The organism is Nostoc sp., assembly GCF_036917195.1.
In the GTDB taxonomy this organism is placed as follows: Bacteria; Cyanobacteriota; Cyanobacteriia; order Cyanobacteriales; family Nostocaceae; genus Nostoc.
The window spans coordinates 1-57,671 of the sequence record NZ_JBALDG010000005.1 but is presented as its reverse complement, the minus strand read 5'-3'; the positions used below and the strand labels follow the sequence as shown (position 1 = coordinate 57,671).

The 57,671-nt window shown below is 42.2% G+C and carries 47 protein-coding genes, 1 tRNA gene and 1 pseudogene (1 of these 49 running past the window's edge); 29 read left to right on the top strand and 20 right to left on the bottom strand.

Going from position 1 to position 57,671, the window contains the following annotated elements:
* The 4 genes from V7K40_RS00800 to V7K40_RS00785 form a co-directional block, all read right to left on the bottom strand.
* Positions 1 to 28, bottom strand: the 5' portion of a protein-coding gene (locus tag V7K40_RS00800; protein WP_273763349.1) for a secondary thiamine-phosphate synthase enzyme YjbQ. Its footprint begins 386 nt before the window's first position; the window shows 28 of its 414 coding nt (coding positions 1-28); it begins with the start codon at positions 26 to 28; the stop codon falls past the left edge of the window.
* Positions 29 to 247: 219 nt separating this feature from the next.
* Complete coding sequence (locus V7K40_RS00795) at positions 248 to 1,330, bottom strand: glycosyl transferase (RefSeq protein WP_334955924.1); 1,083 nt, start codon at positions 1,328 to 1,330, stop codon at positions 248 to 250.
* A 14-nt stretch (positions 1,331 to 1,344) separates the two neighbouring features.
* Positions 1,345 to 1,869, bottom strand: a complete 525-nt coding sequence (locus tag V7K40_RS00790; RefSeq protein WP_334955923.1) for an ATP-binding protein — start codon at positions 1,867 to 1,869, stop codon at positions 1,345 to 1,347.
* An 86-nt stretch (positions 1,870 to 1,955) separates the two neighbouring features.
* Positions 1,956 to 3,146 carry an aminotransferase class V-fold PLP-dependent enzyme gene (locus V7K40_RS00785; RefSeq protein ID WP_334955922.1) on the bottom strand — a complete coding sequence of 397 codons (1,191 nt, stop codon included), beginning with the start codon at positions 3,144 to 3,146 and terminating at the stop codon, positions 1,956 to 1,958.
* A gap of 164 nt (positions 3,147 to 3,310) precedes the next feature.
* On the opposite strand from V7K40_RS00785, the gene V7K40_RS00780 reads away from it, so the two are divergent.
* From V7K40_RS00780 to V7K40_RS00730, 11 genes are all read left to right on the top strand, one after another.
* The gene (locus V7K40_RS00780) at positions 3,311 to 4,774 is read left to right on the top strand and encodes a TM0106 family RecB-like putative nuclease (protein WP_334955921.1); all 1,464 of its coding nucleotides are present in this window, start codon (positions 3,311 to 3,313) and stop codon (positions 4,772 to 4,774) included.
* 143 nt (positions 4,775 to 4,917) lie between these two features.
* Positions 4,918 to 6,102, top strand: coding sequence for an esterase-like activity of phytase family protein (locus V7K40_RS00775; protein WP_334955920.1), 1,185 nt, complete (start codon positions 4,918 to 4,920; stop codon positions 6,100 to 6,102).
* 296 nt (positions 6,103 to 6,398) lie between these two features.
* Positions 6,399 to 8,021, top strand: coding sequence for a serine/threonine-protein kinase (locus V7K40_RS00770; protein ID WP_334955919.1), 1,623 nt, complete (start codon positions 6,399 to 6,401; stop codon positions 8,019 to 8,021).
* Between the two features lie 101 nt (positions 8,022 to 8,122).
* Positions 8,123 to 9,649, top strand: a complete 1,527-nt coding sequence (locus tag V7K40_RS00765; RefSeq protein ID WP_334956041.1) for a serine/threonine-protein kinase — start codon at positions 8,123 to 8,125, stop codon at positions 9,647 to 9,649.
* 119 nt (positions 9,650 to 9,768) lie between these two features.
* A tRNA-Asp gene (locus V7K40_RS00760) sits at positions 9,769 to 9,842 on the top strand.
* A 149-nt stretch (positions 9,843 to 9,991) separates the two neighbouring features.
* Positions 9,992 to 11,434, top strand: a complete 1,443-nt coding sequence (gltX, locus tag V7K40_RS00755; RefSeq protein ID WP_334955918.1) for a glutamate--tRNA ligase — start codon at positions 9,992 to 9,994, stop codon at positions 11,432 to 11,434.
* 223 nt (positions 11,435 to 11,657) lie between these two features.
* Positions 11,658 to 12,152 (top strand): hypothetical protein, encoded by a 495-nt coding sequence (locus tag V7K40_RS00750; protein ID WP_334955917.1) that lies wholly within the window; start codon positions 11,658 to 11,660, stop codon positions 12,150 to 12,152.
* Positions 12,153 to 12,443: 291 nt separating this feature from the next.
* Positions 12,444 to 14,330 carry an ATP-dependent zinc metalloprotease FtsH2 gene (ftsH2, locus tag V7K40_RS00745; RefSeq protein ID WP_334955916.1) on the top strand — a complete coding sequence of 629 codons (1,887 nt, stop codon included), beginning with the start codon at positions 12,444 to 12,446 and terminating at the stop codon, positions 14,328 to 14,330.
* Between the two features lie 126 nt (positions 14,331 to 14,456).
* Positions 14,457 to 14,606, top strand: a complete 150-nt coding sequence (locus V7K40_RS00740; protein ID WP_334955915.1) for a hypothetical protein — start codon at positions 14,457 to 14,459, stop codon at positions 14,604 to 14,606.
* Between the two features lie 239 nt (positions 14,607 to 14,845).
* Positions 14,846 to 15,391, top strand: coding sequence for a hypothetical protein (locus V7K40_RS00735; protein WP_334955914.1), 546 nt, complete (start codon positions 14,846 to 14,848; stop codon positions 15,389 to 15,391).
* A 137-nt stretch (positions 15,392 to 15,528) separates the two neighbouring features.
* The gene (locus V7K40_RS00730; RefSeq protein WP_334956040.1) at positions 15,529 to 16,140 is read left to right on the top strand and encodes a hypothetical protein; all 612 of its coding nucleotides are present in this window, start codon (positions 15,529 to 15,531) and stop codon (positions 16,138 to 16,140) included.
* 30 nt (positions 16,141 to 16,170) lie between these two features.
* On the opposite strand, the gene V7K40_RS00725 is transcribed toward V7K40_RS00730, so the two are convergent.
* Positions 16,171 to 17,481: an aminopeptidase P N-terminal domain-containing protein gene (locus V7K40_RS00725; protein ID WP_334956039.1), complete on the bottom strand. Its 1,311-nt coding sequence runs from the start codon at positions 17,479 to 17,481 to the stop codon at positions 16,171 to 16,173.
* A 470-nt stretch (positions 17,482 to 17,951) separates the two neighbouring features.
* Here V7K40_RS00725 and V7K40_RS00720 point away from each other — a divergent pair, with 470 nt between their 5' ends.
* Positions 17,952 to 19,193: a VCBS repeat-containing protein gene (locus V7K40_RS00720; RefSeq protein ID WP_334955913.1), complete on the top strand. Its 1,242-nt coding sequence runs from the start codon at positions 17,952 to 17,954 to the stop codon at positions 19,191 to 19,193.
* Between the two features lie 300 nt (positions 19,194 to 19,493).
* Here the strand turns inward: V7K40_RS00720 and V7K40_RS00715 are convergent, their stop codons facing one another.
* The 6 genes from V7K40_RS00715 to prfB form a co-directional block, all read right to left on the bottom strand.
* Positions 19,494 to 20,261, bottom strand: a complete 768-nt coding sequence (locus V7K40_RS00715) for an MBL fold metallo-hydrolase (RefSeq protein ID WP_334955912.1) — start codon at positions 20,259 to 20,261, stop codon at positions 19,494 to 19,496.
* A gap of 3 nt (positions 20,262 to 20,264) precedes the next feature.
* A complete protein-coding gene (locus tag V7K40_RS00710) occupies positions 20,265 to 20,864 on the bottom strand; it encodes an aminodeoxychorismate/anthranilate synthase component II (RefSeq protein WP_334955911.1) in 600 nt (199 codons plus the stop codon).
* A gap of 359 nt (positions 20,865 to 21,223) precedes the next feature.
* Positions 21,224 to 21,679 carry a diacylglycerol kinase family protein gene (locus tag V7K40_RS00705; protein WP_273763329.1) on the bottom strand — a complete coding sequence of 152 codons (456 nt, stop codon included), beginning with the start codon at positions 21,677 to 21,679 and terminating at the stop codon, positions 21,224 to 21,226.
* A 153-nt stretch (positions 21,680 to 21,832) separates the two neighbouring features.
* A complete protein-coding gene (gene ybeY, locus V7K40_RS00700; RefSeq protein ID WP_334956038.1) occupies positions 21,833 to 22,360 on the bottom strand; it encodes an rRNA maturation RNase YbeY in 528 nt (175 codons plus the stop codon).
* Positions 22,361 to 22,399: 39 nt separating this feature from the next.
* Positions 22,400 to 22,555: a DUF3285 domain-containing protein gene (locus V7K40_RS00695; RefSeq protein WP_104904774.1), complete on the bottom strand. Its 156-nt coding sequence runs from the start codon at positions 22,553 to 22,555 to the stop codon at positions 22,400 to 22,402.
* A gap of 358 nt (positions 22,556 to 22,913) precedes the next feature.
* Positions 22,914 to 24,036 (bottom strand): peptide chain release factor 2 gene (prfB, locus tag V7K40_RS00690; protein WP_334955910.1). Its coding sequence is split into 2 segments (ribosomal slippage): positions 22,914 to 23,963 and positions 23,965 to 24,036, totalling 1,122 coding nucleotides; the frame shifts between segments, so codons are not numbered across the junction.
* A gap of 350 nt (positions 24,037 to 24,386) precedes the next feature.
* Between prfB and V7K40_RS00685 the strand changes: the two genes are divergently transcribed.
* Positions 24,387 to 24,509, top strand: coding sequence for a hypothetical protein (locus V7K40_RS00685; protein ID WP_334955909.1), 123 nt, complete (start codon positions 24,387 to 24,389; stop codon positions 24,507 to 24,509).
* Positions 24,510 to 24,934: 425 nt separating this feature from the next.
* A complete protein-coding gene (locus V7K40_RS00680) occupies positions 24,935 to 25,567 on the top strand; it encodes a hypothetical protein (protein WP_334955908.1) in 633 nt (210 codons plus the stop codon).
* Positions 25,568 to 26,116: 549 nt separating this feature from the next.
* Here the strand turns inward: V7K40_RS00680 and V7K40_RS00675 are convergent.
* The 4 genes from V7K40_RS00675 to V7K40_RS00660 all read right to left on the bottom strand — a co-directional run bounded on the left by V7K40_RS00675 (position 26,117) and on the right by V7K40_RS00660 (position 34,493).
* Positions 26,117 to 26,845: a Bax inhibitor-1 family protein gene (locus tag V7K40_RS00675; RefSeq protein ID WP_334955907.1), complete on the bottom strand. Its 729-nt coding sequence runs from the start codon at positions 26,843 to 26,845 to the stop codon at positions 26,117 to 26,119.
* 113 nt (positions 26,846 to 26,958) lie between these two features.
* Entirely contained in the window at positions 26,959 to 29,712 is a 2,754-nt protein-coding gene (locus V7K40_RS00670; RefSeq protein ID WP_334955906.1) for a DUF3962 domain-containing protein, read from the bottom strand.
* On the bottom strand, positions 29,705 to 33,187 hold the full coding sequence (locus V7K40_RS00665) for a hypothetical protein (protein ID WP_334955905.1): 3,483 nt from the start codon (positions 33,185 to 33,187) through the stop codon (positions 29,705 to 29,707). The genes V7K40_RS00670 and V7K40_RS00665 overlap by 8 nt, the downstream gene beginning before the upstream one ends.
* Positions 33,180 to 34,493: a Fis family transcriptional regulator gene (locus V7K40_RS00660; RefSeq protein WP_334955904.1), complete on the bottom strand. Its 1,314-nt coding sequence runs from the start codon at positions 34,491 to 34,493 to the stop codon at positions 33,180 to 33,182. The genes V7K40_RS00665 and V7K40_RS00660 overlap by 8 nt, the downstream gene beginning before the upstream one ends.
* Before the next feature lie 608 nt (positions 34,494 to 35,101).
* Between V7K40_RS00660 and V7K40_RS00655 the strand changes: the two genes are divergently transcribed.
* Positions 35,102 to 35,896 (top strand): RNA polymerase sigma factor SigF, encoded by a 795-nt coding sequence (locus V7K40_RS00655; protein WP_334955903.1) that lies wholly within the window; start codon positions 35,102 to 35,104, stop codon positions 35,894 to 35,896.
* Between the two features lie 51 nt (positions 35,897 to 35,947).
* Here V7K40_RS00655 and bchD read toward each other — a convergent pair whose 3' ends face one another.
* Positions 35,948 to 37,972 (bottom strand): magnesium chelatase ATPase subunit D, encoded by a 2,025-nt coding sequence (gene bchD, locus V7K40_RS00650; protein WP_334955902.1) that lies wholly within the window; start codon positions 37,970 to 37,972, stop codon positions 35,948 to 35,950.
* 363 nt (positions 37,973 to 38,335) lie between these two features.
* Here bchD and V7K40_RS00645 point away from each other — a divergent pair.
* Positions 38,336 to 38,449 (top strand): annotated as a pseudogene (locus tag V7K40_RS00645) (Uma2 family endonuclease); the annotation flags it as partial.
* Between the two features lie 328 nt (positions 38,450 to 38,777).
* Here V7K40_RS00645 and V7K40_RS00640 read toward each other — a convergent pair.
* Complete coding sequence (locus V7K40_RS00640) at positions 38,778 to 40,130, bottom strand: N-acetylmuramoyl-L-alanine amidase (RefSeq protein WP_334955901.1); 1,353 nt, start codon at positions 40,128 to 40,130, stop codon at positions 38,778 to 38,780.
* Between the two features lie 141 nt (positions 40,131 to 40,271).
* Between V7K40_RS00640 and dnaG the strand changes: the two genes are divergently transcribed.
* Together dnaG and V7K40_RS00630 are read left to right on the top strand one after the other, a co-directional pair.
* A complete protein-coding gene (gene dnaG / locus V7K40_RS00635) occupies positions 40,272 to 42,212 on the top strand; it encodes a DNA primase (protein ID WP_334955900.1) in 1,941 nt (646 codons plus the stop codon).
* 105 nt (positions 42,213 to 42,317) lie between these two features.
* Positions 42,318 to 42,575 (top strand): hypothetical protein, encoded by a 258-nt coding sequence (locus V7K40_RS00630; RefSeq protein WP_334955899.1) that lies wholly within the window; start codon positions 42,318 to 42,320, stop codon positions 42,573 to 42,575.
* Between the two features lie 250 nt (positions 42,576 to 42,825).
* Here the strand turns inward: V7K40_RS00630 and V7K40_RS00625 are convergent, their stop codons facing one another.
* Positions 42,826 to 44,169, bottom strand: coding sequence for a DEAD/DEAH box helicase (locus V7K40_RS00625; RefSeq protein WP_334955898.1), 1,344 nt, complete (start codon positions 44,167 to 44,169; stop codon positions 42,826 to 42,828).
* 209 nt (positions 44,170 to 44,378) lie between these two features.
* On the opposite strand from V7K40_RS00625, the gene infC reads away from it, so the two are divergent.
* A complete protein-coding gene (infC, locus tag V7K40_RS00620) occupies positions 44,379 to 44,894 on the top strand; it encodes a translation initiation factor IF-3 (protein WP_334955897.1) in 516 nt (171 codons plus the stop codon).
* A gap of 379 nt (positions 44,895 to 45,273) precedes the next feature.
* Here the strand turns inward: infC and V7K40_RS00615 are convergent, their stop codons facing one another.
* A complete protein-coding gene (locus V7K40_RS00615; RefSeq protein ID WP_334955896.1) occupies positions 45,274 to 45,891 on the bottom strand; it encodes a TetR/AcrR family transcriptional regulator in 618 nt (205 codons plus the stop codon).
* Positions 45,892 to 46,267: 376 nt separating this feature from the next.
* Between V7K40_RS00615 and V7K40_RS00610 the strand changes: the two genes are divergently transcribed.
* The 4 genes from V7K40_RS00610 to V7K40_RS00595 all read left to right on the top strand — a co-directional run bounded on the left by V7K40_RS00610 (position 46,268) and on the right by V7K40_RS00595 (position 51,200).
* Positions 46,268 to 47,575, top strand: a complete 1,308-nt coding sequence (locus V7K40_RS00610; protein WP_334955895.1) for an ABC exporter membrane fusion protein — start codon at positions 46,268 to 46,270, stop codon at positions 47,573 to 47,575.
* Positions 47,572 to 48,747 carry an ABC transporter permease DevC gene (gene devC, locus V7K40_RS00605; protein WP_334955894.1) on the top strand — a complete coding sequence of 392 codons (1,176 nt, stop codon included), beginning with the start codon at positions 47,572 to 47,574 and terminating at the stop codon, positions 48,745 to 48,747. Before V7K40_RS00610 ends, devC begins: the two co-directional genes overlap by 4 nt.
* Before the next feature lie 73 nt (positions 48,748 to 48,820).
* The gene (locus V7K40_RS00600) at positions 48,821 to 49,519 is read left to right on the top strand and encodes a DevA family ABC transporter ATP-binding protein (RefSeq protein WP_334955893.1); all 699 of its coding nucleotides are present in this window, start codon (positions 48,821 to 48,823) and stop codon (positions 49,517 to 49,519) included.
* A gap of 151 nt (positions 49,520 to 49,670) precedes the next feature.
* Complete coding sequence (locus tag V7K40_RS00595) at positions 49,671 to 51,200, top strand: YifB family Mg chelatase-like AAA ATPase (RefSeq protein WP_334955892.1); 1,530 nt, start codon at positions 49,671 to 49,673, stop codon at positions 51,198 to 51,200.
* Between the two features lie 346 nt (positions 51,201 to 51,546).
* Here the strand turns inward: V7K40_RS00595 and V7K40_RS00590 are convergent, their stop codons facing one another.
* Positions 51,547 to 52,179 carry a PEP-CTERM sorting domain-containing protein gene (locus tag V7K40_RS00590; protein ID WP_334955891.1) on the bottom strand — a complete coding sequence of 211 codons (633 nt, stop codon included), beginning with the start codon at positions 52,177 to 52,179 and terminating at the stop codon, positions 51,547 to 51,549.
* Between the two features lie 51 nt (positions 52,180 to 52,230).
* Here V7K40_RS00590 and V7K40_RS00585 point away from each other — a divergent pair, with 51 nt between their 5' ends.
* The 6 genes from V7K40_RS00585 to V7K40_RS00560 all read left to right on the top strand — a co-directional run bounded on the left by V7K40_RS00585 (position 52,231) and on the right by V7K40_RS00560 (position 57,580).
* Positions 52,231 to 52,383, top strand: coding sequence for a hypothetical protein (locus V7K40_RS00585; RefSeq protein ID WP_334955890.1), 153 nt, complete (start codon positions 52,231 to 52,233; stop codon positions 52,381 to 52,383).
* Between the two features lie 623 nt (positions 52,384 to 53,006).
* A complete protein-coding gene (locus V7K40_RS00580; RefSeq protein ID WP_334955889.1) occupies positions 53,007 to 54,014 on the top strand; it encodes a YihY/virulence factor BrkB family protein in 1,008 nt (335 codons plus the stop codon).
* A 165-nt stretch (positions 54,015 to 54,179) separates the two neighbouring features.
* Positions 54,180 to 54,731: a YetF domain-containing protein gene (locus V7K40_RS00575; RefSeq protein ID WP_334955888.1), complete on the top strand. Its 552-nt coding sequence runs from the start codon at positions 54,180 to 54,182 to the stop codon at positions 54,729 to 54,731.
* 40 nt (positions 54,732 to 54,771) lie between these two features.
* Complete coding sequence (gene purB / locus V7K40_RS00570) at positions 54,772 to 56,067, top strand: adenylosuccinate lyase (RefSeq protein ID WP_334955887.1); 1,296 nt, start codon at positions 54,772 to 54,774, stop codon at positions 56,065 to 56,067.
* A 167-nt stretch (positions 56,068 to 56,234) separates the two neighbouring features.
* Positions 56,235 to 56,642, top strand: coding sequence for a hypothetical protein (locus V7K40_RS00565; RefSeq protein WP_334955886.1), 408 nt, complete (start codon positions 56,235 to 56,237; stop codon positions 56,640 to 56,642).
* Between the two features lie 398 nt (positions 56,643 to 57,040).
* Positions 57,041 to 57,580: a DUF4126 domain-containing protein gene (locus V7K40_RS00560; protein ID WP_334955885.1), complete on the top strand. Its 540-nt coding sequence runs from the start codon at positions 57,041 to 57,043 to the stop codon at positions 57,578 to 57,580.
* The last annotated feature ends 91 nt before the right edge of the window (positions 57,581 to 57,671 follow it).

Sequence of the window (57,671 nt, the reverse complement as noted above, 5' to 3'; positions counted from 1 at the left end):
TTTTCAGTAACTTTTGGTAGTGAGTCATCTGTAATTTGATTGATTATTGACTAATAACCGTTGATTTTTTAGTTTGGATGATTTGCCTCACCATATAAATAAAGTTTATAGCGGTTTTGGTTTGGATGCAATATGCGCTTTGGGCGCACATCTGCGCGTCCCTACTGTATTTTACATAATTGAAAACAGCTATAACCTTCTCAGCTGATAGCTAGTAGCCTATGAGAGGCTATAAGTTAAGTCAAGTTTAATTACTACGAAAATAGTTGACAATAGCATGAGCGATCGCTTCATTACCATCCTTGGCAATTGATTGAGATTGCTTTGGTGGTTGAGGTAACTCACGGAGAAAATCCCAAGTTCCTTGAAAAAACTCAGAAGGGGTGATGATTTGGTGCTGGTTATAATTAATTATGCCTTCTAGTATAAAATTCGCTTCAGCAAAATCTTCACGTGGTATAGTAATAATAGGCACTTGTAGTATTGTGGCTTCGGAAAAAGTACTGTAACCAGGTTTAGAAACGACTCGTCCACAAATAGGCATAAAATCTACAGGGCGGTATTTGCGGTCATCAATTTTCACTAAATTAGGTAAATCAGGAGCAGATTGATCAAATACGATAAATTGCCAATCTGGAAATCGCCGTAGGTTATCATAGGGGATTTGCTGTAAACCCAAGCCGCCAAAGGTCAACAAAATAGTTTTTTCAACTGCTGTAGTTATTCCCCAAAGAGAACGTAAATCATCAGCAGAGTAACGGGGAGAACCGCCTGTTAAGCCGACATCTGTGATATTGTTAAAAACCTGCATCGGTTCATGGAAGGGTAGACGAAACAGGCGATCGCACTTTGAGTAGTAATCACTAATCCAATCGGCAACTGCGGTAAATTCACCCCCCCAATCTCGGTAGATCAAGTCCCAACCAAAGTTACTCATCATCCAGCAGGGAATATTTGCAGCTTTGGCAAATCCGGGAGCCAGGAAGGGAATATCTGCCAAGATGAGATTAACGCGATTTTGGCGGATAAAATTGACTTCTGAGGCAATCAGCGAATTCTGATGCTTCTTAATATCGAGCAACTTTTCTAAAGTCGCTACTTTATCCATTGTCAAACTATCAGTTTGCACCACACCCAAATCAAATGCACGGGGACGATAGATAAAATCGCCTTCTATATAGCACTCTAGCAACCAGCGTGGGGCAGTACTCACCAGAATTAGCAGAACTTCTGGACATAATTTTTGAATTGTCGCAGCTACAGAAGCCGTGCGGGTAGCATGACCAAAGCCGTGGTTAGTTATGGCTAAGTATAAGATTGGACGTTCCATTTTATAGTTAAAAATTATAACTTATTAAATGTAGAATGTAATTGAGTATCTAGCCAATCTTTGATAGTGGATTCATTATTGAATAGCAAAATATTTTCATCTACTTCAGGAGGCTGAAAACTTTGTATTAGTTGTGCAAAAATCTCCTTTTTGATTCCTTGGCGTTTTTTAATCTGTTCATTCATTTGCATTCTTATGTAAATTTCCTCTAGCGAAATATCGAGATAAATTACTTTGCTTTTATAATTATGTCGTTTGGCGACCTCTCTAAATCTGTCACGCAACCAACGAAAACAGTTTGTATCATCGAGAATGATATCTTGTTCTAGCTGCATTAAATTATCCAAAATACTAATTGCGATCTGGTGAGTATTTTCCCACTCTTCAACGGGAATACCATCTCCACCAAAACCAAGTCCTCGCTCTTTATTGATATCATCCAGACTTACATATGCACAGTTTAGGTAATCGACTATTGCTTTAGCCAAGGTACTTTTACCAGAAAACGCCAAGCCACAAAGTAAATAAAGGGTTTTCATTTAGTTCAGTAGAGTTAAGTACAGCCTCTTAGCTTGAGATAGCATAACGCACTAGTAAAAGTGCGTTATAACACACCCTACTGATCCTACATTTGGCAAAAACTTTGAATTGCCTCAATCAATTGGTCGATTTCCGATTCTAAAGTAAAGTAATGAACACTGGTGCGTATACAGCTAGGGTCAGCAATTGTCCGAGTTAATATTTTTTGCGAGTCAAAAAATTGCACCAACTTCAAATGAGCTTGGGGCTGATTCTGGGTGAGTTGAAAAGAGACTATACCGCTTTCGGGTGGGGAAGTTCGTAGACATTTGACATCGGGTAACGCTACTAACCGCTGCCAGAGGTACTCACTGTTATGGCAAATTTGCTCGTAACGTTCCTGTGAGGTTCCCCATTGCTGATGGATAGCGATCGCCTCCTTTAACCCAACATACAACGGATAAGCTAATGTAGACACTTCGTATCGTCGCCCATCTGGAAGCCAATCCACAGGCTGAGATTGACTATCTACAATAATGCCATTCAAGCCAATAAACGTAGGTTTCAGGCTTTCTCGTGCTTCTGGTCGGACATACAAACCACCGGCACCCGCAGGGCCACATAGCCATTTGTGACCAGTGAAAGCATAAAAATCTACTCCCAATTCAGTCAAGTTTAAAGGCAACAAGCCAGCAGATTGGGCAGCATCTATCAATAATAAAGAACGATTATCCCTACATACTTCAGCAATTTTGTCAAGAGGTAAAACTTGACCAGTATTCCAAAAAACATGACTCAATATCACAAGACGGGTATTAGGGCGCAAGTGCTGGGCAATGACTTTTACAGGGTCGCCCTGATTTAAAGTCGCTTTTAGAGGACAGGTAGTAACTTCTACAGCGAATCTCCGCGCGATTTCCTGGGCTGTGGCAATCACACCTGGATGTTCGCAGTCTGAGAGCAGCATATGGTCGCCAGCTTGCCACTCGATGCCCCACATGGCGATATTACAGCCAACAGTGACATTTTGGGTGAGGGTAATTGTTTGACTTGGTGCATCTAACTCCGAAGCGATCGCTTCTCTTGCAGCTTGAGTCTGGGGCGCTATCCAGCGATATGCCTCATTGCCAAAGGGGCCTATGTGCTGAACATGAGCCTGAGTTTGGGTTATAGCATCCATTGCCCTTTGGGGCATCGGCCCTTGTCCCCCATAATTGAAATAAGCCTTATTCGCTAAAGCGGGAAATTGCTCTCGATGGCTATGCAACCTGGTTTGTGCCACAGAAGTACTAGTCATACCAATTTTAGATTTTAGATTTTGGATTTTAGATTTTGGATTAGTCAAAAGCCATTAGTCATTGGTCATTAGTTTTTCATCTCGCGGATCTCTCGTCTCGCCCACTCCATTATTAATTGTCTGAGTTACTCCCAGAGTGTGCTAATTCTTGTTAACTTAAAAGGATGCTAATTAACGCTGAACTCCTACTGCAATACCAACGCTGTAAACGCCGGCCTTTTCTAGATATCCACGGTGATAAAAGTCAACGCGATGATGTCAATGAGTTGCTGCAAAAACTACAACAGGACAAAATCGCCCATCAGCTGAGTTTTCTAGCACATCTGACCTATCACCAACCAGATTATCCGTACGGAAACTGGGAAAGGGGAGAGGCGGCAACTTTAGAATTGATGCAGCGTGGGGTGGACTACATTTATAAAGGAGTACTGCTAGCAACTTATTCTGAAGGATACACCTTACTGAGTCGTCCCAATTTACTCGTCAAACAGCCAGGACAGTCCCGTTTTGGAGACTGGATGTACGTCCCGGCTGGTATTGAACTGGGTAAGCGCCCTAAGCAAGAATATCAAGTTGTCGCCGCATTTCATGCCCAAGTGTTGGCAACAGTGCAGGGAGTTGTACCAGAAATAGCTTGGCTTTTATTGCGGCGAACCAATGACAGAAGTTATGCGGTGGATCTTTTCAAATGGATACCACGGATGCAGCAGATTCTGGAGGAGTTTATTCAAGTTTTAGAGTTATCGAATCCGCCAGAGGTGTTTATTTCTCGGCAAAAGTGCAATCTTTGCCATTGGTATAGTCAATGTTATGCCGTTGCTCAATCTGAAAAACATCTCTCACTGTTACCAGGTGTAACACCCATTCGCTACACTCAACTGCAAGCCCTAGCCATCACCACACTGGAATCTCTCGCCAACACCAGTCCTAACACCTTAGAAAACCTACTTGGTTTCGACAGGGAAATAGCGCCCAAGCTAGTAGTGCAAGCTCAATCTGCACTGGAAAGACGACCTATAATATTGCCCTACCCGCTACCAATTAAAGATATTACATTCACAGCACCCATAGAGCTTTACTTTGATATTGAGGCACAGCCAGACTTGGATTTAGATTATCTTTTGGGGGTTTTGGTCGTTGATAGACTTGCCAATACAGAACAGTTTTATTCGTTTTTAGCAGATAAACCAGAAGACGAAGAATTAGTTTGGCAGCAATTTTTGGATTTAGTTTGGCAATATCCCGAAGCACCAATTTATCATTTTTGTGTTTATGAGTTTGATACAGTCAAACGGTTGGCAAAGCTTTACAATACTCCCTACGCCTCAGTGCGTCCTGTACTGAATCGATTTGTGGATGTGTATGAACAATTAACCCAAAGTGTAGCATTGCCTGTAGAAAGCTATGCCCTGAAAGCGATCGCTCGTTGGTTAGGATTTGAGTGGCGGGAAAAAGAAGCTAGTGGCGCTAAATGTATTTACTGGTATGATCAGTGGCTAGAAACAGGCGATCGCACCTTATTAGAAATTATCCAAAGCTACAACGAAGATGATTGCCGCGCTACCCACAAAGTGAAAGACTGGCTTGTAAACTTTTTTCAGGATGAATACGGTTTGCGACTAGCTTAAGTAATTTCGTATTTTATAAAGGTTTTCAATTGGTTGCAATACATGTTATTTGTAGTGGCGCACACATGTGCAGCCCTAACACATGTTGCATTCTTCAGAATGATATTTTATTCGTAATTTTCAGACTTTAACAAAAAAATTCTATGCAGCTGATTAAAAAAATCCTCGCAATCCCACGAATTATTTATTTCTTGAGCGCAATTATAATTATCATTTTTTTATTCACAAATTTGTATACAAATGCCGTTGAAGTGAGTAGCATAGAGTTTATCGGAGAAGCCACTTTACCGAAAGGTTTAATCTTTAAAAAAACTGAAGTTGGAGGTTTTTCTGGAATTACATATGATGCAAAAAACAACCTTTATTATGCTATTTGTGATGACCGGGGAAAAAAATCTGCCGCCCGTTTCTACACTTTTAAAATTGATTTAAGCAAGGGTAAACTACAAAAAGGTAAAGTTCTTCCTGTCAGTGTTACCACATTATTAAATGAAAATGGTCAAACATTTCGCCCTGGTGAAAGTGATACAGAGGGTATTGCATTTACTAATAAAGCAACTGTGTTTATTTCTTCTGAAGGCAATGCTGGAAAATTAATTAATCCTTTTATTAAAGAGTTCTCGCTCTCTTCTGGCAAAGAAATTAAAACACTTTCCATACCAAACAAATTTTTGCCAGATAAAAGTAGTCAAAAAGGTATCCGTAACAATTTGGCTTTTGAAAGCCTCACTATCACACCTGATAAAAAGCATCTATTCACAGCTACCGAAAATGCTCTAATTCAAGATGGTGTCGCAACTAAACCTAACATCGGTAGTCCTTGCCGGATTTTGCAATACAACTTGCTCAACAACCAGCCAGAAAAGGAATTTCTTTACCAAACTGAACCAGTTTCACCCTTTTTGAATTTGACTGGAAAATTCATTAGTGGATTACCTGATTTACTTGCTCTCGATAATCAAGGACACTTCCTAAGTTTAGAACGGTCTTTTACTGGTTTAGGATTTGCTATTTTCCTGTTTCAGGTTTCTTTAGAAGGAGCCGATGATATTCATAAGATTGATAGCCTTTTAGCAATTAATTCCAAGAATATTAAACCAGTTCCGAAAAAACTGCTGTTAGATTTAAGAACCTTAGATGTACTGCTAGATAACATCGAAGGCTTAACTCTTGGCCCTAAACTACCCGATGGACAGCAATCATTAATTCTCATCAGTGATAACAATTTTAACTCCCTGCAACGTACCCAGATACTAGCCTTTAAAATTCAAATTGAAACACCACTAATCAGATTATTGCGCCGTTTACTCCCGAATCTCAACCGTTAACTGTACAAAGGCATCGCACCTTTACTGCTATTCACTTGTTTGAAGCTTATTCCTGTGTATTCACGGAATCTACTAAGCAACTTTATCTTGCCTATTTGTAGTTTACGTGTAATTTCTCAACCGTATTCATTAATAAATATGTTACACAATGGTTAGGGGATTTTGCAGAGTGATTAACCATGATTACAGCAGAGGATTAATATTCTAAAAATTAGGATGTTTTTCAGATTTAAATTTAAAAATTAGCTAGAATTATTAAAGTATTTTACCAACAATGTTTTTCATAAATAATTCTTATGTCACAAAATCAAATTGAGAGTATGGTAGGGCAAAAAGCAGAATTAGATGATTACATTGGAAAATTTTTAAATAATCGCTATTTAATCATAGATTTAATTGGTAAAGGGGGGATGGGTAAAGTTTATTTAGCAGAAGATACTGCTAAAGGTGGTATGCCGATCGCAGTCAAAATTTTATCATTCAGTTTGGTGAACCAGCAAATGTCCCAACGCTTTGCCAGAGAAATTTTTATTGGCGCTCAATTGGGTCGCAAAAGTAAACATATTGTTCGTATTTTAAGTTATGGTGTTACTGAGGATAAAACTCCCTTTTATGTAATGGAATACCTCCAAGGAAAAAATATAAAACAAATTATAAAAATTCAGCCCTTAACAATATCAAAGTTTTTGGAGATTTGTAATCAAATTTGTTTAGGTTTACAATGTGCACACCAAGGTATCAGCCTCAAAGGAGAGATTTATCCCATTGTTCACAGGGATATTAAACCAGAAAATATATTCATTAGTGAAGATAGTAAACAAGGAGAAATTGTTAAAATACTAGATTTTGGTATTGCCAAATTTTTAACAGAGCGAAGTGGAATGACCCTGACAGATTCTTTTATTGGCAGTTTGCCTTACTGTTCTCCAGAACATATGGAAGGACGCAAATTGCTAGATGTCCGCTCTGATATTTACAGTTTGGGAGTACTAATGTTTGAAATGCTGACAGGAAAACATCCATTTCAGACAAAAAGTAACTCCTTTGGTACTTGGTATCAAGCGCATCGCTTTCAAATGCCACCTACAGTTGAGGAAGTGAATCCGCAAGTCAAAATACCGCAGGTATTAGAAAAATTAATGATGAGTTGTTTAGCGAAAGAAATAAGCGATCGCCCTCAAAATATTAACCAAATATTAGAAGATTTAGAAAAAGTTAATATTCAGCTTAATGATGTTATTCCTAATCAAAGTAGTGAGATTATTAATCTCTCGTATCCAGTTCAATTAGTACCTGCAACTTTATTATCAGAAAAAGATTGTTTGCAGAAAACTTGGCCTAAAAATAAACCAATTGCATCAATTGGTTTTCCTCATTTACTACATACTCATCAAAGACTTATACCAACTTTTTGGTCAATGTTGCCTAAACAAGAGATTACAAAATATTTGGATAAAATACATGGTACTGAATTTATTAGTAAAATGAATGTATACCCGATGCTATTATGGGTAACAGTACTATACAATGCCCAACCTTCTCTGACTAAGTGGCTACCTTATTTTCTGGATTTAAAAGATAATAAAGGGGAGAATATAGCACGTAGTTTAGCAGAAGTAGGCTACTATCATCTACTATTTTTTGCCCTAGAAGAGCCAAACCGTTGCTCTCATGTAACGACTTTAAAGCTTACAGCTAATCAACGCCAGCAACTTGTAGATTGCTTAGATATGAGTCAACAATCAAATGAATTAATTTCGCCTATTGAAGCTAAAAATATTCTAAAAACAGATTATGAAAAGCTGAAATTAGACATTTTACAAAAGTTAGCTTTATATCAAAAAACTGAGAAAGAAAGTTTAAAAAATTGGATGACTAAATTCTTGGAGACTTTTTTTAAACTTTTATCACGTCCTTGAAAGTCTGCTATCAAAATCAAAATGCTTACCACGATTACCCAATGATATTCTTATGTGTGTACTGCTAACTTTAAATCGACTCAGCAGCAGAGGTGAACAAAGTGAATCAAAGCCGATTTACATCTCCAAGTACTACGGGCTTGCTTGCCAATCGTTATCAACTCAAGCAATTAATTGGTAGCGGTGGCATGGGTGAAGTTTTCTTAGCAAATGATATTTTGTTAGGAGGTACACCAGTTGCTGTCAAGTTTTTGACTAAAACTGTTGTCGATACCAAGATGCAACAAGACTTTGTTCGTGAAGCTTTAATGAGTGCAGCTTTGAGTCAAAAGAGCTTACATATAGTGCGGGCGTATGATTATGGCGTGAATGAGAAAGGAAAACCATATTACGTCATGGAATATCTATGTGGAAAGAGTTTAAAAGATTTAATTCCGCTGCCTTTGACCATGTTTTTGACTCTCTCCCGCCAAATTTGCTTGGGCTTACAGTGCGCCCATCAAGGCATTAACATTGACGGCAAAATTTGTCCATTAGTTCATAGAGATATCAAGCCTGCTAATATATTAGTTATTCCTGATCCGATATTGGGTCAGTTAGTTAAAATTCTCGATTTCGGGATTGCTAGATTTTTAAATTATGCATCAACAGCTAGTACAAGCAGTGGATTTAATGGCACTTTACCCTACTGTTCTCCAGAACAGCTAGATGGAGAAAAATTAGATAGTCGCTCTGATATTTATAGCCTGGGTGTGATGATGTTTGAAATGCTCACAGGCAAAAAACCCTGGCAACCAGAAACTGATTACTTTGGTGCTTGGTATAAAGCACATCACTTTGAAGAACCAAAAGTGATCGCAGATGTTAAACCCACTCTTAAATTACCTCAGAAGTTAAATAATTTAATCATGGCTTGTCTTGCTAAAAAAGCAAGTGCTCGCCCACAAAATATCGCTCAAATTCTGCAAGTATTAAACAGTTTAGAACAGCCCGATAGTCTCCGTTTACCTACAACATTAGCCTCTGGTTCCATTCTTAACTGTCCTTTAAATTCTGGATTACCAATCACAGTAGAACAAAGCTGTCAGCAACTTTTCTGGCCTGAAAATAAACCAATTCAAGAAATTGTTTTTCCCCAGCTTTTAGACACTGCACAAGCATCTATGACAGCGCTATGGTTGATGTTGCCTAAACAAGAAATCAAAAACTATGCGGTTTCTACCCGTTATAATCAATTTACCTTCATAACATCCCCTCACCCAATGCTGTTGTGGGTGAGTGTACTCTACAATCGGCAATTAGCTCCTAAGTGGCTACCCTGCTACCTAAATATGCAAAATCCCCAAAATCTTAGGGTGGTAAGTTTCCTGGCTGAAAATGAATACTATCCTTTGATTTTCTTTACTTTAGAAGCACCACATTCCTGCACCAATGTTCTCAGCAGTCGCATCGAGCTAACTCAGCGGCAAATGTTGAAAACCTGGGTGCAACAGAGTCATAGTCTACCACCCGGTTCTCAACCCCAGTTGAGCAAACAGCTATTAAAGCAGCAGTATAAACAAATGCAATCCCGGATATTACAGCATCTGGAATCAGAGCCACAGGTTGTATTATCAGGTTCTATTTAACAAAAAAGTTCTCCCAAGCAGTGATTGCCCCTTGGGTAGACGGGGCAAAAATAATTCCTAACTGCAAAACACTTGACAAGTCGAAAATAAATAGCGATAATAGCAAAGTTGCCAAACAAGGGACTGTAGTTCAATTGGTTAGAGCACCGCCCTGTCACGGCGGAAGTTGCGGGTTCGAGCCCCGTCAGTCCCGTTATAAAGTTATCAGTAGTGAATCTTGAGTAATATTAGGAATTGGGCATTTATTATTTACTAGTTCCTAAGCCTGCATTTCCTTGACTCAGGATTCAGAGTTTAAATATAAGCTACATTTATCAATCTTTGCGAAAGAGAGAATTAACTGTGACTGTCAGAGTCCGAATTGCGCCGAGTCCAACTGGAAATTTACATATTGGTACAGCTAGAACGGCTGTATTTAACTGGCTATTTGCCCGCCACCACGGTGGAAAATTTATACTCCGAATAGAAGACACAGATTTAGAGCGATCGCGTCCCGAATACACTGACAATGTTCTTGAAGGACTGCGCTGGCTAGGACTTAACTGGGATGAAGGACCATTTTTTCAATCCCAACGCCTGGATCTCTACAAAGAAGCAGTACAAAAACTGTTAGATCAAGGATTAGCCTATCGCTGCTACACCACTTCCGAAGAATTAGAGGCTTTAAGAGAAGCCCAAAAAGCTAGAGGCGAAGCTCCTCGCTATGACAACCGTCACCGTAACCTCACGCCAGAACAACGCGCCGCATTTGAAGCAGAAGGTCGCTCCTCTGTGATTCGCTTCAAAATCGAAGATGGGCAAGAAATTGTCTGGAATGACCTAGTAAGGGCAAATATGTCTTGGCGAGGTAGCGATTTAGGTGGTGATATGGTCATCGCCCGCGCCTCAGAAGAAGGTAGTGGTCAACCTTTATACAACTTTGCAGTTGTAGTGGATGACATCGATATGCAAATCACCCATGTCATCCGGGGAGAAGACCACATCGCCAACACCGCCAAGCAAATTTTACTGTATGAAGCAATGGGTGCAAAAATCCCAGAGTTTGCCCACACGCCACTGATTTTAAATTTGGAAGGGCGCAAGCTTTCTAAGCGAGATGGTGTTACTTCCATTTCTGACTTTCAGCAAATGGGCTTTACTGCTGAAGGCTTGGTGAATTACATGACATTGCTGGGTTGGTCGCCACCAGACTCGACACAAGAAATATTTACCTTAGAAGCAGCAGCCAAGGAGTTTGGCTTTGAGCGTGTAAATAAAGCAGGTGCAAAGTTTGATTGGGCAAAACTCGATTGGTTGAACAGTCAGTATATCCACCATATGCCAGTAGATAAACTCACAGATTTACTCATACCCTATTGGCAAGCGGCTGGTTATAAATTTGATGGTGGAAGAGAACGCCCCTGGTTAGAACAGCTAGTAACTTTAATTAGCCAAAGCTTGACTCGTTTAGTAGATGCAGTAGCTCAAAGCCAACTGTTTTTTAGCGACATTGAATTTAGCGACGAAGCCAGTACACAACTCAAGCAAGAAGGTTCTACTGCTGTGCTTGAGGGGATTGTCACAGCTTTAGAAAATCAGCCGCAACTATCGGAAGCCGCCGCCCAGGACATTATTAAACAAGTGGTGAAAGAGCAAAAAGTCAAAAAAGGCTTGGTGATGCGATCGCTCAGAGCAGCCTTAACTGGAGATGTTCATGGCCCCGACCTCATCCAATCTTGGTTACTACTAAATCAGATTGGTTTAGATAAGTCGCGCTTGAGTCGGGCGATAACAGAAGCTAATTAGCGATTACTTCCAGATTTGAGAAATATTTGAGATTTTAGGGGCGCACAAACGTGCGCCCCTATCCATAAGGTAGAGCAACTATCGGAACAAGAAATCATTGACTAATTACTAATGAATTATCCCCAATTTTAAATCTAAAATAGGTAGTCAATTCTCCTCAGGTTGGGAACTTGGTGTGTAAAATTAATGTCTTCAAAAACACTTAGAAGCGAACGTAATTACAATGCTGACAAAAGTGCTCAACAGAGGAATGAGATTATCGTTGATGATAGTTACGCTCTTGATTACATTGACAGTTAATACTGTGACTGATGCTCAGGAAGCGCCAACGATATTTGGAGATGTCACCATTAGCCCCCAGTTTTCGCCAGACCCCCTGACAGTTCGCGGGATGAGTGGTGGTTCAATATCTGGGAGTCAAGTAGCCGCCAGGAGCGAAACAGCTACTGGCCCTTGTACCGGATTTGTTGATGAAACACCAGACCACACATTATTGCTAACAAGTAAATTTGACTACCTAAAGCTGCAAGTGCAAAGTCCTGAGGACACCACCTTGATTATCAAGGGACCCGGTGGTACTTGGTGTAATGACGATGTTGACGGTAAAAATGCCGGTATTGTTGGTGAATGGCTGGCTGGAAATTACCAAATTTGGGTTGGTTCCTACGAAAAAGGCAAGTATCTTCCTTACACTCTACAAATTACAGAAGTTAAGTAGGTAAAGTCCTTGATTGAAGAGACACACCAGAGACGAGAAAATTTCTTGGCGTCTCTCCCTTGTTGGCGCTCCCTTTTCTCGTGCGATATTGTATTAAAATTAAGTTAACTTTGATTAAGATTCTTTTTGGCATCGCCATAATGCCCTGATTGCCTTATGGCAGTGCATATAAGAGATCAAATTAAACAAAATGGATTTATAGACATCCGTTTAACAGCTTAAAGTGACAGAGTGATCAACATTCGGTTGCTAAGGCTGATGACTTATATAGGTATCTAGAGGCAAATTAACATGAAATTCTCTTGGAAAGTCCTAGTACTCTGGACATTGCCGGCTTTGGTAATTGGCTTTTTCTTTTGGCAAGGGGCCTTTGCAGGCGCTCCTGCTGACATGAGTAAGAATGCAGCCAATACTCGCATGACCTATGGTCGCTTTCTAGAATACTTGGACGGCGATCGCGTCACTAGTGTGGATCTGTACGAAGGCGGTAGGACAGCAATTATAGAAGCCCGCGATCCAGACATCGAAAATCGTGTCCAAAGGTGGCGGGTGGATTTGCCTGTTAACGCTCCTGAGTTAATTAGCAAGCTCAAAGAAAAAGATATTAGTTTTGATGCTCACCCCATGCGGAATGATGGCGCAATTTGGGGATTGTTGGGTAATCTCGTGTTTCCAGTTTTATTGATTACTGGGTTGTTCTTTTTGTTCCGGCGTTCTAGCAACCTCCCCGGGGGCCCGGGTCAAGCGATGAACTTCGGCAAATCCAAGGCGCGTTTCCAAATGGAGGCAAAAACTGGGGTTAAATTTGACGACGTAGCCGGGATCGAAGAAGCTAAAGAAGAACTGCAAGAAGTTGTCACCTTCCTCAAGCAGCCAGAAAGATTTACCGCTGTAGGCGCACGCATTCCCAAGGGAGTCCTGTTAGTTGGGCCTCCTGGAACTGGTAAAACTTTACTAGCAAAAGCGATCGCTGGCGAAGCAGGCGTACCATTCTTCAGTATTTCTGGTTCGGAATTCGTGGAAATGTTCGTCGGTGTCGGTGCATCCCGCGTCCGTGATTTGTTCAAGAAAGCCAAAGACAATGCCCCCTGTATCATCTTCATTGATGAAATCGACGCAGTAGGACGGCAACGGGGTGCTGGTATCGGTGGCGGTAACGACGAGAGAGAACAAACCCTCAACCAACTCCTCACCGAAATGGATGGGTTTGAAGGTAATACAGGCATCATTATTATTGCTGCCACCAACCGTCCCGACGTATTAGACTCAGCCTTATTGCGTCCCGGTCGCTTTGACCGACAAGTAACAGTCGATGCACCCGATATCAAAGGACGTTTGGAAATCTTGCAAGTCCATTCGCGGAACAAGAAACTAGACGTTAGTGTATCCTTGGATGCGATCGCTCGCCGCACTCCTGGATTCACTGGTGCTGACTTAGCCAACTTACTCAACGAAGCGGCTATTCTTACCGCTAGAAGACGCAAAGAAGCGATCACCCTCCGCGAAATTGATGACGCAGTGGATCGGGTAGTCGCTGGGATGGAAGGTACTCCTTTGGTAGACAGCAAGAGCAAGCGCTTAATTGCCTACCACGAAATTGGACACGCCTTAGTTGGGACTTTGTTAAAAGACCATGACCCAGTGCAGAAAGTCACCTTAATCCCACGGGGACAAGCACAGGGTTTGACATGGTTTACTCCCGACGAAGAACAAGGGTTAATTTCCCGTTCTCAACTCAAAGCCAGAATTACTGGTGCTTTAGGCGGTCGCGCTGCTGAAGAGGTGATTTTTGGGGCTGCGGAAATTACCACTGGTGCCGGTGGAGACTTACAACAGTTGTCGGGAATGGCGCGGCAAATGGTGACGCGGTTTGGGATGTCAGATTTAGGGCCGTTGTCACTGGAAAGCCAGCAGGGAGAAGTATTCTTAGGTCGTGACTGGACAACCCGATCTGAGTATTCCGAATCTATCGCCTCCCGTATTGATGGACAAGTGCGAACGATCGTGGAAGAATGCTATGAAAACTCGAAAAAGCTTATCCGTGATAATCGCACTGTCACTGATCGCTTAGTCGATCTGCTCATCGAAAAGGAAACCATTGACGGCGAAGAATTCCGCCAGATTGTGGCTGAGTACGCTGATGTACCTGAAAAGCAGCAGTACGTACCGCAACTGTAAGCTCTTAAGGAAAAATCTTGAGCTATTGCTCAATTTCAATGGGGATAGTGTTAACTATCCCCATTATTTTATGTAAATTTTACAATACAAGTGTACTACATAGTTTTTTTAGCTCAGGAGTGAATTGTGCCAACAACAAAAGATACTCGCCTCCTTTGTGCTCAACACTCCCTTGAGGGTCTATCGGTGGGTAATGCTTTTGGAGAGCGATTTTTTCTCCATCCAGATGTGGCAGAAAATCTGATTGTCGCCCGTCCCATTCCAGCATCACCTTGATATTATACCGACGACACTCAAATGGCACTTTCGATTGTGACACTACTCCGTAAAAACTGTAGGTGCTTCTATACATCAGCAATATTGGATACCTGCGGAAGATTTACCTGAGTTCAACTGCAATATCGTTGGTTTGATCGAAGTAATATCAGAATTTCGCCAATCACCAACTTGAAAATCCGAAATTTGCAGCATTGGTACTGTATATAAAAATCTACCTACTTTTATTTGCACAATTTATGAATAGTAAAGTTAAATTATTGACTCTTGCTTCTTTAACGTTGACAGTTTCTTCTCTAACAGTCGGAACAGTTGTAGCTTTGGCAAAACTGACAAATCAATCGAAACTGTTCATCAATGGTATCGGAGAAGTAAGAGTTGGGATGACTGTTTCCCAAGCGGCAAAAGCTGCTGGTACTAAGCTAATTGGCGATTCACCGAATAACAGTTGCTACTACGTTAAGCCACAAAACGAACCCAAAAATCTTTTGTTCATGGTTACAAAAGGTCGTATTTCTAGAGTAGATGTGCGGCAGAATACCGAGATTACTACCCTTAAAGGTGCAAAAATTGGCGATACTGAAGCGCAAATCAAGTCTCTCTACCCAGGACAAATTAAAGTCACACCTCATAAATACGTCCAAGGCGGACACTACTTGACATTTATCCCGAAAGACCGTACTAACCAGAACTATCGTGTGGTATTCGAGACTGACGGGAAGCGTGTCACTCAGTTTCGGTCAGGTAAACTGCCAGAAGTTGAATTTGTTGAAGGCTGTTCTTGATCTGAGATATCATCAAACTTACTTCCTTAGCTTCCGCAGCTTGCGTTGGCTATGCCCGCCGTACCCCTACGGGGATCTTGCTACGCAAAGCGTCTGGTAGAGTTGGCATTGCTGCACTTTACTCCCAAGATGATCCAATGCCGTACAGCGCCTTTAATCTTAGCAAAGTAAAAACCGACTTTAAATTAATCTTGGTTGAAAATCAAGATTTATTTGGGGATGTACAGGCCGTTTCTCCTAGTGAATATTTAAATTTGATTTTCTCTGAGCATCTGCCATTAGTAACAGCAATAAATACAGAAAAAGCTCGTTCTGAACTAATTATTATGCCTGTTTTAATTGAAGTTAAACGCTTCTTTAAATACCAAATTAGTATATTTTCTGGTTCAGAGTTTAATGTAGATGCTTCTAAAGGCTTAGAAGGACGCTGTGATTTTATTCTCAGTTGTTCACCAGAACAATATGATATTACTAGTCCTGTCGTGACTATTGTGGAAGCTAAAAATGAGAGTATTAAATCTGGTTTAGGACAATGCATTGCGACAATGATTGCATCTCAATTGTTTAACCAGCAACAAGGAAATATTATAAATGAAATTTATGGTGTAGTCACAACAGGAACAGATTGGAAATTTCTCAAACTTTGTGACAATACCATCTTTATCGATAAGAACGATTACTTTATTAAAGAAATAGATAAAATCTTAGGAATTCTGACAATGACTCTGATGGCTTGTCCGCAATTTTAGCTTGGGGATGGTACACACCATCCCCATTTTTTATCGTTCTACTTCATCCACTGCTTTGGGAACCCCCGCAGTTAACACCTCATGTCCATGAGATGTAACTAACACATCATCCTCAATACGAATACCAATACCAATCCATCGAGGATCAGTCTCTGGTTGGTCTTCTGCTAGTTTGGTGTCAGGTACAATATATAATCCCGGTTCCACCGTCAGAATTTGACCTGGTTGCAAAATCTGCGGTTTATCTTCACCGTGCTGGTAAACACCCACATCATGGACATCCAACCCTAACCAATGACTGGTGCGATGCATATAATATGGCTTATATTTCTCTTCCTCAATTAACTTGTCAATTTCACCTTTGAGAATGCCAAGTTCGACTAAACCTTCGGTGAGGACGCGCACTGCTGTATCGTGAACTAATTTGAAGGGATTACCTGGTTGCACTTGGGCGATCGCTTGTTTTTGCGCTGACAAAACAATCTCATACAGCGTCTTTTGTTCTGGCGTAAATTTACCCCCGACAGGAAATGTCCGGGTAATATCGGAGTTGTAATAACCGTAGGCACAACCGGCATCAATTAGCAGTAATTCTCCATCCTGCATTTGACGATTATTTTCAATGTAGTGTAGTACGCAAGCATTTACGCCAGAAGCCACAATCGAAGGATAAGCCGGGCCTATCCCACCCCGGACTCGAAAGATGCGTTCCATCTCCGCCTGAATTTCGTACTCATAACGTCCGGGTGCAGCGATTTCTTGTGCGTAATTGTGTCCTTCAGTAGCGATCGCTACTGCTTGACGCATTAATCCCAACTCAGCTTCACTTTTGATTAGTCTCATGCTGTTGAGGACTGGGCCAGTATCTTCAATGGCGATCGGCCCTGTACCACGCTTGGGATAAGTCCGCATTAAACTCTGATAATGTCCCAGAATTTGGTCATTGAAGGTGCGATCGCGTCCTAAGTGATAGTAAATGCGGTTAGCTTTTTCCAAATACTGTGGCAACTTTTCATCTAACTCGCTAATCGGGTACGCTTCATCAGCACCATAAATTTCCTTGGCTGCATCTACTCCACAAAGATAACCAGTCCATACTTCCCTTTCCCGATCCTTCGGTTGGACAAATAGCACGAACCGATGTTCTGAATGATGCGGCGCTAACACTGCAACTGCCTGTGGTTCGTTAAAACCAGTCAGGTAGAAGAAATCACTGTCTTGGCGATAAACATACTCGACATCGTTGTGCATCACTGCCATTGGCGCACTGCGAAAGATGGCTGTGCCATCACCAATTTTTGCCATTAACTGCTCGCGACGCTGCCGATATTCTGCTTGCATAGCTGATGTATGTATTAAACTATTGTGTGATTTTACACTTTTGGCAACTAGCGGATGCACAGATTATGCTTCTCAGTAGTTGCTAACTAAGTTATTCTAGCCAATATTTGTTTCAACTCAAGTCATAAATTATTGATGAATAATCAATTATTTTGCGACTGGCGTCTGGCGAGTCACTCTTGTTGCATCTGGCGTGCGACTACAGGGGGGTCGCAACAATTTACAATTTTCACGAATGATTTAGGACTGCTACATAAAACACGAAAAGTATTTTGCAATTGCTTGTATAGAACTTGATAATTTTAGAATAATTGTTTCAAAAAAACATATATTTATCTTCAACTAATAACATTAATAAAGAAAAAATAGTTATAAAGAAATATTGAAGCCCTAGTAAATGTTATTGGATTACAGAAAGAGATTGTCAAAAAAAGTTAAAACAATATAACAACCAATCATAAAAATACACCATGTCTGGAAATCAAAGTTCCTTACCCTTATCTTTGAATACATCTAAATGGGTATCAGACTCTTTAGCAAAATCAAAAATCTTGACATCTTCTTTTGATAGTTTGAATTATGATTTGGGATTTGGCAGTAAGAGTTCCTCATATGCACTACAAGATGAACCATTGACCAAGCCTGTCAAAACGTCAGCAAATCCCAATCCTAATCCTTACTTAACTAGTGCAGCGATTACTCCTGACTTTAACGGTGATGGCAAAACGGACAAAGTTTGGGCCGATTCTACAACTGGTGAGATTATCATTCGGTTAATGGATGGAACAAAAGTTATTGACCAGGGTTCTCTAGGTAAATTCGACCTATCCGCCTATGATTACAAAATTGCTGACTTCAATGGTGATGGCAAAACCGACTTCTTATTACGCAATAAGACAACCGGTGAGAATGGCATTGCGCTGATGGATGGAACCAAAGTTGCTAATTCAGCTGCTCTAACCAGTGTTGACCCAGCTTGGACTCCTCAGATTGGCGATTTCAATGGCGATCGCAAAACCGATATCTTCTGGCATAATCCGACAACCGGTGAGAACGCTATTTGGGAGATGGATGGTACAAACGTTCTGAATGCAACTGTTTTAGACACTACAGACACAGCCTTAACTCCTACCATTGTTGATTTTGATGGCAATGGCAAGAGTGATGTTTTCTGGCGCAATCCGACAACCGGCGATAACGGCGCTTGGTTTATGGATGGTACGCAAAAGACTGAACTTTCACTGCAATCACAAGACGCCGCCTGGACTCCTACCCTTGGTGATTTTAACGGCGACTATAAGACTGACATTCTGTGGAGAAACCCTCAAACAGGTGAAAACAAGGTTTGGACGATGAATGGGATCATAGTTACAGAGGGTGCTCTGAAGACACTTGACTCAGCCTGGACTTCTAAGATTGGCGATTTCAACGGCGATGGCAAGACCGACATCTTCTGGCATAATGGCACCACTGGCGAGAACACCGCTTGGTTGATGGATGGTACAACAGTTGCCACTGAAGCTTTCTTACCCACTAATACCGCATCCTTGACACCATCCCTTGGCGACTTCAACGGCGATGGGAAGACCGACATCTACTGGCGCGATCAGACAGGAGGTGCAGACAAAATTTGGACTATAGATGGAACGACAGCGGTTGAGACTCCCATCAGCGACGCAGATAAGCTTGGTGGAGAGTGGTATACCTTCTAAAACCTAGAAACAAAAGTCATTCGATTTTAGATTTTTCCTTCAATCCCAAATCCAAGTTGTGCTGTCAACGCACCAAAAGTGCGACCCAAAATCTAAAATTGACAGAGTCAGAAGTTATATCATGTCCGGTCAAATACCCATAATAGCTGTGCTAATCCCACCTCGGCAAAGCTACACTTTTGCTCCCCAAAGCATTGGGGAGGGGATGCTTTTATGATCGACAATTAGATGGACATCATATCAGGAGGTAGGGGACAGGAATCATTGATTATTCTCTATGATCTACTTATCCTCTGCTCCTTAAAACTTGTAACTCAAAACCTGAATTTCCCCATTTTCCGGCAATTTACCAGGGCTAATGGAAATAGTATCTGTGTTGCTACGTCGCACTGGCATACCTTGCATCAAGGTCAGAAAATCATCCAGTGGCGAAATATCGCACGTAGCAGCATCAGCAGCCTGTGTCCGGTAATGAGTCGGAATCACCAACTTAGGATTTAATACTTGAACAGCCTGCTTTGCTTCCTGGGCATTGTAGGCTTTTGCACTACCTCCCACTGGAATAAATGCCACATCGGGACGCCCCATCAGGATTTTTTGCTCAATGGAAATGGGCGCAGCGGCTCCCCCTAAGTGTAGGATATTAATTCCGCCTTGCTTCCAACTCCAAGCAGTATTTGAGCCAAACTGCCTACCACCTTTGTGATCGTGGTCTATAGCAATTCCTTGGAACTTAATGCCTTTGAACTCGTAAACTCCTGGTTCGTAAATGAGTTTTGCATTTCCCGGTAGTACGTCCACAGCCCCTTCATCCAGTAGTTGGCTGCTAATCAGTACCAAATCTGCTGCAACTTTTGGTGGACGATATTTAGCAGTACAGCCGACCGCCCGAAATGGATTGACGAGAATTTTCGCACCGCCACCAGTAAAAAGAAAGCAAGTATGACCCAACCACTGAACTGATAAACCGCTAGATTGTGCGTCAGCTTGAGATTCATAACTCAAGGTAGTAACTAAAGCTGTGACCAACCCCGCCCCAGCATAGCCCATCAACTGTCGTCGCTTCATTAATTATGCTCTTGACTGTAACTGTTCCAGAAAATTTCGCAATAACTGTTTTCCTGAAGATGTCAGGACACTCTCTGGGTGAAACTGGACGCCCTGAATGTGAGGATAGTTCCGGTGTCGCACTCCCATAATGGTGTTATCTTCAACCCAAGCGGTGATTTCTAACACATCTGGGCAAGTCTCACGTTCTATCACCAAACTATGATACCTGGTGGCGGTTAAAGGATTTTCTAATCCCCGGAAAACCCCCACCCCAGTATGAGACACCTGAGAGGTTTTGCCATGCATCAACTCTGGAGCAGAAATTATTTTACCACCGAATACTTGACCGATGCTTTGATGTCCTAAACAGACACCCAAAATTGGCAACTCTTGGCCTAGCTGTTCAATCAACTCTAGGGAAATGCCGGCATCTTCCGGGCGACCAGGCCCAGGAGAAATAACCACGGCTTCGGGCTTTAATGCCCGAATCTCATCTATGGATATCTTGTCGTTACGAAAAACTTTAATATCATCTGCCACTGAGAATTCTGCTGCCAATTCTCCCAGATACTGCACTAAATTATATGTAAAACTGTCATAATTGTCGATAACTATAATCAAAGCTCATCACTCCTGGTTTTTACCACTCATCAATTGCAAAAAGCATAGACAAATATCTCATGCTATTTGTTCGCTAGGTGTAAAAATAACGCTAACGTGGACGCATAAATATCAAGCGGCTACTTTGGGACAAGCCACTTGCTAAAGATTACCAAGTAACCCTTTAGCTAGGATGGTTAGCACGATCGCATTACTTCAATTTTAAATTTCTGATAATGTGTTCTCCAAAGGGGATCGGACAGAGGGTGATTTTCTTCCCGACTCACTGAGCGATGCCTGCAGGGGTCACTGAGCGGCTGGTGAGCGCACTTGTACTGAGCGCAGCCGAAGTAAGTCGAACCATGCGTCGCAAATGATGTCTATAAAGCCGATATAATTAACCTTACCAGAGGAGGGAGCAATAGCGTACCAGCTACCAGCACCGCTACCAAAGCAGAGACAAGGACTGCACCAGCCGCACAATCTTTAGCGATTTTTGCCAAATCATGATATGTCTGCTTAACGGTTAAGTCCACAAGAGACTCGATCGCTGTATTTAATAACTCTAATGCCAAAACTAAACCACTAGTTACACCAATTACCGCTATTTCCACCGCTTGCAGATGTAGAAAAACGCTCAAAGCAATCGCTAAAGCACAAACACTTACGTGGATACGAAAATTACGTTGAGTTTGAAAACTATAGCTGATTCCGGCCCAGGCATATTTAAAACTAACAAATAAATTAGAGGCTACTTTCCAGGAGAATTCCCGTTCGTTAGACACCAGTGTTTGTAACGAGGTGGGCGTTGGTGATGGAGAAATTTTTTGGGACATACACTTAAAAACACAAAAACAGAGTTGCTACAGTGGGAATCTTCGCTGATCTTAATGGTGCAATTAACTTTGAGACAATTTTTAAGCAATTTTGCACAGAAGTATTATAAAAGTATTACCCAAAATTAACACTAAGGGATACACAAGCTTCTGCTATCCCATGTCAATAGCAATACCTATTGCGTTCAGCAATCTCACTTGCTGTTCTAACATTCGCCCCAAACTTTCTTCATCAGGATGATCCCAGCCTAACAGGTGCAATAAACCGTGAGCAGCTAACCATGCTAGCTCAGTTGGTAAGCTATGTTCCTGCTGTTGAGCTTGAAGGTGTGCTGTATCTACAGACACAATAATATCACCTAAATACAATGGTACAGAGGCAAGCATTTCTTTGCTTTGAGGAAAATCCACCTCCAAAGCAGCAAAGGCTAAAACGTCTGTCGGCTTATTTTGTTGTCGATACTGGGCATTCAGTTCTTGTATTTGCGAGTCATCTGTCAAACGCAGCCCAATTTCATAACTTGACGCTGGCGGAATATGAGGATGAAGTATTTCTAACCAGCGATTAAACCAATTTTTCCAAGTTTCAGCAGGAATTCGGGCATAAGTGTCCCCAATCTTTACAGATGTTGTTGGGGACAACTCGTAAAAATACTCTTCCACGTATAGTTCAACTCTCAGAGGCACACAGTCTCCTAGTCTGAGGTTTACAGTTTGTCGTTAGTGAGTTAGATAAGCAAGACCAACAAGGAGAGCTAAAAGCCCTACGGCAGTCAACGCAAAATGCTTCAGGGAAGTTCCACCCTTCCGCACCATGTTTCGCATAGCAAGTTTTACGTAGCTAGGTTGAGGTTCTGTTGAAGGAGAGTTGCTCATAGTTATTTGCCTACAGACTCTTTTATAACTGTAACAGTTGGTCTAGGATAGAATCGCGATCGCCTGTATATTGCTGAGGAATTTATCTGAAACCGTCCCAATAATAGAGGGTGCTATGCGATGTCTACGACGGGCTATGACGCTCGAAGACTCGCTAACGCTTCGCTATCGGCGTCGCGCCAATCTAAAATACGAGAAAATAAATCATTGCTACTAAATAATAGTAAAAAAATCACTTAGTACAGTGTTGCGGAAGTTTAGCTACCTTTAACAAGGGGATTTTGCCCCAAATCTTGTTAATTGAGATGGTAACTGGATTTACACGCCCGCTGTACTAGTACCTATTGCTAATCCCAAATTATACCAGAGTGTTTTCTACTAATTTATTTTCTTGGCGCAGATAAGCTTGGATGAATGTATCAAGTTCACCATTCATCACATCTATAATCCCATTAGTTTCTGTATTTGTACGTAAATCTTTCACCATTTGGTAAGGATGAAATACATAGTTACGGATTTGGTTACCCCAGGAGGCTTCCACCATATCGCCACGAATTTCGGCAATTTCTTGGGCCCGTTGCTCCTTGGCTATAACCAACAGCTTTGCTTTAAGGCGATTTAAGGCTTTCTCTTTATTTTGCAGCTGCGATCGTTCTTCTGTACAGCGCACGGCAATACCCGTGGGAAGGTGAACAACCCGTACCGCCGTTTCTACTTTGTTGACGTTTTGCCCACCTTTACCACCAGAGCGAGTTGTGGTGATTTCCAAATCCTTATCTGGAATGTCAAGCTGCACAGAGTTATCAATCTGCGGCATCACTTCCACCCCTGCAAAACTGGTTTGTCGCTTGCCGTTAGCATTAAAAGGTGAAATCCGCACTAAACGATGTGTACCCATCTCCGATCGCAAGTAACCATAGGCATAGCGACCATTAATTTCTAGGGTTGCCGATTTAATTCCGGCTTCATCACCCTCCGACTCTTCAGCTAAAGTTACCTTATAGCCATGAGCTTCGCCCCAACGGGTGTACATCCGCATTAGCATAAATGCCCAGTCTTGAGCATCTGTGCCACCAGCGCCAGCACTGATTGTCAGTACAGCACCTTCAGCATCATAGGGGCCAGAAAGTAACTGTTGTAACTCCCACTGGTCAAGGTCACGATTCAGCTTGGTGATGGTAGATTCTGCTTCTTGCAGTAGTGCCTCATCAGTTTCTAACTCCAACAACTCAACAACTGCCTTAGTATCTTCCAGATTGGCTTGCCACTGATTATACTGCTGAAGGTGGGCTTTAATATCGTTGAGTTCTTGTAGCGTTTGTTGGGCTTGGGTTTGGTCATTCCAAAATTCTGGTTGTGCTGATATTTTTTCGAGGTCTTGAATTTTGGCTGTCAGTGCAGGTACGTCAAAGATAGTCCTGGGTTTTACCCAGGCGGCCAGACAACGTTTCGATTTCGCGTTTGAGTTCTAAGACTTCCATAGTGTTTGCTTTAATTGATCGATAGAGCGCTTTGGATTGGGAAATTGCTCTTTATTCTACTTATATTTACGCGATCTGCAACTTAATATTATAACATATTCTAACCTGACTTCTATTCCTCTCTCCTAAAAAGAAAGAATCTTTGAATTTTCCCCCTTCTCTATGAGGAAAGGGGGTTGGGGGTTAGGTTTGAGTAAAAGTTGGACACAGCGTTATATTTATTAATTTTAGCTGTAGTTGAGCAAATTCTCTCTGTACTACTTAATATAAGTTACAAAAATTACTTAAAATTATCAAGTGCTTCTTTGGTCAGTGAACCTGGATTTCTCACCAGGATTTTCCAAAGGCTTATGAAACCTAAATTAATGGTAGATAAGGCGTTCAATACTCTGTCAAAATTTTTGGTTGGTCAAAAACGCCTGAAATATAGTTGGGATAAATGTTGTGATGAGTGCGATCGCTCAACCGATTAACTACCTCAATCTTTTGATAGTACTTTTTTACTATATTGAATAGGCAAATTATCTAGTACTAATAAAAAATTGACAAGTTCATCAAAAGATTATTCATTGCAATCGCAGCTTACATCCTATAAATTTTAAAACTGTAGGAAATATTTCTGTTAACTTTATATTTTTACAATATTAGGACTTACGCACACTCTACGATTGTTGGCGTTCTTCTCTAACGAGACGCTTCGCGAAGGCATCTTGGCGGTTCCATAAATTAAGCTTTTTAGCGATTTTTGCGTAATTCCTAAATATTTGAATTGTCTCTTAAATAAAATAAATTATAAAATTCATAAGAATTAAGAGACTTATATAAAAATTGTATCTTTCATAAAATTGAATATTAAGCTTTTGTAAAACTCAATAATTTTTAAAATTGGAAGTTTCAAATGGTACTCCGTTCACTCAACATATGGCTGTTTCCACTAGTTTTCACCTCAATTAATATTTGTTTAAATGCAGCGATAGCAACAGCACAGACTATATATCCATTTAGTGGCAACTATCGCACTACTGTTAACATTCAGCCAATCTCAGGCAATGTTTCACAGGTATCTGAGATAGGTGTGAGTGATGATGCTCCATATAATTTAGGACGATACGACGGTCTGACATACTCAGTGATTGATGCCAAAGGAAATCTCACTTTTAATAACAATCCACAAGTGTTTGGCGTCCAAGGTTTTCCATTAGGCTACATCGTTTTTGGTAGCGGTACTAACAAGTTGTTTGGAACTAGTGATGCCAGTGCTGAAGTTAATTTTGATAATCTGACAGCAAAAGGTTCTGGCATCGTGAATATCACTGGCGGTGAGGGCATATTCAAAAACGCTACAAGCACACTATTGTTCTCCGAAGAGGACATAGTTAATCTGGGATCAATTATTACCTTGAATGGTCTGGCTTCAGTAAAGGGTTCTATCGAGGTGTCCCAGGAAGTCCCAGAACCAAGAACTATGACGCCACTGATTAGTATAGGTTTAGCTGGAATCGGTTTTTTTGTGCGTCGACGCCACCGTTGATTCGCTGGGTAAATTCTTGGACAATAAATGCATATATAGGGCTTGCGACGATTGGTCTATATTAAAAAATTGTTGTGTAGTTTAGAATACCTTCGCCAAAAAAAGATTATGAAGAGATCAGACCGATGTAGTAAAGTTGTTGTCTTCCCAAATTCCAATACTTCCAGAGCAGCCTTGGTATCTTCTAAAATAGAGTACCATCGCTGATATTGTTCCTGTCTGTTGAATATGAGATATACGATTTTTTTTATTGTCTGATGAGCAGTAGTTGGATTTTCTCAAAAAGTTGCTTTAGGAACTAGCTGATTTAGGTGTGAATTCTTACAGTAAAATATGGAAGGTCAAAGACAGTTCACTGGTTGACCCAGGATATTCAACAACCTTTCTACTTCACTTTTGATATTTAAGAGTTCAAGCATAGTTTTGCTCACTTAAAGCTTAACTTATCTACATATTCTACTGGTAAACAGATAAAAAACCGTGGTTGCTGAAAATTTCACCACGGTTTTTGCTTTATAAAACTTTACTATTGTTAGTGCCTACAGGTAATTAATCGCGGCCATTAATGGCAATTAGCAACCGCAAGATAAAGACGAACAAGTTGATGTAAGTGAGGTACATCGACAAAGCAGCAGGTAGATACTGGTCATCGCTGTAAGTGCGGGGCAAGATGTAGAAATCGACAACAGAAACCCCAACAAACAGAAATACCCCCAAACCGGAGATAGCAATTTCTAACCAATTTGGTGTGTAAACATTAAACATGGCAAACCCGAATTGGGCAAGGCACACAACCACCAAGGCGATAACGCCGAGATTGATGGTTTTCGTCAAAGCCATGCCGTCTTGTTCAGAGAGATTTGAACCTATTTGACGGGCAGCAATAAAGGTGACACCACAACCAAGGGCAGCCAACCCAATGCCTTGAATGCCAACACCTTGGGATCTCAAAGCGACGAACACTAAGCCACTGAGGGTATAACCAGACAGGAGGCTGTAAGTTGCTAATAGAGGTAGTGCCAGAGCTTTGTTACCTTTTTGGGCAACATTTTGGGCAACAAAGAACAAAATTAACTCCAGAATCACCGCACCAATGAAGGTGGGAAAAAATATTTCGGGGTTAGTACGGATAATTCCTAAACCGCCGTAGGTTCCTAATGCCGTTAGCACTAATCCACCACCGACGTAGGGGAGGGCGTTGGCAATCACGTTTGGGCCAACGAGGGCGTGAGATTTAGCCTCACGGATAGCTTCACGAAAATTACTGGTATTGCTCATATTGAAAAACTGTTTTTTAGGAAAACGTTCTGCTTATTCCTATTCTTACCAATCTTTGGGGTTAACAGCCAAGGATTTAATACCGTTGCCAAATCTGAAGGGTGGCTTTGTTGTTAAAAATTAGAATCGTCAGTCTCTGAGGCTTCCACAGGATCTTTAGCACTGACAGCATACTCTTTAGCCTTAATCGCAAAACGAAAAGGTAAAGGCAGAGCTACGTCATTGGCAAAATAAGGCCAACGACTTCTGAGAGAGTGGACAAAATGAGCTAGCTTGTCACCCTTGATTTCTGGGTGATGAATCAAGGCTATTTCTAAGATTCTGGCTTTTCCAGCTTGCCTACTGCCATTGTCAAGACGAGACTGCCATGTGCGTAATATGTGCTTTTCAGTATTTAAAGGTTTTCTAACGCTCAAGTAGAGCGATCGCTCCCCATCATCACATACATTCTGCCATCGATAAACACCACTGGTTCGACTACCAGGAGAATCTTTAACAATAGCAACTGGCACTTCACCATTATCTGCAACTCGTAAGCGCACAATCCAGAGGCGATTTATTTCTTCTTGTGAAAGATGCTGTTTCAGCGTTTGTAGTGGGTCATTATTTAGTAGATTTTGGTTTTGTAACCAGTTCAGCATTTTACGGGCATTTTGTGCTTCTGCCATGAATAGCACACGTGGGGATTTTTTCTCAGTAATTGGAGTATTTAAGCAATCTTGCAAACATTCAGCAACGAATTTATTGATTAATCTTTGTTCTTTTGTTTGCTCCTTGCGCTTTTGTTCCTCATCAAGTTCTTCATTACTTTCATCGTAGGAGTTGGCGTCCCAGTCTTCATCTGAAAGATGTGCAAGTCCAACAGGATAAGATACCCAACCTTGTTTATTAAATAAATCAGGTGTTGTTAACTCCACTTTTGCTGTTAGTGGATTAACTCTAATCATCAAAACAACAGTTTTGGGAATATTTTCAGCATTTGTTTTGCGAGTGCGGCGTAGAACATAAAAGCACGTTAACCAGACATCAGCATCAATCCCATCTTTTTCAGGATTAATTAAAGGAGTATCCGGGAAAATTCCGAATTTTCTTACTAAGTCTGATACTGCTTGTTTCACTGGTTCTAAACCAGATTTTTTCAGCTTATCCGGGTTTGTTATGGTAGTAATTCGGTGGAGATGTTGATTGAGATAGCCTGCTTTTACTGCTCCAATTCGCCAAGCAAGCTTGGGATCAGCTTCAGTTATGGGAGGTTTAGGTCTAATTTCAATTAATGCTCCGCTTAGTTCTTTGGTTGGGGGTATAAATGCAGTAATCTTGCTAATGCGTTCTGCTAATAAATCAGGACGTTGCTGTTGAGAAGTTCTCCTTGTTTCAGAAAAACTTTTAATTTCTAGGTTTTGTGTAAGGTCGCCAACGTGTTGAGTCTTGATACACAGCGAACCGTATACTCCTTCATAAATATTACCTACGTTTGTCGGTGATAAATACAGTAACTTGCAAATTTCATCAATTAGTGCATCACGACATTGTGGAGTTTCCCACAAAATCAGTATCGTGTGAAGAGGATTTTCAAGTTTACGAAAGACTGCTGGTGCTGCTAATTTTGGTCGCAGCATTGGCGTAGCTGAATGATTTGGGTCTTCAGATTTCTTAGCTTTTTTAGGCTTGGGAGATTGGTTATCTTTGTCAGCAAGCAGAGGAACAATTTTATTTTTGGGTTTCTCTGAAGGCCAGAAGATAAAAACGTTACCTGACTCATTTTCGGCTTCACCCACACGCCGGACGGGCAAACGTGCTTCAATAGCTCGATCTAAACTTGCTAAATCCTGTGGACTGACACCAGCAAGACAAGGAGGATCGCCTAATTTAGAAGTGTAGGCGATCGCAGCTTGGATACCACTAGGAATTGTGTTGATACCTGACCAATTGTGATTTGGGTTAGAAACGAAATTATTTGGGTCAGGAAGTTGAGAGTCATTGAGAGAAAAAAGATTACTGATAGCTTGAGGCCATTTCACTTCCTTTCCATAACGGTTGATCGTCACTGGAATAAAGCAAAAGGGTTGGCGTTGGCCATCTAACCATCGACGGTTATCACCGATATGAGCTTTTACACCTGGGTACGGTACATATTTCAGAGGTTGAGTCAGCCAGCGTCGAACTGATAAATGATGATAGATAATCGGTTTTTCGCGCCAAGGAACTGTTTGCAAAACAAACTCAAGGACAAACGAAATATATGCTGTTTCTGTTGTTTCCTTTCCTTTAGTGACCGTAACTTCACTGGGAGGCCATGACATTAACTCAGCGCCTTGGAGGCTAACCACTCGGTAAAATGTCAGTTGATATTGCTCATCAACACCAAAGCAGACTGTTGGGTTTTGGAGAAACTCCTTGGCAAGGTAATCTGGAATGGCTTGGTAAAGGTTGCTTGTTTCGACCTTATCTTGAGGATGAAGTAAATCATACATTTTTGGCTCTTCCCAGTGCCAATCATCATTATTCAGATTTGCAAGCTGTGACTCAACATCTTCTAAAGAACTGAATTCTTCAATCAACCAATCTTTGATATAGTTACCCAAGTCAGAAAGGTCTGTGGTTTCTGTGGCTAACAGCCAAGATACATTGCCTCTCTGCCAGCCATTACGTACAGTCTTGATAATTTGAGGAAAGCTACCAACTATCAAAGGGTCAAGAGAATAAACTGGTACGGCTCGATAACCTTGACCTCTGAATCTGGCACGCTGTTGAGCAAGGTTGTTGGCGACTTGTCGCCACATAGTAGGAACATAGATTGCAGAGAGTTCGCATGTTGGATTCGTTGCAGTAAGTTCCCAAGCACCAGGAAGAATAATTTTAGTCATAGTTTAAGTTTCTTTGTTGCATTTGTTGAAGTGCGTTCAAAAAAGTGCCATAAAGCGATCGCGCCAAAACATCCTCGCCTTCGATATAGGGTTCCAGCACCTTGATGATGGCAACCAAAAGTGAAGTGCTTTCACTGTCTTGTTCGCCAATAGCTGAATTTGGAGCAAATTTCACATCGATAAAATGGACTACTGCTGGTACACCACCACGCACCAAACGCCCGATGATTTGCCAGATACTGACTAACTGCGTCCAGCAAAGTACTGAGCGCTCGTCTTTTGTTAGTTGTTTGAAAGACCACGCTGTATAGTTCAAATTGACCATCTCGGCAGCAGCATTCTGGTAGAAGATATCTGCAACCTGAGTTAGGGTTAGGTTTCCCAATATTGATTGAGCTTCTTCGTAAAGGGTGGAATCTTTTTCGTGTTTCAGCGCCCAAGCGTTGAGTTGCTGAACGGTAGATTGCCAGTTATCAGGTATTGGCATAGGTCTGTTGAGGAACAGGACTGCACCGAATGCGGCTTTACCTTGAGCATTCAAGATATTGTGACCCCGTTCTAAAGCCATCAAAGGAGCAACTACAATTTGAGTGGGTAAATGTTGTAAATTCCGAATTTCACTGCGAGGAATACCATGAAGATGAGCCGGAGCATTGTCACGCCGGAGGGTAGCAATACCGTCGTCATCATTGATGTTTACGTCGAAGCGGTAGCGTGATTGTAAGATAGACGCGACCCATTCTGATTCCTCATAGCTACCCACAACAATCAAGATGCGATCACGATCACTCCACCATTCAGGTTGCTGTTGTTTTCGCTCTTGTAAATCCTGAAATACCCCATCAAGAAAATTCTCTGCACCTCTTAGTGAGTGGCACATAGCCTCGACCATTTCTTTAGCAGCAAGTTTGCGTTTTGCAGGTGGTAATCCTGATAAAGCAATATAGTTCGCTTCTCGATTCTGTTTGGGACTAAAGAAAAATTGACTCTCAGCTATACCGGCTTCACCCGTTCTGGGTTGCAGCAACACGGTAGGTTTTATGTTGATGTGATAGGCTGGTGAACCAGGAGCGTAGCTAGTACCTGATATCAGAACAGTATGCGGGCCTTCCCAGCCATCAACTGCAAACAGTTTTGGGAAATTTAAGAGTATTGCACGGCCTACGCCCACATAGCGAAAATAGTCCAACTTACCAGCTTTTTTATTGCTACGTTCTTGCTTATATAAAAAGCCTAGAATATTTCCTACTGGCGATTCTGGTAAAACTGGGAGAAAGTCTTTGGGTGGGCGATGCAAGAGGTCTTGGTTTAAGTCGTGTAGGTTCATTACCCGACCAAGATCGCTCAAGTTATCAACTAAAAAACCTAGTCGGTTGTCGAGTATGGTAGTTAAAATCGCAAATTGAAGATTTCGGATTAGTTCCTCAAATTGAGCTTCATCAGGTAGGGAAATATTGTGATTTTCTAACCATCTTTTGCACCAAGGAGCAATTTCAGCTAATGCTTGACGATCGCTTTCCGCAGTCAGGATTGTCAATGCCAAATCTGAAAGTTCACCTCCACGACGGCGGTTAAGCGGATATTGCAAAAATCCGTCTAGTTCGTCCATCATTTGTTTGCGGCGGCGACGTTGTTCTGTGGGAGCCAAATCTGCTTCAATGATGCGTTGACGCCGTTCTTCCATGATTTGTTGGCGAGTTAGCTTTGGTTTCCCTGAAACAGTAATGTTGGGAGGATCGACAAGATCGCGGATAATCCGAGCAAATAAAGAACGACCTGTAAAGGGAAGAGGCCCCAACCACTCAACTAGTTTAGAGTGAGTAAGGAGTAGATGATAGATACGGTTAGTTGCATTTTGAGTGTGGTAATGGGCGCTTGTCCAAGCAAGAAAGCGATCGCCTGCCATGTCACTGCGATCGGAATTGTAAATCATGGCAAGATTCAGTCCGAGTCTATTTAAAAATGAGTTTCCAGAAGCATCAACTAAGACTTCATCAGGGGCAAACTCTTCGTCAAACTGAATCTGTACGCGATCGGCTTCGTCAACAAAGAGATACTTGCATTCTCGATAAACTGCCTCAGCAAAGGTCAGGTCTTGTTCAAACCCTTGGCGGGGTACACGAGTATGAATGAAACTAGCAGGAGTGAAAACCCAGACTAAGGCTGTAGCAATATCTTGTTCTAAATGGTGACGTGGACATTTGTAATAAAAGGGACAAGTGTATTGTTTATAATCGCTTTCTTGCAAGTCTTCATCATCAGAATCATCATTCTCAGCTATAGGAACTTTTTGATAAAGCTTGTGACAAGGTTCATTACCAAATTCCCACTTCTCTTCTGATTGCGCTAAAGCTAAAAGTGGGCAGACTGGACTAAACCAACGCCATGCAGGGTGCATCCCTCCCTTAGTAACTTCCTGACCCTCACTTTTGAGAATTGGTTCATAGACTTTTGTCAATTGTTCTTGGCGGTTACTACCCAGCACTGGTGCAGCCGGAATTTCTAATTTGTGGCAAAACAAAGAAGCGAGGCGAACTGCTGTAGCTACATCATTTACCATCAACCCACAGCGATATCCTTGTTTAGCCAAGAAGTAAATCAGAATTTCCAACAGCGTAGACTTGCCCACATTCAAAAGTCCAACAATGTGGATCAGCCCCTCAAAATTCAGTTGATTACCCTGATAGAAATTATCTGATTCAGCATCGTATAGCTGGAAGAGGACATTTTCCAAGCGGTTACGATAATTTTCTTGTTGCCCAAACTGAGATAATTTATCGTCCATTTCTTGGGCAGCTAGTAGTAATTCCTCACGGGTAACGCTACACGGTGGATTCTGCTCAGTCCGTGTGTGATGAAGGGATACCACAGATGAGGGTGCTATATTAGCAACTTCCTTAGGAATATCAATAGGAACTTCAACGGGAGAGTTACCCTTTTGGGAAATCTTGGCATACCACCGTCCCTCAGTTACTAAGTTGACTTTTCGTTGTCTATGCTGTGGGGTTTTTAATAAAGTTGGGCGATATATCTCCCCTAAACGATTTGGGTAGATACTGGATGGAATAAGTTGAGGAACATTCCTTGCGTCTTCAAAGCTATAGATTCTAATAATTTCAGGTAAGTTGATGTACTCTTGAAGAACTCGCAACCACTGCCTACCTTTGCGCTGAATCAGATAGAAACGAGCATTTTGTATAATCTGCCAGTTGCGATCGCTTTGTAGTTGTTCAACTGGAAAGCGATATCCTTTCAACAAAGCTTCCACAGAAGTTGCGGGTTCTTCTGGTGCTACTTCCTGAAGTAAGGTTAGTCCCAATTCCACATCAGCAATGAGTTGGGCAAGACGCTTAATTTCTCGCTGATGTACCTTAGCATTTGCGTTAACTAAACTAGATGCTACATACTGTTTTAATTCATCTGAGTTGCGGAGTTTTTTGCACAGTTTCTTGCGCCAGCTAATAATCTCACGCATTATTTTTCTTCCCTAAAATTGCTTGGGCTTGAGTAATGATTTCGCTAAATAGGCGTAAGCATACCCCCTCAAGTTTTGGTTCTAGTTGTTCGCGCACAACTTTTATCCGCAAAAAATCTTCGCGTTCATCTGGAAAAACTACAAAAGTTTCCGTTGTATCACGCCGATACTGCACCTTTTGCAAACGTTCCTCATCTACAGATGCCCAATCTTTGAGATCAATTGCCCAGCGAACTTTGCGCGGGAATTCTACAAGTAAGTCAAATTCATCGACAAAAGGCCAGAGAGTAACGCGTAAACCCAACTTTGTCAGTTCTTCTTTAAGTTGAATTTCCCAAATTCCTGGCAGTGTGCCGTACAAATGTACGCCTGGTGTAACAGCTTTCCAATCCGCTGCTTTTTCTTTAGGAATAGGTGGCAATGGTTGGAGGTTACTATTTGCACAAAGCCTTTCGCACCAAGGGTTACGGCAAGTGTAAGTACTATCAGGGCGTTGGCGTTGCACATACTTGCAGCGCGGACACAGATGATAGACGTTGCCCTCTGCTAACTTATCCATATCGACATAGATTTCTAGCTGCGTCAATAACTCGCGCAGTGGTCTGAGTTCGGGTAAACGTAGCTGTTGCCGATATTGTGAGTAATGAAGAGTGGGTTTAGGAATGATTAGTAGTCGAAAAGCGCGATAGGCATCGTTTAGCTGATTTCCCCGACAGTATTCCAGTACATCTTTCAGTACTGACTCTTGTACCTGCGCCACCACATCATTACCTGAAACTTGCCATTCTCTAGCAAAATCGGAAACTACTCCGTCTTCTATAATGCTGACATCTGGCGAAAGGTATTTAATTTCTTGAGCTGGTTTCCAGGAAGTAATAGATGTTTCCGCCCAATCAAAAAATTGGGGTAGGTTCTCTGGGGCTTGTTCTCCCCGCAGCAACGAAGTTAAGTATATACGGGACATCCCAATGCGGAGGGCTTCAGGTACTTGATTTCGCTTTTCTAGTTCCAGTTTTTCCCACTGCACTACGCCAGTAGCTAAATACCGCAGAGTGTCTGTCACAGATATCTGTAAAGATGGTGTCTCCGATTCAGATTGAAGGAGGCGGAGACTGCGGGCGCTATGGTCATCCCATTCAACATCTATACCGCGCATGGTCTGCAACCACTTCTGAACTGTTGCTTTCTGGCGGGGTTGCATTTCGAGTTCTTGACACAACTCTTCCAATGTTGGTCCCAGTTGATGGATGCTAAACCATTGCTGAAGTGTATCCAGAATTTTTTGTCGGTGTTTAGTGATTTTCATTGTTCACCCTCCTGTTTAGCAGAAGTGTGACACCCCCCAAACTGGCATGTCAATCACCTGTTTCTATGTTTCCACTAAGTTTCCAAAGTTTCCATCGTACCAATATTGAATGGAAATGTCCCTCAAGACCCAACTAAGTACAAATCCCCATAAAAATGAGTCGGAATTCTGTTTTTTGTAGCTTAGATTTTGTTCATCAACCCGACTTTCAATTTGGATTTTCAACCTTTATTAATGACGGTGCGTACTAAGAGATAAAATTTCCCAGTCTCTTTTGCGATTAATTCAGTACTGATTTACGTTGCTCTCAGTATGACAGATGGCTATCAGGTCAGTTATGCATCATTCAGCAGAAATAGCTAGTTTTTGTTGCAAAAGCTAAAGATTATGTGTCATTCAAGAGTTATGTAAAAAACAAAAATAACCTGCAACAGAGAGGTTAGAAAAATCATGCGTACAAATACTGAATTGTGGAGTTCGACCCTTCACAAGTTCAGTGAAACGACGATGGCTTATTCTGCCCTGACTAAGCAAAATAATAACAGCTTAGAAGAAAATATACGCAACTCTATTTTCTCAGGAATGGGAGTTACAACAAAGGAATGTATATGGCAACAAGTGAGTCCTCTTTACGAACTGATGGTATAGAATTATTACACTTGTACCACCAGAATCCTTCTATTAAACTTCGCAATCAACTTGTACAGTTACATACTGGCTTAGTGCGGAAGATGGCTCATAAATTCAGCCATCAATGTAATGAACCTTATGAAGATTTAGAACAAATCGGTTATTTTGGTTTGATTAGGGCAATTGAGCGCTTCGACCCTAGCCAAGGATATGCTTTTAGTTCCTTTGCTGTGCCATATATTCGCGGTGAGATGCTGCACTTTTTGCGCGATCGCAGTACTCTATTAAAAATTCCCCGTCGTTGGCAAGAACTGTACAATGAAGGGCAAAAGATTCGTAAGGACTTGTCAATGTCTTTGGGTCGTGCGCCCAAGGATGCTGAAATTGCCAGCCAACTTCGAGTATCTGTGCAAGAATGGCAAGAAACCAAGTTAGCTGCTCAAAACCGTATGCCTTTGAGTTTAGATGCGACCGCTGTTAACTATGTTGATTGCCAAATAACCTTGGGTGAGGCACTTCCTTGTCCTCGTTCTCATGTTTTTCTGCAAGAAGAAGAAGAACGGCAACAACTCCAAGGCGCAATAAATATGTTAGAAGAAAAGCCCCGTATGGCAGTTGAAATGGTATTTTTGAAAGAACTTTCTCGCAAGGATGCTGCTAAGAATATTGGCACTAGTCCAATGACGGTAACGCGGTATCTGCAAAAGGGAATTCAGGATTTGATTTACTATTTGCAACCACAGGTAATGCCGACTGGATCTTCATGTCATTAGACAATGGCCAGTGGTTAGTAGAAAAGCAGCTGACAAATGACTAATAACTAATTATCGAGATTTTAAATCAGCGATCGCACCTTTAGTCATAGCAGCAATAGCTTGATCTGTCGCTTTCGGCAAATGATAATATTTACCACCTGCTGTTTGGGATAATTCCTTAGCAAAGCCAGTGGACACAAATTTACTTTCCGTATCAATTACTAATAGTTGCATCCCCAAAGCACGGATTCTGGCAGCAATTTCTAATAATTCCCCTTTGATATCTGGCTTTTCTCCTGGTTCTAGTTGTTCACCTAAAGAACGCGCTAAGGGAATATTACCCCGCCCATCGGTGATTGCTACAAGCACAACTTGCCCAATATCTCCACTCATCTGGGCATTTAAGCCGACACGCACAGCTTGGGTTAAACCATGCGCTAAGGGTGAACCCCCACCACAGGGCAACCTTTCTAAGCGGTTACGTGCCAAAGCAATGGAACGTGTTGGAGGTAATAACACCTCCGCCTGTTCTCCCCGGAAGGGAATCAATGCTATTTGGTCACGGTTTTGATAAGCTTCTGTTAACAGTTGCATTACCGCACCTTTAGCCGATTGCATTCGGTTCAGGGCCATTGAGCCAGAAGCATCTACCACAAACACTACTAACGCCCCTGCTTTGCGTACCAGGCGTTTCGAGCGAATATCAGCCTGTTCAACAATAACTTTTCTGTCTGGGTGTCTTTCTTTTCGGGCTTTTTGATAAGGAGCCGCAGCTCTTAGGGTAGCATCTACTGCAATGCGTCGCGCTTTCCCCTTGGGCAACATTGGCTTAATATAGCGTCCCCTGTCATCGGAAAATATGACACTGCGACTACCAGATTTACCTTGTCGCTTCGCCATTTGAGTAAAATACAGCACGCTGTCATCAAGGATTACCCCTTCCGGATCAAAAATGAATTCTTCCGGGATACTAGGGGGTTCTTGTTCTTGATTTTCTTCCTGTTCTTCTTGTTCTTCCTCTTCTGATTCGTCTGGGGGTTCTTCTTGATTTTGTGGTGGGGGTGGAGGTGGAGGTGGTGGTGGTTGCTCAGGTGGCGGTGTCTGCACAATTGTGGCTCGTGGTACAATCACCAGTTCTACAGCACGGCGCAAATCTTCGGCATTAACTGTTGTCCGTCCCTCTAAAGCCGCAGCAGCTTTGGCAACCCGCGTGGCGAATAACTCGGCGCGATGTCCCTGAACTCCTCCGCGAATAGACTCATCCACTAAGTAGGCAATTTGTTCATGGGTAATGGTTACTTCTTTCAACCATTCCCGTGCCAAGATGATTTGGGTTTTGAGGGAGTCTAAATCTTCGTTGTACTGCTGAAGAAAGTCTTGAGGAGATTTAGAATAGGCGATCGCAACCTCAACTGCTGCTACTCTTTGATCTAAGCCGAGTACACCATCAGCAGAGAGGGCGATCGCAATTCTATCTAGCAAATGCTCCCGTAATCCGCCTTCTTCTGGGTTGTATGTGGCAATAAACAGGGATTTACACGGATGCTGAAAACTAATTCCCTCCCGTTCAATCTGGTTGCGTCCCTCAGATAATACTGTTAACAGCTGATTTGATATTTGGTCATCTAATAAATTAATTTCATCTACGTACAAAACACCTCGGTTTGCTGTAGCGAGTAACCCCGGCTGAAAAATAGTGTCACCTTGTTTTACCGACTTTTCAACATCCACTGAGCCTAATAGTCGGTCTTCTGTAATACCTAGAGGAATTTGCAAGAAAGGCGCTGGGATAATTTCGACGGGAACATCTTGAATGTCTTTGCCTGCGGATGCCAATAGTTGATCATCCCATTCTTCTGGGTGATTGGGGTCACAGTTGCTGATTGAACCTTTAACAACTTCAATGGGCGGTAGTAGAGCGTGGATAGCACGAGCCATCACAGATTTTGCCGTACCGCGACGACCTGCGATCGCTACTCCCCCCAAACCAGGATCAACAGCTGCTAACAACAAGGCTAATTTAATTGCTTCTTGACCGACTACGGCTGTCAAGGGAAAGGCAGTGATCGTGGGATTGATAGTAGGCGCAGGCATTGTTTGCTTTCATAGCGAGTCTCGGCCTTTAGCATACCAATTTCTGGCACATTTAGAATATAAGAGCGATGTCTAACGACAAACCGCTACGCGTCTACGCATTTCCCTTGGGAGGAAGATTTATGAGTATTGCTCAAAGGTTGTTTGAAAAGTAGTTGGCTGTGATTTTAGGCACTTAATTGATCCCCCTAACCCACGTCAGTCGCTCCACTTGGGGAGACCCCTCTGAGCGACTGGCTCCCCTTAAAAAGGGGGAACCGGAATCAAAGTCCCCCAATTTATCGGGGGATTTAGGAGGATCGAGAACGTTTTGATACCTACAATAGGACTTTTCAAACATCCTCTCAGGCTAAACGCTTCACACTGGATAAATACCACAGGCTTACTGAATTGGGCTTTTTCCATGAAGATGACCACATTGAATTAATTAACGGGGAAATTATTGAAATGGCATCTAAAGGTAAAGCCCATGAAACTTGACTGGATAATCATTTTTGGGCAAAAGGCTGAAGATATTTTTTAGAATTTTTGGAAATGAATTTATAATCATTATCTTTTAGCCGTTAGCCCAAATTTGAAGATATGCTTGACTATTTTTATACTATTTTTATTAATTTTAAACATTTCTGTAACACACCAAACTTCAAATTCAAATTTACATTGTTTCATATACATTGAATTTTTCTCACTGACTTACTTAAACTTTGATAAATTGCATAAGGAATCTATACTGCATCCTCAGAATCTGCTAAACTACAGGTGAAAGCTAACACCCTAAAAATTGCTATAACAAGTTACTCAATACTCAAAGAAGTCCTGCTGACTCATATAATCGTTTGAGCATTGCTGAAATTTTTGTACCATAATCTAAATCTGCTGACCACCGCCCTGATAGCTGATCAATTAATGGCGCAATCCCGCGTGTGACAAAGCGAAACCGTGGATCTACTACTTCTTGTACCAAAGGTTCTAAACTAGCGTAAGCTTTTAAATGTTGGATATGTGCCCTCACTCCAATTCTGGCACTTGCAAAAGATGCAGCCTCCGAACCACCACCGATCGCACCTAAGCCGGCAAAGTTATTTTGCTCAGGTTTAATATCACCACCAAACCGTAAAAATCCAGTTTCTATACACATTTGGCAAAAGGCAATATCATAGTTTACTCCCTCTATACTTGCTTCTTCCCGATAAAGTTTTGGGATGTCAGGAAACTTTACTAAAGCATTTTCATTATTGTTTCTAAGAAATAATTGTAACTGGACTTCGGAAGTATTACCGTTCGACATCACCCGCGAAAATTGACCAGGGCAAACCACCAAATTTGATCGCAAGCTGACAGTACGAGTTGCAGCATCCCAACTAACTGCAACATTCAAATCTCGCAGTTCGACCGCTTTGACATAAACTACTTTGTGATAGGTAATCCGATTCACATTAGCTGCTTTTGAAAGGTCAATCCGCAGAAGGTCTACTAAATCAATGGGAATGTAAGCATTACCATTAACTAAAACTCCTTGCTCTGAGTAATTTTGCCCATTAATATTTATATTAATTGCTGGATAATTTGGTTCTGCCGGAGTTCCAGGAGTGGGGTCAATCACACGACTCCAAGTTACTAGTCCATCGGCAATTCCCAAAGCAAAATCGCGGCGGCGAGTTTGCAGTAAAGCCCGATCCTCTGGATTGCTGAGAAACCCCACTTGCATCACCAAAGCTGGAAGCGTTGTCTGGCGACAGAATGTTAAACGACCCAATCCACTATCTGTATCTGGCTTGACTCCCCGATTCGGTAATTGGGGTACGCGGCGCAATAACCCCACTAGCAACTGTTCAGCATTGCTTCTGCGATCGCTATTATTAGCAATGTAGAAGACGCTAGCCCCACGCACAGAAGGGCTGTTAGCCGCATCAGATTCAATTTCTAGGGCGATATCACCCCGGCGGCCACGGGAATTGATCCAGGTGATAGTTTGAGCGGCACTCAAGTCATCAGGGACTGCTAAAATTTCCAAATTCCGCGCTCTTAGTTCCGTGACAATCAAATCCCGGAGCAGAATCATTTCTTTAGCTTCAGTTGTACCACCTGCGATCGCACCTGGATCGATTCCTCTAGCTTCTTTGCCTCCATGAGCCGCTGATATAAAAATACGTCCCATTTTCAGTATTTCCTCTGATCCAATTAAGTGTAAACAATTCTATACATTATTTTTGGTCTAGCAACAAGAATATAATAGCTATCAGTTGGGAAATGTACCGCAGTGTTAATTACCAACCCATGACTTCATAAATAGACTAGAATGCAAATTCCCCGCTTGCACCCAGACACAATTGAGGAAGTTAAACTACGGGCTGATATTGTAGATGTCGTCTCGGAGTACGTAGTTTTACGCAAACGTGGAAAAGATTTTGTCGGTTTGTGCCCCTTCCATGATGAGAAATCTCCCAGTTTCACCGTCAGCCAGACCAAGCAAATGTACTATTGCTTCGGCTGTCAAGCTGGGGGAAATGCCATTAAGTTTGTCATGGAGTTGGGAAAGCGTTCTTTTGCTGACGTGGTGCTGGATTTAGCACGGCGTTACCAAGTACCTGTGCAAACACTCTTACCCGAACAACGCCAAGAATTACAGCGTCAGCTATCTTTGCGTGAGCAGTTGTATGAAGTTCTGGCAACCTCCGCACAGTTTTATCAACACGCCCTTAGACAATCACAAGGGCAAAAGGCAATTCAATATTTGCAATCTAACCGTCAACTTAAAGAAGAAACAATACAGCAATTTGGTTTAGGTTATGCTCCCGCAGGTTGGGAAACTCTCTATCGCTATCTAGTGGAAGATAAACGTTTGCCCGCGCAGATACTGGAAAAAGCGGGCTTGATTAAGCCACGCTCTTCCGGGGGCGGTTATTATGATGTATTTCGCGATCGCTTGATGATTCCCATCCGTGATGTCCAAGGGCGCGTCATTGCCTTTGGCGGTAGAACCCTCACGGATGAGCAACCTAAATATCTGAATTCACCAGAAACGGAACTTTTTAGTAAAGGTAAAACATTATTTGCCCTTGATCAAGCCAAAGGTGGGATTTCCCAACTCGATCAAGCGGTAGTGGTAGAGGGATATTTTGATGCGATCGCTCTCCACGCCGCTGGTATTAATAACGCCGTCGCCTCCCTCGGTACTGCCTTAAGCCTAGAACAAGTGCGGTTAGTATTACGCTACACCGAATCGAAACAATTAGTACTTAACTTTGATGCTGATAAAGCTGGAACAAATGCTGCTGAACGGGCGATCGGTGAAATTGCCGAACTAGCATATAAAGGTGAAGTTCAGCTAAAGATTCTCAATCTACCCGATGGTAAAGATGCTGATGAATACTTGCATAGCCACACATCAGAAGATTATGGAGAATTGCTAAAAAATGCGCCACTTTGGCTAGACTGGCAGATTCAGCAAATTATTCAAGACCGCGACTTGAGACAGGCTACTGATTTTCAGCAAGTAACTCAGCAATTAGTCAAATTACTTAAAAACATAGCTAATAGCGATACACGCAACTATTATGTTTCCTACTGTGCAGAAATACTCAGCTTGGGAGAAATCAGACTTATACCTCTACGAGTCGAAAATCTACTAACTCAAATTGCTCCCCCTGCGGCTACATACACTAAGCCTGTATCAGCCAAGAAAGCATGGGGAGGTAGCAAATCCCACTCCCCACTTTCTAGTGAACGCAGTCTTTTAGAACACGCAGAAGCCTTATTACTGCGAATTTACTTGCATTGTCCTGAACAGCGTCAAGCGATTAGTGACGAACTAGAAGAACGAGATTTGCAATTTAGTCTTTCTCACCACCGATTTTTATGGCAACAGATTTTAGAAATTTCATCTGGTGATGGAGAGACGAAAAATTTTTCGTTTCCACCAGATTTAATTTCCCGCCTGCAAGACCAGTTTTTAGAATTTGGCAGCGAGATGGGGTTAATTTCCCATTTATTTCATGTAAATGAAAAAAACCAGAAAGAAATACTTCGGACTCCCCAAGTGGTTCAAGCTGCGATCGCTTGCATGGATCTGGTGATGCTTGAAAAACGCTACCGTCACTTTTTGGAACTATGGCAACAAACCGATCCAGAAGCTGAACCAGAGCGTTATCAATCTTATTATCAGGCTTTCTACGCCGAAAAAATCAAGCTTCAAAAAATAGATCGGCAACGGTTATTTTCCATCACAGAGTTGTTGTAGCTTACAATGCTTAGATATCAGTTAAGAATAAACATTTTAGAGGGTTATTTTTATGTGCCACCTACACTTTCTCAAAAGTGGTATCGGTGGTGAACCATTTTCCAGATGTTTAGCACCACCAATTTAAAACTCTATTCTAATGGTTTCGTTAGTATCAAGTCTTATTTACATCTCTCAACAATGCCTAACCCTAGAGGTAATCCTCAAAATTTTGAACCAGCACAACCAAAGGGGAATGAGTTATTGACTTACCAATTAAGTTTTCGTGTTACCAAAGAAATGAAGGATGCAGTTAAAGCTAAGGATGACCCGCCTGAGTTTTGTCGTCAAGCTATTCAGAAGGCACTAGATGAGGGTGTGTAGTTAATTGTTCAATAACTTAAACTTACTAAATATAGAAAAACCTCCCGGCCGTGCAAGGGAGGCTGTATATTGCAAATGATTGTTTCCAGATACCATCAACGGGAATCACCAATTACCCTGAAAGTTAGATTAATTCTTGGTTGAACCTATGTGTCACTAGTTTTACACTTTATTTAATCCGCATTCCTAAGCTTGTAGAAGAGAGCAATGGAAGTGAGGTTTTCCAGATCCTTTGAACAGCTAACGAAGATTAGCGATCGCCTTTAGCAGAACGGCGCGATGCAGACGAACGAGCACCAGACTTATCGCCATTCGTGACAGGTGGCGCTACCTTACGTTTAACCGATGTCTGTGGTGACAGTTTAGCAGTACGGGCCGGACGCTTATCACCTCCGGGTTTCGGTCTGTGTTGGCGTCCATTTGGGATTGGTTCAGGCTTGGTATCAGAGTTGGGGCCAAAGCCAGCAACCACTTCCTTCGGCAAGCGCTGCTCGATCAGTTTTTCAATATCTGCCAATAGAGGGTATTCATCGACACACACCAGCGATACGGCTTCACCTGACGCGCCAGCGCGACCAGTGCGCCCAATGCGATGAACATAATCTTCCGGTACATTGGGCAGATCGAAGTTGACTACATGGGGCAGTTCGCTGATATCAAGACCCCTAGCAGCAATATCCGTCGCCACCAATACCTGTAAGCTGCCATTCTTGAACTTTGCCAGAGCATTGGTACGCACCGGCTGGCTCTTGTTACCGTGGATTGCCAGGGCTTGAATGCGGTCTTCAGCCAGCTGCTTAACCAAACGGTCAGCACCATACTTAGTGCGAGTGAACACTAACACTTGATACCAATTATCTCGCCGAATCAGGTGAGCAAGTAATTGGCGTTTTTTGTCACGGTCTACCTGGTAAACTTTCTGTGCGATCGTGTCGGCAGTAACATTGCGGCGTGCTACCTCAATCATCGTTGGATGATTGAGCAGTCCGGCGGCCAGTGCCTTGATTTTGTCCGAGAAAGTAGCGAAGAATAGCAAATTTTGTCGCTGTTTGGGCAGGAGTGAGAGGATGCGGCGGATATCATGAATAAAGCCCATATCCAGCATCCGATCTGCTTCATCTAGCACCAAAACCTCAATATGCGACAGGTTGACTGTGCCCTGCTGTACGTGGTCTAGCAGTCGCCCTGGAGTAGCGACTAGAATATCCACTCGGTTCTTCAAACGCTGTTTTTGCAGATTAATACCGACTCCGCCGAACATCACCATCGAGTTTAGCTGCAAGTACTTGCCGTACTCGCGCACGCTTTCTTCCACCTGTGCAGCGAGTTCACGAGTTGGGGTGAGAATCAGCGCCCGGATCGGCCGGTAGCCATTAGATGTACCTTTGATGCTCTTGTCAGACGACAACCGATGCAGGAGCGGCAGGGTAAAACTAGCGGTCTTTCCAGTGCCAGTTTGTGCCCCAGCTAGCAAATCGCTACCCGACAAGACGGCAGGAATCGCCTGGATCTGAATTGGCGTGGGTTCGGTGTACCCTCGTTCAGTAACGGCACGGATAATTTCATTGGACAAGCCGAGAGTAGAAAAAGACATAAAACTCCAAAAATAACATCGGCCTGTCGCCAATGGCGGCGTCAGTCTTAGGCGGACGGATAAAAAATCATTAAAAGGCTGGATGGGCAGTAGCGCAAAGACTGAGAGCGAGTGCCGCAGCTGTGTATTATAACAGATTACAGTCCATTGTGTCCTTAAAGTTGCTCTAATTCAGTGGTGTGTTAAATTAGCATTACTTGCAAAATAATGTGTTAAACAATTGGGAGAAATTCATTATCGCAATCCAAAAGCAACTGATTAATTCGCAAATCAAGTCACCTCATGTCTTCTTGATTGACCATGAGAATAACAATCGTGGTCTGATCGACACCAATGAGGCGCTACAGCTAGCCGAGAGCTTAGAGCTTGACTTGGTTGTAGTCTCTCAAGGCAAAGAGGCTCCAATCGCCAAGATTCTTAACTATGGCAAGCTTCAATATCAAAAGAAAAAACGTCAAAGCCAGAGTGCTAGACCCACGGTAAAGGAAGTTCGGTTCGGTCTAAACGTGGGTATAGCTGATTACAATTTACGCATTCAGAAAGCAGTTGAGTGGTTGAGTAAAGGCGATTCAGTGAAGTTTGCCATTCGTTTACGAGGCCGAGAACATCAATATCGTGACCAAGCTGGAGAAATGCTAGACAGAATTGCAAATGATCTCAGTAAAGTAGGTAAAATCCAGTCGCTGGATAAACGCTCACTAATTGTTCAAGTGATTCCTGCCTAGTTAATCTTGCAATGGCTGGAGGATGTATTTGTAGCAGCCTTTGACAACAAGAGGCAAGGGAGAAAAAGGATTTTCGGTACGAACCGCCACCATTAGGGACGGAATCTTCTGATATTTGAGCGCTGTTCTGCCCTGCCCCCTTGTGGGCAGTCTTCTTTCTCCCCTGCCCCCTGCCAAGAACTGCCTCTAATTAACACTCTCACAGCGATGATAAACACGGCATTAGCTGGTTTTCACGTAAAGCCGTGGGATTCTAGGCTCAACGGTAAGGAACGAAAAAAACCGGAGGCAATAGTGTAGCTTTTATCGACAAAATAGTCAACTGTTACTCAAGGTGAATTTGACCTTCCGATCAAATAAGCGCCGGGGGATAGCTAATTCAATCGGCGCATTTAGTGATTAAGTGTGTCAAGGCATCAATCAAGCGATCGCTTTCCATCGGAATAATATCTTTGCCATGCATAATCTCCTGAGCAATCACTAAATGCACTATTGACCCCATCAAAATCCATACCATTGCCTCTGGATCAGGAATATTGAGTTCATGGCGAGAAGCCAGGTATTGACTGATAATCTCGCTCCCAGGTTTAGCGATACAACTGAGGAAAACCTGAGATAACTCCGGAAAACGAGCAGACTCCCCAATTAGCACTCGCTGAAATCCCTGAAATTCCTTGTCATTGAGCATCTGTGTCAAGGCTTTTGTTAACAACTCCCGCAGGACGATATGAGGTTCTCCCTCAAGAGGTTGTGTACCAAAAACTGACTCAAACCGCTTTCTTGCTAGTTGCTCCATTAATGCTTTAAAAAGTCCTTCTTTATCGTGAAAGTGGCTGTAAACTGTTGCTTTAGAAACGCCTGATCCTACTGCTACCCGATCCATGCTTGCACCAGCATAGCCATGTGCCAAAAACTCTTGCATCGCGCCTTGTAAAATTTTTTCGACTTTATCGTTTGAACCCTCCCGCTCAACTTCGTTAATTTTTATGTGGGTCATTTTTTAATTATCCTGTGCTGTGGAACCATCTTAAAAATAATTCAAATTAAAATTCAAAATCCTCTCGCCTTTGCAATCAATCTCAATAAGAGAATTGCTCTAAAATAAATTTTTCTTTCCTTAAGCTTTATCCTTTCATTGGCTTTTTCCAATTCTCTATGAGCATACATATTATGCCCATAGCCTAGAAGCTTTGGACTAAACTTAGCAAGCCTGCCTTTGCAGGCTAATTATATGCATATTTATCTAGATTTGGTATGTAGGACAAATTAGTAACAACTTTAGCTACGCGATATTGACTAAACTACTCCATTTAGTTTAGTATAGTAAAACTATACGGTTTAGTTTTATTGTCCACTAGTCTAAGATGGGTGCTATGGAGCGAAACTTAAAGCTAGATGAATCGCGGTTTTCCCAAAATATCTTCAGATTGCCTGTTTTGTTGGCAATGTTAGCATCTTTTATGCTAGGTGCATTAAGTGTTTATGCGATACAAAAGTTTCAGAGTACAGCTAAGAAGCCGCAAGCCACATCACCCTCACCCAAGCAAGTGGTAAAAACAGTAACAGCGTTGGGGCGGTTGGAACCGAAAGGAGAGGTAATAAAACTTTCTGCACCTACCTCGAATGAAGGGAATCGCGTTGAACAACTCTTGGTTAAAGAAGGGGATAGGGTAAGATTTGGGCAGGTAATTGCGGTTATGGACAGTCGCGATCGCCTACAAGCAAATTTGCGTGAAGCAGAAAAACAAGTCCAAGTAGCCAAATTCCGTCTTGCCCAAGTAAGAGCGGGAGCGAAACAGGGAGAAATTGGGGCGCGGCAAGCCTCTGTGAGCCGTATACAAGCTGAACTAGAGGGAGATATCAAAACTCAGCAAGCCACAATTAATCGCCTAGAAGCGGAACTAGAGGGTCAAAAACAGCAGTTAAAAGCAACAGTGGCTCGCTTAACAGCCGAGAAAGGTAATGCCCAAGCTGACGCCCAACGCTACGAGACTTTATACCAACAAGGAGCAATTTCCAGTCAGGAAGTTGACAGGAGACGCTTGAGTGCAGAAACTTCCACTCAGCAGTTGCTGGAAAGCCAAGCTACCCAGAGAACAACTATCGCCACTCTAGAACAGCAAATTAATGAGGCAAAAGCCAACCAGAACAAAACTTCAGCCACCTTGCAACAGCAAATTAATGAGGCAAAAGCCACGCTGAACCAAACCGCTGAAGTGCGTCCAACAGATGTAGCAACTGCACAAGCAGAAATAGACAGTGCTCAAGCCACCGCCGAGAAAATTAAAGCAGAACTGGCACAGGCATACGTTCTGGCTCCTAAACCTGGTCGAATTTTAGAGATTAATACGCGATCGGGAGAAACTGTTGGTAATGAAGGAATTGTGGATCTAGGTCAAACCGACCAAATGTATACGGTAGCAGAAGTTTATCAAACTGATATTAAGAAAGTGCGTCCGGGGCAACGAGTACGCATCAGTAGCGATTCCCTACCTAATGAATTATTCGGAAGGGTAGATTGGATTGGTATGCAGATAAAACGGCAGAATGTTATCAATGCCGACCCTTCTAGCAATATTGATGCCAGAGTAGTGGAAGTGCATGTGCAGATGAATCGGCTATCCAGCCAAGAAGCTACTAGCTTAACTAATCTGCAAGTCAAGGCGGTGATTGAACTGTGATTGGATTTATCCAGCAACTGCGGCGGCGGACGCCTCTAGGATGGCTGCAATTGAGTCATGAAAAAGGGCGTTTTTTGGTGGCATTGTCAGGCATTGCCTTTGCCGATGTTCTCATGTTCATGCAGCTAGGGTTTCAGAATGCCCTGTTTGACAGTAACACCAGGCTACATGCCAGTATGCAAGGAGACATCATGTTAGTTAGTCCCCAAGCTCGTAACCTGGCAAATATGTCTACATTTCCTCGGCGGCGACTGTACCAGGCAATGGATATGCCGGGGGTGAAGTCAACCGAAGCAATGTATCTCAACTTTATCGATTGGAAAAATCCCCAAACGCACCAGGAAACAGCGGTACTAGTTATAGGGTTCAATCCTGACAAGCAACTTTTTGACTTACCGGAAGTTAACCGCGACTTGGACGTGATTAAGTTACCAGATAGCGTCTTGTTTGACAGTGCTTCTAGAGGAGACTATACAAAGGTAATCGCCCAAATTGAACAGGGTAAACCCGTTACAACCGAAATAGAACGACGCACAATTACTATTAATGGCTTATTTAAGGTTGGAGCTTCTTTTATCGCAGATGGTAGCTTGATTACCAGCGATCAAAACTTTTTGCGATTATTTCCCAGACAACAGGCAAGCAGTGTAAGTTTAGGTTTGATTCAGCTACAACCAGGCTATGACCCAAAGCAAGTGGCAAACACCTTGAAATCTTACCTGGGTAAGGATGTCAAAGTTTTTACCCACGATGAATTTATCGCCTTTGAGAGGGACTATTGGCAGAAAAACACCGCCATCGGGTTTATTTTCAGTCTAGGTGTAACGATGGGGTTTTTGGTAGGGGTAATTATCGTCTATCAAGTTCTTTCTACGGATGTGAATGCCCATATGAAGGAATATGCCACCTTCAAAGCAATGGGTTATAACAATCTTTACCTACTAAGTGTGGTGTTTGAAGAGGCAGTAATTCTGGCAGTACTGGGCTTTATCCCAGGAGCAATTGTGCCCTTGGGACTCTACCATATGACTCGTAATGCTACGAATTTACCTGTATATATGACCTTAGCACGAGCCTTGACAGTGTTAGTGCTGACTATGATTATGTGTTTAATTTCGGGTGCGATCGCCACTCGTAAATTACAGTCCGCCGACCCTGCAGATATGTTTTAAAAAATGGCTATGGGGCGTAAGGATAATTAATAATTCCAAATCTAAAATTTAAAATCTAAAATCTAAAATCGGTATGCTTCCTGTTATCTCTGTCAAAAATCTTGACCACTACTTCGGTCATGGTCAACTTCGCAAGCAAGTTCTCTTTGATATCAATCTAGATATTAACGCCGGCGAAATTATTATTATGACTGGGCCTTCTGGTTCTGGTAAAACTACACTTCTCACTTTAGTCGGCGGCTTACGTTCTGCCCAATCTGGTAGTTTGCAGGTTTTGGAACAAGAACTTTGTGGTGCTAACGCCAGACGACTCACCCAGGCGCGACGCAATAATGGTTATATTTTCCAAGCGCACAATCTGCACGGTAGCCTGAGTGCGTTGCAAAACGTCAGAATGGGCTTGGAATTGCACAAAAATATTTCGCAACTTGAAATGAAAACCCGGTCAGCCCAAATGTTGGAGGAGGTAGGATTAGGAGAGCGCCTGAATTATTATCCTGATGACTTATCAGGGGGACAAAAACAACGAGTAGCGATCGCTCGTGCTCTAGTTGGTCGTCCTAAAATTGTCTTAGCGGATGAACCCACCGCCGCCCTTGACAGTAAATCGGGACGAGATGTGGTCAACTTGATGCAAACACTAGCTAAAGAACAGGATTGTACTATTCTCTTAGTTACTCATGACAACCGCATTCTAGATATTGCCGATCGCATCGTATACATGGAAGATGGGAAGTTAGTAAATGACGGTGCTGTTGTTGCAGTTAGTTAGGCTGGTTCTTTTCAAGATGTTTTATTAACAAGAAAATAGCCAGAAAGTGCTATTTAACTATTTTGATCGGAAAATCGTCTCTGTGGTTTCACTAATGTCAATCTACCGACTGATCTGCTAGACATTTGAAAGGTTTACTGTTATATAATAAATGCTTGCCAGAGTCTGGAGTGCATCAATTGTGGGCATCGATGCCGTCAAAGTAGGCGTGGAAGTCGATGTGTCAGGGGGATTACCGGGAATTGTTGTCTTGGGACTGCCAGATTCAGCGATTCAAGAATCAAGAGAAAGAGTCAAAGCAACGCTGAAGAATGCAGGTTTCGCCTTTCCCATGCGGAAAATTGTGATCAATTTAACTCCGGCAGATTTACGGAAAGAAGGCCCCTGTTTCGATTTGCCTATTAGTGTGGGAATTTTGGCGGCTTCTGAACAAGTTAGCGCTGATATGTTGGGGGATTATCTCTTCTTGGGCGAAGTCTCTTTAGATGGCAGTTTGCGTCCGGTGGCTGGTGTCTTACCGATCGCAGCAGCTGCTCAAAAGATGGGAATTGCAGGTTTAGTTCTCCCTGCTGATAATGCCCAAGAAGCGGCTGTGGTTCAAGACTTGGCTGTTTACGGCTGCAAACATCTGTCTGAGGTGGTGGATTTTTTAAATAATCCGGGGCGTTACAAACCTGTGCAGATAGATGGCACAACGGAGATAGCAACAGTATCCTACCCTGGCGCAGATTTGCATGATGTCAAAGGACAAGCTCATGCGCGTCGTGCTTTAGAAATTGCTGCTGCTGGCGGGCATAATTTAATTTTTGTTGGGCCGCCTGGTAGTGGTAAAACTATGTTAGCACGACGCTTACCAGGAATTTTGCCGCCCCTAAGTTTTGCCGAATCTTTAGAAGTGACTCGCATCCATTCGGTGGCTGGTTTATTGAAAAATCGTGGTTCATTGGTACGCGATCGCCCTTTTCGCAGCCCCCACCACTCAGCATCCGGGCCTTCTCTTGTGGGTGGCGGTAGCTTTCCTCGTCCTGGGGAAATCTCACTATCTCACAGAGGTGTACTGTTCCTCGATGAACTCACAGAATTTAAACGAGATGTTTTAGAATTTCTACGTCAACCTTTAGAAGATGGCTACGTGACAATTTCCCGCACCAAACTATCGGTAATGTTTCCTGCACAGTTTACTTTGGTGGCGAGTACTAATCCCTGTCCTTGTGGTTACTATGGCGATACCATCCAACAATGTACTTGTTCTCCTCGTCAACGCGAGCAATATTGGGCAAAACTTTCTGGGCCATTGATGGATCGAATTGATTTACAAGTTGCGGTGAATCGCTTGAAACCAGAAGAAATTACTCAACAACCTACGGGAGAAGCATCAACATCAGTGCGCCAACGGGTTCAACAAGCAAGCGATCGCGCAATTACCCGCTTCCAAAAAGAAGCAAATCTGCGTTGCAATTCCCATATGCAGAGTCGTCATCTCCAGGAATGGTGCAAGCTAGATGATGCTAGTCGCAATTTATTAGAAGTAGCAATTAGAAAATTAGGTTTATCGGCAAGAGCAAGCGATCGCATTCTCAAAGTAGCACGGACTATTGCAGACTTAGCGGGAGACGATGAGCTCAAAACCAATCATGTAGCCGAAGCGATTCAATATCGCACAATTGATAGAATGCAGTAGGAATCTTGTAATGATGGCTTAAGTCTGTTAAGGGTTGACCATAAAGAAAAAGGTACAAGCCCATAAATAAATTTAGGGGCTTGTTATCGCTCTTCCATCACTCTGCTCAAAGAAAAATCTTAGCCAACTTTTAAACAAGAGTCAGAAACTAGGTTTGGAGCTTTATTTTCTAACATTATGGCTAAAATCATCCTTTTTGCCTGAAAGTCTTTTTTAGCAAAGATTATTGTTTTTTCTCCGGAGAGAATGATTAAAGAGCATTATCCCTGTTTTGTCACTCTCGGAAAACAATAATCGAAGCTTGATTCTGAAACTTTGATTGAGTCAAGCTTTGAACCTCTATTTTCTAACAGGAACTAAAATTTGTAGCCAAAACCTGAAGATTAAAGCCCTGAAAGTCTTTCAGCAATTGGTTTCTCCCAAAGTGACAAAAGAGGGTTATATCATGTCCGCTTAAAGACTTATCATAAAGACGGCAGGGGGAAAGAGGGTTTTCCGGTTTTTGCACAGAAGGTAAGCGCTTAATTCTGGTAACTAAACCGATGACACCTAAAGCAAGAATGCCTAACACTTCTGATGGTTCAGGTACTTGTGCCGATAATACTATCACCCAGAACTGCTCTTGTAGCACTAAAACGTCAATTTGTCCGCGCAGTATCTCCTCGCCATCATCCAGCACTAATTCCACGGATGATTCAGCCTTAATTCTGAAAGGAGGCTCGTAAAATCCGGAGAGTGCAAGTATTGGTGACACCAACAACAATATGACTGTCCCTTCTAGTAAATCACCTCCGGCACGGTGATAGAGATACCTGCGCCGCACGACATCCACAGAGGCTTTTTCCGCTTCCGTAATTTCAGACAATCCCTCATACCACTCTGAGAAAAACTCCTCGTCTTCAACACGGACAAAACTAAATCGATTTTCTGCATCCTGAAGAGTGGTAATCGCTTCTGTAATTACTGCCGTCTGTGTCATTGCTTTTAGGTAACAGTTGCTTTGTTATATTATCAACATCAGTACATCTTTATGAGCGCCAATTGGCACGTAGGCGTAGCCCGTCGTAGACATCGCATTCTCAAAGTAATACGGATTATTGCAGATTTAGCCGGAGACGATGAGCTAAAAACCAATCAGGTGGCGGAAGTAATTCAATATCGCACGATAGATAGGATGCAGTAAAAATTTTCGGCGTTGCTGAATGAGAGGATGAATTTGCTCACGCTCCAGACGCAGCGAAAAGTCAAAAACTCAGGCTTACTTAGATGAGAACTTTTTAAAACAGAGGCATAGAGAATAAAAGTTTAATATCTAGAATTTTTAAATTTTATACCTAGATTCAGCAATACCAAATTTTAAGTTAATATTTTATATGAGTCTACCCTAGAGATAAGGGTTTAAAGAATATTGCTTGCGCTGTACTAAAGTGCAAGCTACTAAAGTCTAATTTATGATTCTCTCTTGAACGTGGTTTGAATTAGTCCGATATAAGAAAGTTTTTCCGCGCCACAAGAGGGGGGGTATGCACTTCAAAAGCGCTCTTACTAATGACTAGTGACTAATGACTAATCAATCAAACAATTATGTGATCGCTTTCACTGCATTTTATATACTAAAGCTATCGCATTACCTATTGTCACCAAAAAGCAAATTATTTATAGATAGTACCGTCAAGGAAATTATCGACTCTACTAAATTCCTCCTCCAGGACGCTGCACAAACTCCCTTGGGTGGATGCCGTTACTTAAGAAATAAGTATCCAATATATCAGGAAGTAAGCGACATTCCCTAAGGAGACTGATTGGATGAATTTACAGGCGATTTGGAAGTTATTACAAGAGACATTCAAAGAATGGAATGAGGATAAAGCTTCACGGTTAGCGGCGGCCTTAGCTTACTACACAATTTTTTCCATTGCACCGTTGTTGATTATTGTAATTGCGATCGCAGGGGTAGTATTTGGAGAAGATGCAGCAAGGGGTCAAATCGTTGGACAAATTCAAGGTTTAGTCGGTAAAGATGGGGCACAATTTATCCAAACAGCTATTCAGAATGCTAACAAACCACAAACAGGAGCGATGGCTTCCATTATTAGTGTTGTAGTTTTGCTAGTGGGTGCTACTGGTTTATTTACCGAGTTGCAAGATTCCCTCAACACGATTTGGGAAGTCAAACCGAAACCCGGACGCGGCGTAAATAACATGATTCGCCTACGCTTTTTGTCCTTTGCAATGGTGATCGGGATTGGCTTTCTACTTTTAGTTTCTCTGGTAATTAGTACGGGGTTAGCAGCATTAGTAAAATACTTTGGCAACATCCTACCCGGTATTGATTTCCTCTGGCGAATAGTTAACTTTGTTTTATCTTTTTCGATCACTACAGCACTATTTGGATTAATTTTCAAAGTTCTGCCAGATGTCAAAATTACTTGGAATGATGTTTTTATTGGATCTGTTATTACCTCATTTTTGTTCTCTATCGGTAGGTTTTTATTAGGACAATATCTAGGTAATGGCAGTTTTGGTTCTACCTACGGTGCTGCCGGTTCACTGGTAGTGCTTTTAGCTTGGGTTAACTATGCTGCACAGATTCTTTTCTTCGGTGCAGAGTTTACCCAAGTTTATGCCAGAAGGTATGGAAGCGGTATAGTCCCAACAAAGGATGCCATACCTCTGTCTGATAATACCGAAGATAATGGCACAAATCCAACAGGGCGATCGTCCACTAATAAAAAGCCATCTTCTAACTTGATTAATCGCTTATTCCAGTCTTTTAAGAAGCCGAAACGCTTAAAAAATAGAAGAAAAGATTAGCGATTTTAATCTTGGAATACTGTGATTTTATATTTGTAAATCTGATAAATATTAAAGGATTTAACCTCTAATAAAAGTCAGTTTTATGAAATAAGACCACAGATAAATAACCTTATCCTGGATTTTTTCCAGAAATCTATTGAGAAAGGAAGAAAATCAGTGTTAATGGAAAAATGGTTTTTTATCAATTGGCAGTCAATCTTTGTTCCTAGCATTAGCGTATTGGAGTTGATTATCCGTGGTTCGCTGGTATATTTAGCGCTATTTTCAGTGCTACGTTTCCTTCCTAGCCGACAACTAGGAACACTAGGAATAAGTGATTTACTAGTAGTTGTGCTATTTGCTGAAGCTGCCCAAAATGCTATGGCGAGCAATTATACATCGATTACTGAGGGCGCTATTCTGGTAGGAACTGTGATTTTTTGGAGCTATTTGCTAAATTGGTTAGGCTACAAAATACCCCAGTTTCAACGTTTTATGAATCAGCCACCGCTGCTACTGGTAAAAAATGGTCGGATGATTCAGCGTCATTTGCAACGAGAGTTAATTACAGACGATGAGTTGATGAGCAAGTTACGTCAGCAAGGTGTGGAATTTTTAGCAGATGTGAAGTTTGCATATATAGAGGCTGACGGTAGGATTAGTATCATCACCTTTGATTCAAAAACTCGTTCTGTCCCTGAGCAAAAAGCAGCACTAAAAAGTGATCTACATTAATTAGACTGTAAAATATGACGGTTGTATTCTGTGCCGAACTGTGATTGAGCGCTATACTTTGCCCGAAATGGCTAATCTGTGGAGTGAAGCCTATAAACTAAAAACTTGGCTGCAAGTCGAAATTGCTGTTTGTGAGGCTCAAGCTGAACTGGGTTACATTCCATCTCAGGCGGTTGAGGAAATTAAGGCCAAGGCAGATTTTGACCCCGATAGGGTGCTGGAAATTGAGGCTGTAGTCCGCCACGATGTCATCGCTTTCTTGACAAATGTCAACGAATATGTGGGTGATGCCGGACGCTACATTCACCTGGGTTTAACCAGTTCGGATGTTTTGGATACAGCTTTAGCACTGCAATTGGTTGCCAGCCTGGATATATTATTGCAACGTCTGGAAGATTTGATTCAGGTAATTCGCCAAAAAGCACAAGAACATCGTCATACAGTGATGGCTGGTCGATCGCATGGTATCCACGCTGAACCGATTACTTTTGGTTTCAAGCTAGCTGGCTGGTTAGCAGAAGTGTTGCGACACCAAGAACGCTTGAGAATTCTTCACCAAACTATTGCTGTGGGTAAAATTTCTGGTGCGGTAGGAACCTATGCTAACGTTGAACCGCGTGTAGAAGCGATCGCTTGCCAAAAACTCGGACTCAAACCCGATACGGCCTCAACACAAGTTATTTCCCGCGATCGCCACGCTGACTATGTGCAACAATTAGCTTTAGTAGCGGCATCCATCGAACGTTTTGCTGTAGAAATTCGCAATCTGCAAAAAACAGACGTTCTGGAAGTTGAAGAATTCTTCGCCAAAGGTCAAAAAGGTTCCTCAGCGATGCCACACAAGCGTAATCCCATCCGTTCGGAACGGCTGACAGGAATGGCACGACTCGTCAGAAGTCATGCAGGTGCAGCCTTGGAAAACGTAGCTCTCTGGCATGAAAGGGATATTTCTCACAGTTCTGTAGAACGGGTAATTTTGCCAGACGCTTGCACTTTGACGCATTTTATGTTGATAGAAATAACCGACTTGGTGAAAAACCTATTGGTCTATCCTGAGAACATGGAACGAAATCTCAACTCCTATGGTGGCGTTGTGTTCAGCCAAAAAGTGCTACTTGCCTTGATAGACAAGGGAAGCAGCCGTGAAGAGGCTTATGCGATCGTTCAAGAAAACGCTCATGCTGCTTGGAATAAGCCAGAAGGCAATTTTCACGACTTAATTACCAAAGACTCTCGTGTTACCCAAAAGTTGTCCCTAGCAGAAATTGAGATGAGTTTTGACCCCCAACAGCATCTTCTGCATTTAGAAGAGGTTTACCAAAGGTTGGGTATTTAGCTTTAATTGGTAATTGGCATGGGTTCATAGGGGATTACGAATTGCTATAACTCCTATTTACTTGAAATTAGTGGGTAAAAAACCGCACGCCAGTTGCTTCAACACAGGCAAAATACACACAGCCTTGGCTCATCTACACGAGGCTTTATCCGCATAGCCTTTGGCTTATGCAAAGCAATACGCGGGTTAGAAAGCGATTAATTAGACTCGCCGATGAGTCTTTAATACTCGTCAACGAGTCTTTGATACTCGTGAATGAGTCTTTAATACTCGCTGACGAGTCTTTGATACTCGTGAATGAGTCTTTAATACTCGCTGACGAGTCTTTGATACTCGTGAACGAGTCTTTGATACTCGCTGACGAGTCTTTGATACTCGTGAACGAGTCTTTGATACTCGTGAACGAGTCTTTTTTACTCGTGAACGAGTCTTTGATACTCGCGGACGAGTCTTTGATACTCGTCAACGAGTCTTTGATACTCATAAATGGAGCTTTTGTAGGGAATACAGCGAATTTTAATTTGATAACAATACCTTTGCCAAAAGAAGAGGATGAAGAGAAAGGGCTGATGTAGTAGAGTTATTGTCTCTCACAACGACAATTCAAAAACCACAAGGCACTAAACATTAACCTTTCCCCAAGCCAAATTCTGATTTGATTTTTGCTACTTAACTAAGTCTTGCTCGATAGTCTTTATAAGAAAATTGCCGTTCAACCTAACCTACATTGATAGATTTTATTAAAAGTAATCACCCGAACTTGATATTACGTTTGAGCAACTAAAAATCAAGTATTTAAGCTGGACATTGGTCATGCATTGGGCATGGAAAATTAACCAATGCCTCATGCCCAACCTCAACGAATAAATGTATTGCGTAAGTCCGACAAATTTTAGTTCAGTGCTGGAATTATTACTAGCAGTGGGTAGTATAAACAACAAATACTTACTCACCTAGCACTCTGAGTGCCCTAATGATTGAAATCCTAGCCACGCTTTCTGCCTCTGCGGCAGCAGGAATGAGAATAGGTACACCTCTGCTGATTATCGGACTGTTGCAGGGTAGTAACTTATGGTCACAAGTTCCAATTTTGTCTCACATTTCTCCACCAATCTTATTAGGCTGCCTCAGCTGTTGGTCTTTAATTGAATTATTAGCCTCAAAAAAGCTATGGGGGCAAAGATTGCTACAACTGGTTGAATTATTCATGTCTCCCCTCGTGGGAGCAATTATGGGGTTAGGAGTAGCTTCTGCAACAGCAACGCCAAACTGGCTAATTGCCTTAATTGGGGGTTTGTTAGCTTTAGTACTCCAGCTAGTTCAAGTTGGTTGGTTCTATCGGTTACGTGGCTTACCTTTGTGGGCAGTCTTTCTTCAAGATACCTTGTGTGTAGCTCTAGTACTTTTTGCCTTTGGTGCTCCCTCGCAAGGAGGATTAATTGCTTTAATGCTGCTCTGGTTTGCAGTTCGTAGCGCGAAGCAGTGGTATGACTGGTATTGGCAGAAAAGTTAGCGGGACTTAAACAAAAGTAAAAGACAAAAAAAGGTATAATGCTTAACTAGATTAGCTTTTACGTTATAAAAGCCTGATGAAAGAAACGACC

Coding starts and splice junctions, on each gene's coding strand:
- V7K40_RS00795 (WP_334955924.1), bottom strand. CDS start 1,330: ATGGAACGTCCAATCTTATACTTAGCCATAACTAACCACGGCTTTGGT.
- V7K40_RS00790 (WP_334955923.1), bottom strand. CDS start 1,869: ATGAAAACCCTTTATTTACTTTGTGGCTTGGCGTTTTCTGGTAAAAGT.
- V7K40_RS00785 (WP_334955922.1), bottom strand. CDS start 3,146: ATGACTAGTACTTCTGTGGCACAAACCAGGTTGCATAGCCATCGAGAG.
- V7K40_RS00780 (WP_334955921.1), top strand. CDS start 3,311: ATGCTAATTAACGCTGAACTCCTACTGCAATACCAACGCTGTAAACGC.
- V7K40_RS00775 (WP_334955920.1), top strand. CDS start 4,918: ATGCAGCTGATTAAAAAAATCCTCGCAATCCCACGAATTATTTATTTC.
- V7K40_RS00770 (WP_334955919.1), top strand. CDS start 6,399: ATGTCACAAAATCAAATTGAGAGTATGGTAGGGCAAAAAGCAGAATTA.
- V7K40_RS00750 (WP_334955917.1), top strand. CDS start 11,658: ATGCTGACAAAAGTGCTCAACAGAGGAATGAGATTATCGTTGATGATA.
- ftsH2 (WP_334955916.1), top strand. CDS start 12,444: ATGAAATTCTCTTGGAAAGTCCTAGTACTCTGGACATTGCCGGCTTTG.
- V7K40_RS00735 (WP_334955914.1), top strand. CDS start 14,846: ATGAATAGTAAAGTTAAATTATTGACTCTTGCTTCTTTAACGTTGACA.
- V7K40_RS00730 (WP_334956040.1), top strand. CDS start 15,529: ATGCCGTACAGCGCCTTTAATCTTAGCAAAGTAAAAACCGACTTTAAA.
- V7K40_RS00725 (WP_334956039.1), bottom strand. CDS start 17,481: ATGCAAGCAGAATATCGGCAGCGTCGCGAGCAGTTAATGGCAAAAATT.
- V7K40_RS00720 (WP_334955913.1), top strand. CDS start 17,952: ATGTCTGGAAATCAAAGTTCCTTACCCTTATCTTTGAATACATCTAAA.
- V7K40_RS00715 (WP_334955912.1), bottom strand. CDS start 20,261: ATGAAGCGACGACAGTTGATGGGCTATGCTGGGGCGGGGTTGGTCACA.
- V7K40_RS00705 (WP_273763329.1), bottom strand. CDS start 21,679: ATGTCCCAAAAAATTTCTCCATCACCAACGCCCACCTCGTTACAAACA.
- V7K40_RS00695 (WP_104904774.1), bottom strand. CDS start 22,555: ATGAGCAACTCTCCTTCAACAGAACCTCAACCTAGCTACGTAAAACTT.
- V7K40_RS00685 (WP_334955909.1), top strand. CDS start 24,387: ATGAAACCTAAATTAATGGTAGATAAGGCGTTCAATACTCTGTCAAAA.
- V7K40_RS00680 (WP_334955908.1), top strand. CDS start 24,935: ATGGTACTCCGTTCACTCAACATATGGCTGTTTCCACTAGTTTTCACC.
- V7K40_RS00675 (WP_334955907.1), bottom strand. CDS start 26,845: ATGAGCAATACCAGTAATTTTCGTGAAGCTATCCGTGAGGCTAAATCT.
- V7K40_RS00670 (WP_334955906.1), bottom strand. CDS start 29,712: ATGACTAAAATTATTCTTCCTGGTGCTTGGGAACTTACTGCAACGAAT.
- V7K40_RS00665 (WP_334955905.1), bottom strand. CDS start 33,187: ATGCGTGAGATTATTAGCTGGCGCAAGAAACTGTGCAAAAAACTCCGC.
- V7K40_RS00660 (WP_334955904.1), bottom strand. CDS start 34,493: ATGAAAATCACTAAACACCGACAAAAAATTCTGGATACACTTCAGCAA.
- V7K40_RS00655 (WP_334955903.1), top strand. CDS start 35,102: ATGGCAACAAGTGAGTCCTCTTTACGAACTGATGGTATAGAATTATTA.
- bchD (WP_334955902.1), bottom strand. CDS start 37,972: ATGCCTGCGCCTACTATCAATCCCACGATCACTGCCTTTCCCTTGACA.
- V7K40_RS00640 (WP_334955901.1), bottom strand. CDS start 40,130: ATGGGACGTATTTTTATATCAGCGGCTCATGGAGGCAAAGAAGCTAGA.
- dnaG (WP_334955900.1), top strand. CDS start 40,272: ATGCAAATTCCCCGCTTGCACCCAGACACAATTGAGGAAGTTAAACTA.
- V7K40_RS00630 (WP_334955899.1), top strand. CDS start 42,318: ATGTTTAGCACCACCAATTTAAAACTCTATTCTAATGGTTTCGTTAGT.
- V7K40_RS00625 (WP_334955898.1), bottom strand. CDS start 44,169: ATGTCTTTTTCTACTCTCGGCTTGTCCAATGAAATTATCCGTGCCGTT.
- V7K40_RS00615 (WP_334955896.1), bottom strand. CDS start 45,891: ATGACCCACATAAAAATTAACGAAGTTGAGCGGGAGGGTTCAAACGAT.
- V7K40_RS00610 (WP_334955895.1), top strand. CDS start 46,268: ATGGAGCGAAACTTAAAGCTAGATGAATCGCGGTTTTCCCAAAATATC.
- V7K40_RS00600 (WP_334955893.1), top strand. CDS start 48,821: ATGCTTCCTGTTATCTCTGTCAAAAATCTTGACCACTACTTCGGTCAT.
- V7K40_RS00595 (WP_334955892.1), top strand. CDS start 49,671: ATGCTTGCCAGAGTCTGGAGTGCATCAATTGTGGGCATCGATGCCGTC.
- V7K40_RS00590 (WP_334955891.1), bottom strand. CDS start 52,179: ATGACACAGACGGCAGTAATTACAGAAGCGATTACCACTCTTCAGGAT.
- V7K40_RS00585 (WP_334955890.1), top strand. CDS start 52,231: ATGAGCGCCAATTGGCACGTAGGCGTAGCCCGTCGTAGACATCGCATT.
- V7K40_RS00580 (WP_334955889.1), top strand. CDS start 53,007: ATGAATTTACAGGCGATTTGGAAGTTATTACAAGAGACATTCAAAGAA.
- V7K40_RS00575 (WP_334955888.1), top strand. CDS start 54,180: ATGGAAAAATGGTTTTTTATCAATTGGCAGTCAATCTTTGTTCCTAGC.
- V7K40_RS00565 (WP_334955886.1), top strand. CDS start 56,235: ATGCAAAGCAATACGCGGGTTAGAAAGCGATTAATTAGACTCGCCGAT.
- V7K40_RS00560 (WP_334955885.1), top strand. CDS start 57,041: ATGATTGAAATCCTAGCCACGCTTTCTGCCTCTGCGGCAGCAGGAATG.